51 protein-coding genes (2 of these 51 running past the window's edge) are annotated in these 57671 nt (G+C 62.3%); 27 read left to right on the forward strand and 24 right to left on the reverse strand.

Features of this window, described 5'->3' with window-relative positions; all coding sequences use genetic code 11:
• The 13 genes from ACV1FX_RS26935 to ACV1FX_RS26995 all read left to right on the forward strand — a co-directional run.
• Window positions 1-1267, forward strand: the 3' portion of a protein-coding gene (locus ACV1FX_RS26935; RefSeq protein ID WP_473120593.1) for an ABC transporter substrate-binding protein. 92 nt of this gene lie to the left of the window's left edge; only the last 1267 of its 1359 coding nucleotides appear in the window; its start codon lies beyond the left edge, outside the window; it ends in the stop codon at window positions 1265-1267.
• 72 nt (window positions 1268-1339) lie between these two features.
• On the forward strand, window positions 1340-2314 hold the full coding sequence (locus ACV1FX_RS26940; RefSeq protein WP_473120594.1) for a carbohydrate ABC transporter permease: 975 nt from the start codon (window positions 1340-1342) through the stop codon (window positions 2312-2314).
• Window positions 2311-3273, forward strand: a complete 963-nt coding sequence (locus ACV1FX_RS26945) for a carbohydrate ABC transporter permease (RefSeq protein WP_473120595.1) — start codon at window positions 2311-2313, stop codon at window positions 3271-3273. The genes ACV1FX_RS26940 and ACV1FX_RS26945 overlap by 4 nt, the downstream gene beginning before the upstream one ends.
• On the forward strand, window positions 3270-3470 hold the full coding sequence (locus tag ACV1FX_RS26950; RefSeq protein ID WP_473120596.1) for a hypothetical protein: 201 nt from the start codon (window positions 3270-3272) through the stop codon (window positions 3468-3470). The genes ACV1FX_RS26945 and ACV1FX_RS26950 overlap by 4 nt, the downstream gene beginning before the upstream one ends.
• Window positions 3471-3481: 11 nt before the next feature.
• Window positions 3482-4579, forward strand: coding sequence for an ABC transporter ATP-binding protein (locus ACV1FX_RS26955; RefSeq protein ID WP_473120597.1), 1098 nt, complete (start codon window positions 3482-3484; stop codon window positions 4577-4579).
• The gene (locus ACV1FX_RS26960) at window positions 4572-5597 is read left to right on the forward strand and encodes an ABC transporter ATP-binding protein (protein WP_473120598.1); all 1026 of its coding nucleotides are present in this window, start codon (window positions 4572-4574) and stop codon (window positions 5595-5597) included. The genes ACV1FX_RS26955 and ACV1FX_RS26960 overlap by 8 nt, the downstream gene beginning before the upstream one ends.
• 10 nt (window positions 5598-5607) lie before the next feature.
• Window positions 5608-6231, forward strand: a complete 624-nt coding sequence (gene dhaL, locus ACV1FX_RS26965) for a dihydroxyacetone kinase subunit DhaL (RefSeq protein WP_473120599.1) — start codon at window positions 5608-5610, stop codon at window positions 6229-6231.
• Window positions 6228-6620, forward strand: coding sequence for a dihydroxyacetone kinase phosphoryl donor subunit DhaM (dhaM, locus tag ACV1FX_RS26970; RefSeq protein WP_473120600.1), 393 nt, complete (start codon window positions 6228-6230; stop codon window positions 6618-6620). Before dhaL ends, dhaM begins: the two co-directional genes overlap by 4 nt.
• A gap of 29 nt (window positions 6621-6649) precedes the next feature.
• On the forward strand, window positions 6650-6958 hold the full coding sequence (locus ACV1FX_RS26975) for an HPr family phosphocarrier protein (RefSeq protein ID WP_458147493.1): 309 nt from the start codon (window positions 6650-6652) through the stop codon (window positions 6956-6958).
• A gap of 1 nt (window position 6959) precedes the next feature.
• Window positions 6960-8579 (forward strand): phosphoenolpyruvate--protein phosphotransferase, encoded by a 1620-nt coding sequence (ptsP, locus tag ACV1FX_RS26980; protein WP_473120601.1) that lies wholly within the window; start codon window positions 6960-6962, stop codon window positions 8577-8579.
• Window positions 8572-8997 carry a hypothetical protein gene (locus ACV1FX_RS26985; protein ID WP_254097481.1) on the forward strand — a complete coding sequence of 142 codons (426 nt, stop codon included), beginning with the start codon at window positions 8572-8574 and terminating at the stop codon, window positions 8995-8997. The genes ptsP and ACV1FX_RS26985 overlap by 8 nt, the downstream gene beginning before the upstream one ends.
• A gap of 24 nt (window positions 8998-9021) precedes the next feature.
• Window positions 9022-10005: a dihydroxyacetone kinase subunit DhaK gene (gene dhaK / locus ACV1FX_RS26990; protein WP_473120602.1), complete on the forward strand. Its 984-nt coding sequence runs from the start codon at window positions 9022-9024 to the stop codon at window positions 10003-10005.
• A gap of 363 nt (window positions 10006-10368) precedes the next feature.
• A complete protein-coding gene (locus ACV1FX_RS26995; RefSeq protein WP_473120603.1) occupies window positions 10369-11271 on the forward strand; it encodes an N-acetylmuramic acid 6-phosphate etherase in 903 nt (300 codons plus the stop codon).
• A gap of 50 nt (window positions 11272-11321) precedes the next feature.
• On the opposite strand, the gene ACV1FX_RS27000 is transcribed toward ACV1FX_RS26995, so the two are convergent.
• Window positions 11322-12092, reverse strand: coding sequence for a hypothetical protein (locus tag ACV1FX_RS27000; RefSeq protein WP_473120604.1), 771 nt, complete (start codon window positions 12090-12092; stop codon window positions 11322-11324).
• 452 nt (window positions 12093-12544) lie between these two features.
• Here ACV1FX_RS27000 and ACV1FX_RS27005 point away from each other — a divergent pair, with 452 nt between their 5' ends.
• On the forward strand, window positions 12545-12940 hold the full coding sequence (locus ACV1FX_RS27005) for a response regulator (RefSeq protein ID WP_473120605.1): 396 nt from the start codon (window positions 12545-12547) through the stop codon (window positions 12938-12940).
• A gap of 540 nt (window positions 12941-13480) precedes the next feature.
• Here ACV1FX_RS27005 and ACV1FX_RS27010 read toward each other — a convergent pair.
• From ACV1FX_RS27010 to ACV1FX_RS27020, 3 genes are all read right to left on the reverse strand, one after another.
• On the reverse strand, window positions 13481-13609 hold the full coding sequence (locus ACV1FX_RS27010) for a hypothetical protein (protein ID WP_473120606.1): 129 nt from the start codon (window positions 13607-13609) through the stop codon (window positions 13481-13483).
• A gap of 188 nt (window positions 13610-13797) precedes the next feature.
• On the reverse strand, window positions 13798-14646 hold the full coding sequence (locus tag ACV1FX_RS27015) for an IclR family transcriptional regulator (RefSeq protein ID WP_473120607.1): 849 nt from the start codon (window positions 14644-14646) through the stop codon (window positions 13798-13800).
• Entirely contained in the window at window positions 14643-15041 is a 399-nt protein-coding gene (locus tag ACV1FX_RS27020; RefSeq protein WP_473120608.1) for an acyl-CoA thioesterase, read from the reverse strand. Before ACV1FX_RS27020 ends, ACV1FX_RS27015 begins: the two co-directional genes overlap by 4 nt.
• A 167-nt stretch (window positions 15042-15208) precedes the next feature.
• Between ACV1FX_RS27020 and ACV1FX_RS27025 the strand changes: the two genes are divergently transcribed.
• From ACV1FX_RS27025 to ACV1FX_RS27060, 8 genes are all read left to right on the forward strand, one after another.
• Window positions 15209-16360, forward strand: a complete 1152-nt coding sequence (locus ACV1FX_RS27025; protein WP_473120609.1) for an FAD-dependent monooxygenase — start codon at window positions 15209-15211, stop codon at window positions 16358-16360.
• Window positions 16361-16389: 29 nt separating this feature from the next.
• The gene (locus tag ACV1FX_RS27030) at window positions 16390-18018 is read left to right on the forward strand and encodes a benzoate-CoA ligase family protein (protein WP_473120654.1); all 1629 of its coding nucleotides are present in this window, start codon (window positions 16390-16392) and stop codon (window positions 18016-18018) included.
• A gap of 72 nt (window positions 18019-18090) precedes the next feature.
• The gene (locus ACV1FX_RS27035; RefSeq protein ID WP_473120610.1) at window positions 18091-19446 is read left to right on the forward strand and encodes an MFS transporter; all 1356 of its coding nucleotides are present in this window, start codon (window positions 18091-18093) and stop codon (window positions 19444-19446) included.
• Window positions 19447-19461: 15 nt separating this feature from the next.
• A complete protein-coding gene (gene gtdA, locus ACV1FX_RS27040) occupies window positions 19462-20538 on the forward strand; it encodes a gentisate 1,2-dioxygenase (protein ID WP_473120611.1) in 1077 nt (358 codons plus the stop codon).
• Window positions 20531-21238 (forward strand): fumarylacetoacetate hydrolase family protein, encoded by a 708-nt coding sequence (locus ACV1FX_RS27045; RefSeq protein ID WP_473120612.1) that lies wholly within the window; start codon window positions 20531-20533, stop codon window positions 21236-21238. Before gtdA ends, ACV1FX_RS27045 begins: the two co-directional genes overlap by 8 nt.
• Before the next feature lie 192 nt (window positions 21239-21430).
• Window positions 21431-21670 carry a DUF3551 domain-containing protein gene (locus tag ACV1FX_RS27050; protein WP_473120613.1) on the forward strand — a complete coding sequence of 80 codons (240 nt, stop codon included), beginning with the start codon at window positions 21431-21433 and terminating at the stop codon, window positions 21668-21670.
• Window positions 21671-22106: 436 nt separating this feature from the next.
• Window positions 22107-23708, forward strand: coding sequence for a hypothetical protein (locus ACV1FX_RS27055; protein WP_473120614.1), 1602 nt, complete (start codon window positions 22107-22109; stop codon window positions 23706-23708).
• Window positions 23705-26644 (forward strand): AAA family ATPase, encoded by a 2940-nt coding sequence (locus ACV1FX_RS27060; protein ID WP_473120615.1) that lies wholly within the window; start codon window positions 23705-23707, stop codon window positions 26642-26644. The genes ACV1FX_RS27055 and ACV1FX_RS27060 overlap by 4 nt, the downstream gene beginning before the upstream one ends.
• 43 nt (window positions 26645-26687) lie before the next feature.
• Here the strand turns inward: ACV1FX_RS27060 and ACV1FX_RS27065 are convergent, their stop codons facing one another.
• Both ACV1FX_RS27065 and ACV1FX_RS27070 read right to left on the reverse strand, forming a co-directional pair.
• On the reverse strand, window positions 26688-27722 hold the full coding sequence (locus ACV1FX_RS27065) for an LLM class flavin-dependent oxidoreductase (RefSeq protein WP_473120616.1): 1035 nt from the start codon (window positions 27720-27722) through the stop codon (window positions 26688-26690).
• A 112-nt stretch (window positions 27723-27834) separates the two neighbouring features.
• A complete protein-coding gene (locus ACV1FX_RS27070; RefSeq protein WP_473120617.1) occupies window positions 27835-28788 on the reverse strand; it encodes an alpha/beta hydrolase in 954 nt (317 codons plus the stop codon).
• A 538-nt stretch (window positions 28789-29326) separates the two neighbouring features.
• On the opposite strand from ACV1FX_RS27070, the gene ACV1FX_RS27075 reads away from it, so the two are divergent.
• A complete protein-coding gene (locus ACV1FX_RS27075; RefSeq protein ID WP_473120618.1) occupies window positions 29327-31654 on the forward strand; it encodes a xanthine dehydrogenase family protein molybdopterin-binding subunit in 2328 nt (775 codons plus the stop codon).
• Window positions 31655-31666: 12 nt separating this feature from the next.
• On the opposite strand, the gene ACV1FX_RS27080 is transcribed toward ACV1FX_RS27075, so the two are convergent.
• The gene (locus ACV1FX_RS27080; protein ID WP_473120619.1) at window positions 31667-32665 is read right to left on the reverse strand and encodes a LysR family transcriptional regulator; all 999 of its coding nucleotides are present in this window, start codon (window positions 32663-32665) and stop codon (window positions 31667-31669) included.
• A 188-nt stretch (window positions 32666-32853) separates the two neighbouring features.
• On the opposite strand from ACV1FX_RS27080, the gene ACV1FX_RS27085 reads away from it, so the two are divergent.
• Entirely contained in the window at window positions 32854-33642 is a 789-nt protein-coding gene (locus tag ACV1FX_RS27085) for a cyclase family protein (RefSeq protein ID WP_473120620.1), read from the forward strand.
• 71 nt (window positions 33643-33713) lie between these two features.
• Here ACV1FX_RS27085 and ACV1FX_RS27090 read toward each other — a convergent pair whose 3' ends face one another.
• Window positions 33714-35021, reverse strand: a complete 1308-nt coding sequence (locus ACV1FX_RS27090) for an MFS transporter (protein ID WP_473120621.1) — start codon at window positions 35019-35021, stop codon at window positions 33714-33716.
• Between the two features lie 128 nt (window positions 35022-35149).
• Here ACV1FX_RS27090 and ACV1FX_RS27095 point away from each other — a divergent pair, with 128 nt between their 5' ends.
• Window positions 35150-36148, forward strand: a complete 999-nt coding sequence (locus ACV1FX_RS27095) for a LysR family transcriptional regulator (RefSeq protein WP_473120622.1) — start codon at window positions 35150-35152, stop codon at window positions 36146-36148.
• Here ACV1FX_RS27095 and ACV1FX_RS27100 read toward each other — a convergent pair.
• The 4 genes from ACV1FX_RS27100 to ACV1FX_RS27115 are packed head-to-tail and all read right to left on the reverse strand — an operon-like array spanning window position 36102 to window position 40802.
• On the reverse strand, window positions 36102-37178 hold the full coding sequence (locus ACV1FX_RS27100; protein WP_473120623.1) for an amidohydrolase family protein: 1077 nt from the start codon (window positions 37176-37178) through the stop codon (window positions 36102-36104). The two genes, ACV1FX_RS27095 and ACV1FX_RS27100, sit on opposite strands and share 47 nt — an antisense overlap.
• Window positions 37175-38008: a citryl-CoA lyase gene (locus ACV1FX_RS27105; protein WP_473120624.1), complete on the reverse strand. Its 834-nt coding sequence runs from the start codon at window positions 38006-38008 to the stop codon at window positions 37175-37177. The genes ACV1FX_RS27100 and ACV1FX_RS27105 overlap by 4 nt, the downstream gene beginning before the upstream one ends.
• Window positions 38009-38030: 22 nt before the next feature.
• On the reverse strand, window positions 38031-39308 hold the full coding sequence (locus ACV1FX_RS27110; RefSeq protein WP_473120625.1) for a CaiB/BaiF CoA transferase family protein: 1278 nt from the start codon (window positions 39306-39308) through the stop codon (window positions 38031-38033).
• A gap of 36 nt (window positions 39309-39344) precedes the next feature.
• The gene (locus tag ACV1FX_RS27115; RefSeq protein ID WP_473120626.1) at window positions 39345-40802 is read right to left on the reverse strand and encodes an SLC13 family permease; all 1458 of its coding nucleotides are present in this window, start codon (window positions 40800-40802) and stop codon (window positions 39345-39347) included.
• Between the two features lie 371 nt (window positions 40803-41173).
• Between ACV1FX_RS27115 and ACV1FX_RS27120 the strand changes: the two genes are divergently transcribed.
• The gene (locus ACV1FX_RS27120) at window positions 41174-41968 is read left to right on the forward strand and encodes an adenylate/guanylate cyclase domain-containing protein (protein WP_473120627.1); all 795 of its coding nucleotides are present in this window, start codon (window positions 41174-41176) and stop codon (window positions 41966-41968) included.
• Between the two features lie 93 nt (window positions 41969-42061).
• On the opposite strand, the gene ACV1FX_RS27125 is transcribed toward ACV1FX_RS27120, so the two are convergent.
• From ACV1FX_RS27125 to ACV1FX_RS27165, 9 genes are all read right to left on the reverse strand, one after another.
• A complete protein-coding gene (locus ACV1FX_RS27125) occupies window positions 42062-44020 on the reverse strand; it encodes a D-apionate lactonase family protein (RefSeq protein WP_473120628.1) in 1959 nt (652 codons plus the stop codon).
• Between the two features lie 10 nt (window positions 44021-44030).
• Window positions 44031-45104: an ABC transporter ATP-binding protein gene (locus ACV1FX_RS27130; protein ID WP_473120629.1), complete on the reverse strand. Its 1074-nt coding sequence runs from the start codon at window positions 45102-45104 to the stop codon at window positions 44031-44033.
• A gap of 3 nt (window positions 45105-45107) precedes the next feature.
• Window positions 45108-45902, reverse strand: coding sequence for a carbohydrate ABC transporter permease (locus ACV1FX_RS27135; RefSeq protein ID WP_473120630.1), 795 nt, complete (start codon window positions 45900-45902; stop codon window positions 45108-45110).
• 41 nt (window positions 45903-45943) lie between these two features.
• A complete protein-coding gene (locus tag ACV1FX_RS27140; protein ID WP_473120631.1) occupies window positions 45944-46822 on the reverse strand; it encodes a carbohydrate ABC transporter permease in 879 nt (292 codons plus the stop codon).
• 96 nt (window positions 46823-46918) lie between these two features.
• Window positions 46919-48367 carry an extracellular solute-binding protein gene (locus ACV1FX_RS27145; RefSeq protein WP_473120632.1) on the reverse strand — a complete coding sequence of 483 codons (1449 nt, stop codon included), beginning with the start codon at window positions 48365-48367 and terminating at the stop codon, window positions 46919-46921.
• Between the two features lie 63 nt (window positions 48368-48430).
• Entirely contained in the window at window positions 48431-49561 is a 1131-nt protein-coding gene (locus tag ACV1FX_RS27150) for an NAD(P)-dependent oxidoreductase (RefSeq protein ID WP_473120633.1), read from the reverse strand.
• Window positions 49477-50256: an HpcH/HpaI aldolase family protein gene (locus ACV1FX_RS27155; protein WP_473120634.1), complete on the reverse strand. Its 780-nt coding sequence runs from the start codon at window positions 50254-50256 to the stop codon at window positions 49477-49479. Before ACV1FX_RS27155 ends, ACV1FX_RS27150 begins: the two co-directional genes overlap by 85 nt.
• 142 nt (window positions 50257-50398) lie before the next feature.
• On the reverse strand, window positions 50399-51109 hold the full coding sequence (locus tag ACV1FX_RS27160) for an FCD domain-containing protein (protein WP_473120635.1): 711 nt from the start codon (window positions 51107-51109) through the stop codon (window positions 50399-50401).
• Between the two features lie 210 nt (window positions 51110-51319).
• Complete coding sequence (locus ACV1FX_RS27165) at window positions 51320-52195, reverse strand: hypothetical protein (protein ID WP_473120636.1); 876 nt, start codon at window positions 52193-52195, stop codon at window positions 51320-51322.
• Window positions 52196-52321: 126 nt separating this feature from the next.
• Here ACV1FX_RS27165 and ACV1FX_RS27170 point away from each other — a divergent pair, with 126 nt between their 5' ends.
• Window positions 52322-53017, forward strand: a complete 696-nt coding sequence (locus tag ACV1FX_RS27170) for a hypothetical protein (protein WP_473120637.1) — start codon at window positions 52322-52324, stop codon at window positions 53015-53017.
• 88 nt (window positions 53018-53105) lie between these two features.
• Here ACV1FX_RS27170 and ACV1FX_RS27175 read toward each other — a convergent pair whose 3' ends face one another.
• The 3 genes from ACV1FX_RS27175 to tssG all read right to left on the reverse strand — a co-directional run.
• The gene (locus ACV1FX_RS27175; protein WP_473120638.1) at window positions 53106-54692 is read right to left on the reverse strand and encodes a methyltransferase regulatory domain-containing protein; all 1587 of its coding nucleotides are present in this window, start codon (window positions 54690-54692) and stop codon (window positions 53106-53108) included.
• Between the two features lie 5 nt (window positions 54693-54697).
• Window positions 54698-57337 carry a type VI secretion system ATPase TssH gene (tssH, locus tag ACV1FX_RS27180; protein WP_473120639.1) on the reverse strand — a complete coding sequence of 880 codons (2640 nt, stop codon included), beginning with the start codon at window positions 57335-57337 and terminating at the stop codon, window positions 54698-54700.
• Window positions 57338-57434: 97 nt separating this feature from the next.
• Window positions 57435-57671 carry the final stretch of a type VI secretion system baseplate subunit TssG gene (tssG, locus tag ACV1FX_RS27185; protein ID WP_473120640.1) on the reverse strand. Its footprint extends 816 nt past the window's final position, so only the last 237 of its 1053 coding nucleotides appear in the window; its start codon lies off the right edge, out of view — the gene reads right to left on this strand; it ends in the stop codon at window positions 57435-57437.

The raw sequence follows: 57671 nt of genomic DNA on the forward strand, positions 1-57671 counted from the left end.
AGAGGGCAAGCAGCTTACGCTGTGCTGGGCGGCATGGGATCCCGCCAACGCCCTGGTCGAGCTCGGCAAGGACTTCACCAAGCAATCCGGCATCGAGATGAAATACGAGTTCGTCCCCTGGACGAGCTATGCCGATCGCTTCCTCAACGAGCTCAACTCGCACGGCAAGCTCTGCGACCTGATCATCGGCGACAGCCAGTGGATTGGCGGAGCCGCCGAGAACAAGTGGTACGTCAAGCTCAACGACTTCTTCGCCAAGGAGAAGATCTCGATGGACGATTTCGTCCAGGCGACCGTGGTCGGCTATTCGCAGTGGCCGAAGAACTCGCCGAACTATTGGGCGCTCCCGGCGATGGCCGATGCGGTGGGCTGGACCTATCGCAAGGACTGGTTCTCGCGGCCCGACATTCAGTCGGCGTTCAAGGCCAAGTACGGCCGCGATCTTGCGCCGCCCAAGACCTTTGACGAGCTGAAGGAGATCGCCGCCTTCTTCCAGGGCCGCGAGATCGACGGCAAGAAAGTGTACGGCGCCTACATCTTCACCGAGCGCGGCTCGGAAGGCATCACGATGGGCGTGACCAACGCGCTCTACAATTACGGCTTCAACTACGAGAACCCGAAGAAGCCCTACCAGATGCAGGGCTTCGTCAATTCGGCGGATGCTGCTAAGGGGCTGGAGTTCTACAAGGAGCTCTACAAGTGCTGCACGGCGCCGGGCCTGACTAACGCCTACATGCAGGAAGGTCTCGACGCCTTCAAGTCCGGGCAGGTGGCGATGCAGATGAACTGGTTCGCCTTCTTCCCCGGGCTCTACAAGGACCCGAACGTCGGCGGCGACAAGATCGGCTTCTTCGTCAATCCGGCCGGCCCGAACGGTCACTTCACGCAGCTTGGCGGGCAGGGCATCTCGGTCGTCGCGACGTCTGACCACAAGGACGATGCGCTCGCCTACATCAAGTGGTTCGCGCAGCCGACCGTGCAGCAGAAGTGGTGGCAGCTCGGCGGCTACTCGGCGCTGAAGGCCGTCGTCAACGCGCCGGACTTCCCCGCGAGCGCGCCGTTCGCTCCGCAGTTCCTGGAGTCGATGGCGATCGTGAAGGATTTCTGGGCCGAGCCGTCCTATGCCCAGCTCCTGCTCGACATGCAGAAGCGCGTGCATGACTACGTCGTTGCCGACAAGGGAACGGCGCAGCAGGCGCTCGATCTCCTGGTCAAGGACTGGTCCAAGGTCTTCAAGGAGCAGGGCAAGCAGGTCGCCTCGCAATAAACGAGATCGTTCGCATCGACCCAACTGGTTTCCCCGGGGAAGTGTCCCCGGGGAAGCCGAACCAGCCAGCCGATGGACAAGATGACCACCATTCTCCAACCCGATCATGTTACGATCCCCGGCGTGAGCGAGCCCGCCAAATCTCGTGCCACGCGACGCGTCCGCGGCCTGTCGGACCGGGCCATCGCCTGGCTGTTCGTCGCGCCGACGATCGCGCTTCTGCTCGCGATCAACATCTTTCCGCTGGTCTGGATGATCAGGCTCTCCTTCACGAGCCTCAACCTCAGCATGTCCTATTTGCCGCTGCGGTTCGTCGGGCTGGATAATTTCACCGACATTCTCTCCGACGAGGATGTCTGGATCAGGCTCCAGACCACCGCGCAATTCGTGATCTCGTCGGTAGCGTTGCAGGTGGTGATCGGATTTGGGCTCGCGCTGCTCATCAACCGCCAGTTTCGCGGTCACAGCTTCTGGACCACGATGATTCTGCTGCCTATGATGCTGTCGCCTGCGGTCGTCGGCAACTTCTGGACCCTGCTGTTCCAGCCGCAGATCGGACCGTTCAACTACCTGATCAGCCTGTTCACCGGCGTGCCGCCGAGCTCCTTCAGCATGACCGGCGAAGTGGCACTGGCGCCGTGGACCATCGTCCTCGTCGATACCTGGATGTGGGCGCCCTACGTCATGCTGATCTGCCTCGCCGGGCTGCGCTCCATTCCCGACTACATCTACGAGGCCGCGGAAGTCGATCGCGCCTCGGCCTGGCGTCAGTTCTGGTCGATCACGCTGCCGATGACGGTGCCGTTCCTGATGCTCGCCGTGCTGTTCCGCGCCATCGAGAACTTCAAGATGTTCGACATGGTCAACCTCCTGACCTCGGGGGGACCGGGATCGACCACCGAGCTGGTCTCGATCACGCTGAAGCGGGCGGCGTTCGAGAAATGGCGCACCGGCTATTCCTCCGCACTTGCCATCATTCTGTTCGTGACCGTGTTCGGTGCAGCCAACATCTACGTCAAGGTGCTCAACAAGGTGAAGCAGCGATGACCGCCACTGTTGCCAAATCCACTGCTCACTCCATCGTCGAGTCTACGCCGCGCGCAAAGGCGGTGGCGGGCAGCCTGGTCATCCTCTATGCGGTGATCACGATCCTGCCGCTCGTCTGGATCGTCGCCACCGCGTTCAAGTCGCAGAGCGATGCCATCGCCTATCCGCCCAAGGTGCTGTTCCAGCCGACGCTGGAGGGCTATGTGAACCTGTTCACGGTTCGCACGCGGCAGACGCCGGACTTCATCGCCAAGCTGCCGCCGCCCGAGACCTGGTACGACAAGCTCGTGCGCCAGCACGACATGGTGATCGCCGGTCCCTCGAAGGTCGTGCCGCGTTTCGTCAATTCGCTCATCATCGGCTTCGGCTCGACTTTTCTCGCCGTGTTCCTCGGCACACTCGCGGCCTACGCATTCTCGCGCTTCCGCATTCCACTTGCCGACGACCTCCTGTTCTTCATCCTGTCGACGCGCATGATGCCGCCGGTCGCGGTCGCGATCCCGATCTATCTGATGTACCGCCAGCTCAATCTGACTGACACCCGGCTCGGAATGATCCTGCTCTACACTGCGGTCAATGTCTCGCTCGCGGTCTGGCTGCTCAAGGGGTTCATCGACGAGATTCCGCGCGAATACGAGGAGGCGGCCCTGGTCGACGGCTACACGCGATTGCAGGCGCTGCGCAAGGTGGTGCTGCCGCAGGCGGTGACGGGTATTGCGGCAACGGCGATCTTCTGCCTCATCTTCTCCTGGAACGAATATGCGTTCGCGGTTCTCCTCACCAGCGGCGAAGCCCAGACCATGCCGCCCTTCATCCCCTTCATCATCGGCGAAGGCGGACAGGACTGGCCGGCCGTTGCTGCGGCGACCACGCTGTTCGTCGTCCCGATCGTCCTCTTCACCGTCCTGTTGCGCAAGCATCTGTTGCGCGGCATCACCTTCGGAGCTGTACGCAAATGACCGGTTCTGCGATTGCCAATGGCGGCGCGATGCGCTGGTTCCGGCGCGGGCCCTGGGAGACCGGAGCGACGATCCTGATCGGCGGTGGCATCGTGATGCTGGTGCAGCCCTTCTCGCTCGATCTCTACAGCTATTCATTCGTGACGATCCTGGCCGGCACGCTCGGCTACGTCATCGTGAGCCACTTTCCGGAATAGGGCGGTGAGAGATGGCACAGATCCGCGTTGAAAACCTGCGAAAATCGTTCGATCAGTTCACGGCCGTCGAAGGCTCGAACTTCACCATCGACGACGGCACCTTCTTTGCGATGCTCGGTCCCTCCGGCTGCGGCAAGACGACGACGCTGCGCATGATCGCCGGCCTGGAGCTGCCGACCGAGGGCAAGATCCTGCTCGACGGTGAGGACGTGACCTTCGAGCGGGCATCCGCCCGCGACATCGCCTTCGTGTTCCAGCTCTTCGCGCTCTATCCGCACATGAACGTCGCCGGAAACATCGGCTTTCCCCTGAAGTGCCAAGGCATGGGCCGGCGCGAAATCCGCCAGCGCGTCGAGGAGACCGCGCGGCTGCTGCGAATCGAGCATCTGCTGTCGAGCAAGACATCAAAGCTATCGGGCGGTGATCGGCAGCGCGTGGCGCTCGGCAGGGCGATGGTGCGGCGGCCGAAGGCCTTCCTGATGGACGAGCCGCTCGGGGCGCTCGACGCCGAGTTTCGCCATCTGATGTGCGGCGAGCTGCGTGACCTTCACGACCGCATCGGTGCGACCACGATCTACGTGACCCACGACCAGCTCGAGGCGATGTCGATGGCGGACCAGATCGCGGTCATGAACAAGGGACGTGTCGAGCAGATCAGCTCGCCGCAGGAGATCTATGACCGGCCCGCGAGCATGTTCGTCGCCGATTTCATCGGCTCGCCATCGATGAACTTCCTGCGCTTTGAAGGCGGCCTGCATTGCGGGGATCGTGCGATCAGCTTCCACGACACCGACATCGCCGTGCCCGAGATTCGCGAGGACCGCGCCAGCGCCCCCCTGGTCCTCGGTGTCCGTCCGGAGCATATCCGCTTTACCGACGCGGCGCCGGTTCGCGGCGAGGTGTTCGGCGCGGAATATCTCGGCACCAACCAGATCGTCACCGTCGACACCGCGCATGGGCGCGTTGCGGCGCGGCTGCCGTCCGCCACGCCGGTGCGGATCGGCGAGACGGTCGGTCTCGAATTTCACTCCGAACGGCTGGCGCTGTTCGATGCCGGCAGCGGCCTTGCGATCCGCACCGCGAATGGGGGAGGCGCTCGCCATGGCTGACGTCATTCTGCGCAACATCAACAAGCGTTTCGGCACGATCGAGGCGGTGCGCGAGCTGTCGCTTGCGGTCAACGACGGCGAGTTTCTCGTTCTGCTCGGCCCGAGCGGCGCCGGCAAGACCACGACCTTGCGGCTGATCACCGGGCTCGAGCAACCCGATTCGGGCTCGGTCATGATCAACGGTCGCGACGTCACGCTCGATCCTCCGGGATCGCGCGACATCGCGTTCGTCTTCCAGCAATACTCGCTCTATCCGCACCTTTCGGTCTACGACAATCTGGCGTTTCCGCTGCGCTCGCCGGCGCGCCGCGTTCCGGAGCCCGTCATCCGCAAGCGCGTCGAACAGACCGCCGAGCTCCTGCATATCGCCAGCAAGCTGAACAATCGCGCCACCCGCCTGTCCGGCGGCGAGATGCAGCGAGTCGCCATCGGCCGGGCCCTGGTGCGGGATCCGTCGATCTACCTGATGGACGAGCCGTTGTCGTCGCTGGATGCGAAGCTGCGGGCCGAGCTTCGCCTCGAGCTCAAGCGGATCCAGGTCGAGTTGGGGGCAACCATACTCTATGTGACGCACGATCAGGTGGAGGCCATGACCATGGCCACGCGCATCGGCGTGATCAAGGACGGCCAGCTTCTCCAGCTCGGCACACCGCGGGAGATCTACGAGAGCCCGTCCAGCACGTACGTCGCATCACGGCTCGGCACGCCGCCGATCAACCTTCTTCCGGCGCGCCTTGCTTCGGAGATAGTCCTTCCACCCGGGACCGAGACCATTGGCATCCGCACCGAGCATCTGCAGATCGCTGCGCGCAATGGCGGACGGTTGATCGGCCGCGTGCATCGGGTCGAGCATCTGGGTGAGCAGAATCACGTTCACCTGGACTATAAGGGCCAGACGCTGGTGACGCTTGCGGACCCGCGCCAGCCGCTCCAGGTCGGTCAGGAGGTTGAATTGCACCTGAAGCATCCGCTTTATTTCGACGGCGTGGGGCAACGCATCAACGCCATGGTGCACTGAGGATCATTCAATGTCGCTGCAACCCGAGACATTCAAATCGCTGGTCAAGGTGGCCGCAGAGCAGGTCATCGCCAGCGCGCCGGAGCTGACGAGCCTGGATCAGGCGATCGGCGATGGCGATCACGGCACGAACATGAAGCGCGGCTTCGAGGCCGTGCTCGGCAAGCTCGATGCGATCTCCGCGCAGCCGTTCGACGAGGCGCTGAAGACCATCGGCAAGACGCTGGTGATGACCGTCGGCGGCGCGTCGGGGCCGCTTTACGGCAGCTTCTTCCTTGCCGCCGGAGAAGCGCTCTCGCATGACAAGCACCTGCCGGACGATCTCGCGGAAGTCTTTGCAAGCGGGGTCGATGCAGTAAGCAAGCGGGGGCGCTCGCACGCCGGCGAGAAGACCATGCTCGACGTTCTCGTTCCTGTCTTGGAGACGTTAAAGACCGATGCCGGGCGCCCCGACATCGTCGAGCGCATTCGCGCGACGGCCGCGGAGGCCGCCGCGCGGACTGCGCCGATGCAGGCGACCAAGGGACGCGCCTCGTTCCTCGGACCGCGCAGTGTCGGACATGTCGATCCCGGTGCGCGGTCGAGCTGCGTGCTTCTGCAAGCGGTGTGCGCGAGCCTGGAGGGGCGGCCATGAACGACACCGTGAGCATCGTGATCGTCTCGCACTCGAAGGACATCGCCAAAGGTACCGCCGACATGGTGCGGCAGATGGTCGGCAGCGAGGTCAAGGTCGCCTTCTGCGGCGGCAATCCCGATGGCGGATTGGGAACCAGCGTCGCCGTGATCGTCGATGCCATCAATGACGCCTGGTCGCCGAAGGGCGTTGCGATTCTCGTCGATCTCGGCGGTGCCGAGACCAACAGCGAAATGGCGGTCGAAATGCTGGACCCTGAGCGACGGGATCTCGTTGTCGTGTGCAATGCGCCGATCGTCGAAGGCGCGGTGATGGCGGCGACTGAAGCGGCTGGCGGCAGCTCGCTGGCCGAGGTTCGGGCGGTGGCCGAGGAACTTTCTGCCGACTGACGTCGGCGAAGCGATGATGGAATATGGCTATGCTGGAAACTTCAAATGTGAATGGGCAGATCTTCACGGGCAACGTGCAACTGGTGCACGCGGTCGGCATGCATGCGCGACCCGCGGTCAAGCTGACCAAGCTCGCCAAGAAGTTCGAGGCGCAGATTTCCGTCCGCGTCGCCGGCGCGGCCGAGTGGATCAATGCCAAGAGCGTGGCCAAGATCATGGCCATGCGCGCGGCCCATGGCAGCATGATCGAGATCAAGGCGTTGGGCAGTGATGCGGAAGCGGCCGTCGCTGCACTGATCGATCTGATTGCATCTGATTTCCCAGACGGGATTGCGTAACATGCGAGACAGCGCTTCAGGACCGGCTTACCGCGGCAGAACCGCCTCGATCGGTTTTGCCCAGGGGCCGTTCATCCGGGTCGATGCGGGCGCGAATGGCGAGCGGGTTGCCGGCACCCTGGTCGACGAGGCGCTTGCGCTGCGCAGTGCGATCGACACTGCGAGCCGGCAGATCGCCGAGCTTGCCGCGATCGCCGGCGGTGAAGCGGCGCAAATCCTGGAATTCCAGGTCGCGCTGCTGGAGGACGAAGATCTGATCAGCGCGATCCTGGCGGCGATTGGCGAGGGAGAGCCCGCGGATACCGCTTGGCGCACGGCGCTCGACGAGCAAATCGCGGATTATAATTCGGCGCCGGACGAGTATTTGAAGGCGCGTAGCTCGGATCTCGCGGACCTTCGCGATCGCGTGCTGAACATTCTGCGCGGTGGCGAGGGCCATGCGCTGAGAATTCCGAGCGGTGCGGTCGTCTGCGCCGACGATCTGCCGCCCTCGCGCTTCCTGGAGATCGACTGGTCCGATGGCGGCGGCCTGGCGCTGCTGCGCGGCAGTCCGACGAGCCACGTCGCGATGCTGGCGCGCGCCCGCGGCATCCCGATGGTGGTGCAGCTCGGTGCGGTGCCGGCCGTAGGGAGCTCGGCGCTACTCGATGGCGAGGGCGCAACGCTCGAGCTCGATCCCAGCGCCGAGCAGATCGGCTTGTTCGAGAAGCGGCGGGAGCTTCATCGCAAGAGCAGGGCTTCCGCGCGAGCCATCCTGCGACGGCCGGCGGCGTCCTGGCGCGGCGAACGCATCAAGCTTCTCATCAACATCCAGCGCGTCGAGGATCTCGACTATCCGGATGCGCAATATGCCGACGGCGTGGGCCTGATGCGCACCGAGTTTTTGCTCTCGGAGCGCGGACTGCCTGACGAGGAGACGCAGTTTCAGGTCTACGACCAGGTCTTGCGTTGGGCCGAGCGGCGACCGGTGACGATCCGCACCTTTGACGCGGGTGGCGACAAGCCGGTGCCGGGCTTCACGCCGGACGGCGAGGCAAACCCCTTCCTCGGTGTTCGCGGCCTTCGTCTCTGTCTGGCCCGACCCGAGATCTTTGCGGTTCAGCTCCGCGCGCTGGCGCGCGCGGCGGTACGCGGAAATCTCAAGGTCATGTTCCCAATGGTCACCTCGGCCGACGAGGTCGAGGCGGCACGAAAGCTGTTTGCCGATATCGTCCAGGACTTGCAGGCAAAGGGTACGGCCGCAATGCTTCCCGAGCTCGGAATCATGGTCGAAGTGCCCGCGGCGGCGCTTTCGATCGCCAGCTTCAGAAGCGCGTTCTTCTCGATCGGCTCGAACGACCTCGCGCAATATGTCCTAGCCTGCGACCGTTCGAATGGAGCTCTCGCGTCCCTGATGGATCCCTTGCATCCCGCCGTTCTCGAGTTAATCACGCGGACCGCGGAGCATGGCAGGCGCGCCGGAATCCCGGTGAGCCTGTGCGGCGACATGGCGAGCGATCCGCGCTGCATTCCCGCGCTGCTCGATTGCGGGCTTCGGGAGCTGTCCGTGAACGTCTCCGCGCTTGCGCAGATCAAGCAAACGATCGATCGTCTGGGCAGCGGAGGTGGAAAACTTGACTGATGCCGTTGCCGATGAACCGGCGGAGGCGGGCGCCGTTGCCGTCTACAAGCGCATTTTCAAGGAGGTCCTGGACAAGCGCCCCTCGGGAATGCGGCTGCGGCTTGCCCATGCCATGGGAAAGAACCGGAGCTTCGTCAGCCAGATCTCCAATCCGGCCTATCCGGTACCGATCCCGGTGCAGCATCTCAACACGATCTTCGACGTCTGCCACTTCCCTCCGCAGGCGAAGGCAGCCTTTCTGCGCGCCTATGCACGCGCACACCCGCGCAGGATCAGTCGGCTGACCGAGGGACCGCACGAGCGGACCTTGACGCTGCATTTGCCAGATCTCGGCAGCGGCAAGCGGAATGCTCAACTCGACGCGCTGCTCCAGGAGTTTGCGCGCCGGCTGATTGCCATCATGCAGGAAAAAGAATGAGGCATAAGTGATGGGGAGGGTCGCATGAAGAAGTTCATCAATTCGGTCGACGACGTGCTGGCCGAGAGCCTGGACGGGTTTGCCGCCGCACATGCCGATCTCGTCACGCTGGGATCGGACCGCAAGTTCGTGCGCCGCCGTGAGCTCAACCGGAAAAAGGTGGCGCTGGTCTCGGGCGGCGGCAGCGGACACGAGCCGCTGCATGCCGGCTTCGTCGGCTACGGCATGCTCGACGCCGCCTGTCCGGGGCAGGTGTTCACGTCGCCGACGCCGGACCAGATCGTCGAGGCCGCCCAAGCCGTCGCCGGTGAGGCCGGCGTGCTGTTCATCGTGAAGAACTATGCGGGCGACCGCATGAATTTCGAGATGGCGGCCGAGATCGCCGAAGGCCGCATTGCGACCATCGTGACGGATGACGATGTCGCCGTGGAAAACTCCACCCACAGCATCGGTCGCCGCGGCGTCGCCGGGACGCTGATCGTCGAGAAGATCGTCGGCGCGGCCGCCGAGAAGGGCCTTGATCTCGCCGGCTGCGTTACGCTCGGCGAGCGTGTCAATGCGCAGACGCGCTCGATGGGGGTGGCGCTGACGAGCTGCACTGTTCCGGCCGCGGGCGGGCCGACCTTCGCGCTCGCTGAGGACGAGATGGAGATGGGCGTCGGCATTCACGGCGAGCCCGGACGCCGCCGCGTCAAGCTGGAGCGGGCCGACGCCATCGCCTTCGAGATGACGACGGCGGTCGTGGAGGATCTCGATGCGCGCGCGGGCACAGAAGCGCTCCTGCTGGTCAACGGCTTCGGCGGCACGCCCACGATCGAGCTCTACCTGATGTACCACGCCGCGCGAAAGCTGCTCGAGAAGCGCGGCCTGCGCATCGCCCGCTCGCTCGTCGGCAGCTACGTCACCTCGCTCGACATGGCCGGCTGCTCGCTCACGTTGAGCCTGCTCGATGCCGAGACGACGGCGCTTTGGGACCATCCGGTGCGCACCGCGGCTCTCAAATGGTGAGCCTCGCCTGAGATCGGCCTCTGAACGGTCCTGAACTCCGCTGCGATGGAATGCCGGCCCCCCAGCGGGCCATCCACGCGCCGGTTTGCTCCCTGAAACTGGCCGTGCCGTCAGGCACGGCATTTTTTTGGAAGCGTTCGCGGCTCAATTTTTCCGCGGTTTTGAGATTATTTTGGCGGCGGGGCCCAGACGTCTCCGTGGCCAGCGGCTCCCCGCTGGCTGGGAACCGATGTGCAGGGATCCAAGTTGACTCACCGGTCGCGCTGCCATTCCCAAGGATGTGATGAACGGCGACATGCCTTTGACTCGTGCCAGGTCGGCAGCTGGCAGCTCAGAGGCGTCGCGCTACGGTGGTATAAGCCCATGAAACGAATGGATCGCGCCAACGCAACTGAAGCCGTCGATCCGCGCTTCACGGATTTGGACGCCTGGTCGGGAATCGCGGCATTGGAGGCGATGTGGGAAGGTCAGCTCGCAGCCGCCGCAGTCGTTGGCCAATGTCTTCCCGCGCTCGCGGCGGCGACGGATGCTGCCGCAGACGCGCTCGGAGATGAGGGGCGTCTGGTCTATGTCGGCGCGGGAACGTCGGGCAGGGTGGCCATCCAGGACGGTGCCGAGCTGACGCCGACCTTCGCATGGCCTCAACAGCGGGTCCACTTCATCATTGCCGGCGGAGAGAGCGCGTTTGTCACCAGCGTCGAAGGTGCGGAAGACGACGTCGATGACGCGATCGCCCAGATCGATGCCGCACGGCTGTCATCGCACGACGTCGTCATCGCGGTTGCCGCAAGCGGCACGACACCGTTCACCGTGGCTGCATTGCGCCAGGCCGGCCGGTACCAGGCCGTGACTGTCGGCATTGCCAATAACCGCCAGGCCCCGCTGCTTGCAGCAGCGAAATATCCGGTCCTGGTCGAGACCGGGCCGGAGCTCATCGCCGGCTCAACGCGCATGAAGGCCGGCACGGCCCAGAAGATCGTCCTCAACCTGATGTCGACCGGCATCATGCTGCGCCTTGGGCGCGTCTACCGCGGCATGATGGTCAACATGCTGCCCACGAACGCGAAGCTGAAGCGTCGCGCCGAGGCAATGGTTGCCCGCATTGCCGGCTGCAGCGAAGCGCAAGCCGCATCCGCCTTGGAAGCGACCGGCGGCGATATCAAGCTGGCCGCGCTCGTCGTGCTCGGATACGACGAGATGGAGGCTGCAAACCTTCTCGCCAGCCACAAGGGTAATCTGCGTCGCGTGTTTGATGATCTCGGGTGAGGACGCAGCGGGCGGCGTACGCGCGCAGCAGCCCCAACGTCTGCCTCTCGTCAATTGGGCCCGATCACGGCGTCAACCTGACGGCTACCGTTCCGGGTAATGACGATGAAGCCATTGCGAATGGTAAATCTCGCGCCAAGCAGTTTCCGCACCTTATCCGTGATCGGAGAAGGGAAGGGGATGGCTTCTGCCGCGACGGGATCGCCGACCTTGATCGGCTCGGTTGCGGCCCCCGCAATCGGAGCAGGCTTGATGAAATCTCTGATGAGCTGAATCTCCTCGCGCGACAAGGTGAGCAAGCCCTGGTCAGGACGAGTCTCCGCCGGCGGCTTGGGTGTTTCGCTGCTCGGCCTGTCACGTGCCTCGTTGGCGCTTGCGATCTGATCGAGCCTGGCTACGTGCAGCTTGAGCGCGATGATCTCGTGCTGCAGGGTTGCGATCTCCGTTTTGAGCGACTTCACCTGCATGAACACAATGGTCGCGCAAACGCCGCTCACGATGACGACGACGCTCAGCAAAGCGAGCACCCAGCGCTCGAGGTTTCCTCTCAACGGCCCGGTCGTCTCGGGAACGTCATCGCGCTGGAGATGCCTGCGCCAGATGCTGCGCCCTCGCTCCACCCATTTGGCAAATACGGTCGTGTCTCCCGATTCATCTCCCCCGGATCCGAAGTGCGCGGACGACACGGCCGAAAGCTCGTGCGCCGGGTGAATGGTGGGTGTCCTGTTGCTTTGCCCGATGCCTGTCTCCAGCTCTCGGCTCTCCGGAGCGTAATCCTCGGCCGGCGGATGAGCGGCGGCGTGCAACGAATCCCGCTCCATCCGCAGATCAAGCCGGCCGATATCCGTTCGCGATGGAGCCATCTGTCAACTCAGCAGCTGGGCCGATGCGGCTCGAGTGCCCCGAGGGTTGTCTTGCGACGTTGCGGTTTGCGGGTCGACGCAGCCGAATCGGCAAATCGATCCCCCATGTCCGCAGACATGAACCGTGCCGATAAGCGAGGCACCTGTCAATTGGAGACGATGGCGGCAGCGTGGAGGCCGACCTTGGCTCCATCATCCGGTCGGTGGAATGCATGCCGCGATATGAAGCGGTACCTTCGCTTCAAAAAGCGCGCATCGCGTGTTCAGTGGCAAGCGAGGCTCGTGACACCTTTTACTGGTGGTCCGGTGTTTAATGCGGGCCACAACCGGCGGGCGCTGCGAGGCGGGGGAACCAAAGGCCACTTCCGGTCATTGTATGTTTTGGCATCCCAATGTGAGCGGGGCCTGCCATGAGCAGCGGCAATAGCAAGCTTCACGGCTGCCGCGTCCTGGTTATCGAGGACGAGTATTTCCTGGCGAACGACCTCGAAGAAGCGCTCAGGTCTCACGGCGCAAGCATCATCGGGCCTTATGCGGACCTGGACGCCGCCTACCGTCGAGCGAAGCGCGATCATTTTGACGTCGCAATCCTGGATATCAATCTTCATGACAAGGCGGCTTACCCGATCGCGGATGAACTGGTCCGGCAGGGCGTACCATTCGTGTTCTATACCGGTTACGAATCTACCGTTATTCCGCAGCGCTTCGCCGCCGTGACGGTCTGGCAAAAGCCGTTCGACCCGCATGCACTCCTGGAGGATATCGGTCGAATGTGCAGCAAGCGGCAATCTCATGGACAACCATGATGAAGGCGGCCCGAGACAGCTCAATTGAAGCGACGACGCAGCTTCCTGGCCATTTCGCGAAGCTCCTGCACATATTCCTCAACGATCCGCCGTGCCTCCTCCAAACGGGATAGCTCGGATGAATCGGTGTTGTCAGAAGGCGGTTCCTTGGGAGGTTTCATCGGAGGTAGCTCAGTATCGGACTAAGGGGGAACGCTGGGAATCAATCAGCCGTTCTCGAGTGGTCTTTGCGGCCGGGTAATGAGCGGGTATGAGCAGCGTTCCAACCAAAACCTAATTTTGATCCGATCGTCCATCCTGACGATCCAGTTGATCGGCCCGTTTCATGTATTCCGCTGCCATTTGCTCCAATTCGCGGCGGGTTCGATCGTTAGAGGCGAGGGCGGCCTGTATCTGGCACAGCCGGGCGAGAGAGCGGAACGAGAAATTGTGATGCATGGCCAAGCCGGAAGGGGTGTGAAACCGCCTTTTTTGATAGCGCACCGGAGCCTTGATTGTCGTTAACCTGGGACATGATTTGACCGGTCTCTGCACCGGTAATCAGCGCTGCGGGAAGTAGCCGACCGCGACAACATCGGCCCTGGCTAACAAGACGTCCTGGCGGATGCCTGCCCGCACCAGCCAGTCGGCTGCCACGGACAGCACGATCAGGGATGTAACGATCAACACGACACAGACGTTTCCTTGCATGAGGAGTGAACGCCTTGGCTCGAAACTGGTTCGATGCCCCCGAAGACATTCCGGCGCTCTATTTCAACTTTAGAAAGGCGCGGCGTGGTTGACGTTACATACGTTCGGAATCTCGAGACCGCGTTTCCCCGATCGGAGCTGGATGGGTGGTCATTGAAAGCTCGCAGCTAACGCGCGCGCACACCACGTGAATTGTCGAGTTGGGCCGAGCGCGCGATCGAATGACGGGAGGCAAACTCGATCAAGGCGGTCCGCGCCGGACTGTCGGGCTGCAGCAGGTCCCTGTGCGTGCCGAACAAGGTCACGGCGACTTCAATCTCGCCTTGCCAGTTCGTGATCGCGGACGAAATCGCGATCAGGCCCGGAATGTAACGTCCGTCGACATAGGCGATGCGCTCGCGGCGGATTTTCGTCGTCAGCGCCTCGACGCTTTCGGGGTTGGGATTGAGATCCGGCCAGCTCACACCGGCAGAAGCGGCGCGATCGAGTTCGTTTTGCAGGCGCGCGGCCAATTGCGGAGACGGCAGATAGGACAGGAAGACGCGTCCGGTCGCGGAGTCCAGCAGGGGAAATGTGCTGCCAAGACCGATCGACGTGGTCGTCAGATGGGGACCTCTCTCCATTCGAACAACGGTCGGGCCATTGTGGCTCCAGACGGCGAGCAGCGCGGCTTGTCCGGTTACTGCGGCCAATTCCTCGAGCTCGTCGGAAGCGCGGACGACGAAGTTGTTCCGGCTGATGGCCGCAACCCCCAGCTCCGCGGCTTCGCGGCCGAGATCGTACCGGCCGGATCGCTCCTTCTGCACGGCAAGTCCTGCATGAATGAAGCTTGCCAGGTAGCGATGCACCTTGCTCGGTGGCATGCCGGCTTCGCGCGCGATATCCGACAACGTCGCCGGCCCGTCAAAGGATCGCAGGACTCGCAGGACCGAAAGCGCGGCATCGAGAGCCTGGATGCCGCCGGGAGCTGTCCCGCCGCTCTCTTCATCGCTATCTTTCGGGCGCGTCCGTTTCATTTCAACATGTCCTTGAACTCTGGCGGCACGCTCGCGCCGCGGAGTTCGCCGGTCTCCGTGACGGAAGCCCAGGCGCGCTGCTCAAAGCCGCTCGCAATCTGCACGTTTCCCACCGACAGCTTGTAGTCGATTCGAAACTTCCGCTCTCGCCACTCGGCGACTTCTGCGCGGATCACCAGTTCATCATCGTAGCGGGCTGGCCCCACGAACTGGGCACCGACATTGACGAGCGGAGTGACGCTGCAAAAGCGGCGCTTGAGCTCGCGCTGGCTCAGCCCGTGCTTCCGCAGCCAGCGCTGATAGGTGCAGTCGAACCAATAGAAGTAGTTGGGATAAAAGACGATTCCGGCTTCGTCGCAATCGCCCCACTCGATCGTGAAAGCTGTTTCAAACATCCGAAAATCTCCTGCCGCAGCACGCCGGGCCGAAGCTTAGCCTCGCCCGTCGTATTTCCTATAAGAAAAATGTTTCCTCAGTGCGCAAAAATATATTGCATATCAGGAAATCTATTGCATAATACGAAATAAGAAGCGGTAAGCAACGAACAGGGAAGGATAAGGTCATGCGGCTCGGTCGCATTGCTGTGTTGGGGGGCGGTCCTGCGGGGCTGTACTTCGCGTATCTGTGGAAGCGTCGGCATCCCGAGCACCACGTCGACGTCTTCGAGCAGAATCCGGAAGGTGCGACCTGGGGATTTGGCGTCGTCTTCTCCGACAAGGCGCTCGACTTCCTGCGCGTCGATGATCCGGAAACGGCAGAAGCCGTCTCGGCGCGCATGGAGACATGGCGCGACATCACGCTCGTTCATCGCGGCGAGCACGTCGCGCTCGACGGCGTCGGCTTCTCCGCGGTCGGTCGGCTCGACTTCATCACGCAATTGACCGAGCGTGCGCGATCCGCTGGCGCGAAACTGAACTTCGGCAGGGTCGTGCGCTCCGTCGACGAACTTGCGGGATACGATCTGATCGTCGCTGCCGACGGCGTGAACTCGCTGGTCCGAAGGACCTACGAAGGCGACTTCAAGACGTCTCTCTCTTATGACGACAACAAGTTCGCCTGGTACGGCACCACCAAGCGCTTCGAAACGCTGACCCAGACTTTCGTCGAAACCGAGTACGGCAGCTTCAATGCCCATCACTACCGCTACTCGCCGACGATGAGCACGTTCATCGTCGAGTGCGATCGCGCCACGTGGCTGCGCGCCGGCTTTGCGGAGAAGACCGAGGAAGAGAGCAGGGCGATCTGCGAAAAAGTGTTCGCCGACACCCTCGAAGGGCACAAGCTCGTCAACAACAAGTCGATCTGGCGGAATTTTCCGTGGCTGTGGAATGATCGCTGGTCGCACCGCAACATGGTGCTCGTCGGCGACGCGCTCCACACCGCGCACTTCTCGATCGGATCGGGCACGCGACTCGCGCTCGAGGACGTCATCTTCCTCGTCAATGCACTGGACGGCGAGCCGCACAGCCTCCGCCGTGCGCTGGAAGACTACGAGGCCGCGCGCCGCCCGGTGGTGGAGAAATTGGTCAAGGCCGCAAGGACCAGCGCTGCCTGGTACGAACGCTTTGCCGAGCACATGAAGCTTAATCCGCTGGACTTCGGCTACAGCTACATCACCCGCTCCGGTCGCATCGACGACAATCAGCTCCGCGCGATGTCGCCGCGCTTCATGGCGCGTTACGACGCCAGCTCATTGATCTCCAACGCATCGTGATGATGAGGAGCTCTCCCATGACGGACGGAATCAGCCACGCGATAGTGGACCATGTCCCCGACGATGCGCCCTGCGCGCAGGAGATCGGCTTCGAAGTCGCCGAGCGCTACAACGCCAGCGAGATCCTGTTCTCCAATCTCAGTGCGGGTCGTGCCGACAAGGTTGCGATCTTTGCTGCGACCGGCAACACCAGCTATGGCGAGCTGTGTTCCAGGGCCGCCCAGTGTGGAAACGCGCTCGGCTCGCTCGGACTTGGCGCTGGCGACCGCGTGCTCCTTCTGCTGAACGATACGGCGGCCTATCCGGCAGTGCTCTTTGGCGCGATCCGTGCGGGTTTCGTGCCGATGCTGATCAACACGCTGTCGCCGAAGGACCTCATTGCCTTCTACCTTCAGGACTCGTCCGCGCCGGTCGCAGTCGTCGATGCCGAATATGCGGCCTTGTTCGACCCTGAGACTATCGCGGGAACGTCGCTTCGCGCGCTGGTCGTCGTGAACGGCGATGCCGCATGCGAACCGTCCTCGATCAAGGTGCTGAATGGCGACCAATGGTTCGCCCAGTTTCCTGCGGAGCTGGAGGCTGCACCCACGCGCCGCGACGATATGGCGTTCTGGATGTATAGCTCGGGCAGCACCGGCCGGCCGAAGGGCATCGTGCATCTCCAGCACGACATGGCCTACACGGCGGATAGTTTCGGCCGTCACATCCTGGGGATCGAGGAGAACGACATCTGTTTCTCCGTGCCGAAGATCTTCTTCGCCTACGGCTTCGGCAATTCGATCACGTTCCCGTTCTCGGTCGGCGCCAGTACGGTCCTGCTCGCCGGGCGCCCCGAGCCAGGTGCGGTTCTGGACATGATCGAGCGGTTCAAGCCCACCCTCTTCTTCGGCCTGCCGACGCTCTACAACGCGCTGTTGCATCATCCTCGCATCGACGCCGCCGACCTGTCGAGCGTGCGCCTCTGCCTGTCGGCCGCCGAAGTGCTGTCGCAGGACATCTTCAACGACTGGCGACGGCGCTTCGGTCTCGAGATCGTCGAAGGGCTCGGATCGACCGAGGTGCTGCACATCTATCTCTCGAACACGCGCGAACAGGGAAAGACCGGGACCGCCGGCAAGCGCGTTCCGGGGTACGAGATCCGGCTGACCACGCCCGAAGGGCAGCCCGTCGCGCAAGGCGAAGAGGGCGTGATGTGGGTGCGCGGTCACTCCAACGCGCCGTGCTACTGGAACAGGCCCGACAAGACCGAGCAGACCATGCGCGAGGAGGGGTGGATCTGGACCGGCGACAGGCTCGTCGAGGATGCCGACGGCTTCTTCACCTTCGTCGGTCGCGTCGACGATCTCATCAAGGTCAGCGGCCAGTGGATCTACCCGGTCGAGATCGAGCTCTGCCTGTCGGACCATCCCGCCGTCCGCGAATGCGCGGTCCTTGGCCTGGAGCTTCCCGATCGCCGCATGACCACGAAAGCATTCGTGATCCTTCGTGACGGTCACGCGGCGAGCGATACGTTGACGCGTGAGCTGCAGGATCACGTCAAGTCAAAGCTGCTTCCCTACAAATATCCGCGCCTGATCGAATACTGGTCCGATTTGCCGAAGACGGGAACGGGCAAGATCGATCGGCAGAAGCTGCGCAGCGCCCCGTTGGTGGCGTGAACGAGCAGCCAGCTCCGCCTTCTCTTACTCAACTGTCACCGGCCTGGAAACCCAAGCTTACTGGAGTTCGTGATGTCCGCTGCGAATATTGTAGACGTTACCGAGGTCATCGAAGAGGCGCGGTTCGGACGCCTCCAGCTTCTGATCCTCATTCTCTGCGCGTGGATCGCCCTGCTCGACGGATTCGACACGCAGGCGATCGCCTATGTCGCGCCGGTAATTGCCGCGCAATGGGGGATCGCCATGGCCGGCTTCGGTCCGATCTTCGGTGCGGGCCTGGCCGGCCTTGCGGTCGGCGCTTTCGTCCTGAGCCCGGCGGCGGATCGCTTCGGCCGAAAAGGCGTGATCCTGTTCTCGGTGCTGCTGTTCGGCATCTTCGCGCTCGTCACGGCGCGTGCGGCCACGCTGAACGAGCTCTTGGTCTATCGCTTCCTGACAGGTCTTGGACTCGGCGGTGCGATGCCCAACATCATCGCGTTGACGAGCGAATACGCACCGAAGCGGATGCGCGCGCTGCTCATCGCCATCATGTTCTGTGGCTTTCCGATGGGGTCGACGATCGGCGGCGTCATCAGCGCGCCTCTGATCGGTGCGCTCGGCTGGCAAGCGGTCTTCGTCGTCGGCGGCGTGCTTCCTCTCGTCACCCTGGTCGTGCTGACCGTCTGGCTGCCCGAGTCGATCCGCTATCTGATGACACGCGACGTTGCAGACGAGCGGATCGCAAGATTGCTCGTCAGGCTCGATCCGACCGTTCCGGCTTCGACCGGCAGCCGGTATGTCATGCATGGATCGAAAGCCTCCGGCTTTCCGGTGACGAAGCTTCTCGTGGAAGGTCGCGCATCCATGACGCTGCTGCTCTGGGTCGCGTTCTTCATGAACCTGCTCGTGATGTACTTCCTCGTGAACTGGATGCCCTCGCTGCTCAAGGCGAGCGGCCTGCCGCTCAATATCGCGATCCTCTCGACAGCGGTGCTGAACGCCGGGGGCGTCGTCGGCGCAATCGTTCTCGGCCGCTTCGTCGACCGGCTCGATCCGTATCTGGTGCTCGGCGGCGCCTATTCCGCTTCGGCGCTCTTCATCGCCGGCATCGCATTTGGAGCGGCCAACGTCTGGACGCTGATGATCTCGACATTCCTCGCCGGGTTCGGCGTGGTGGGCGCGCAGATCGGCATGAACGCTCTCGCCGCCGGCCTCTATCCGACCGAGATCCGATCCACCGGCGTCGGCTGGGCACTCGGCGTCGGCCGCATCGGCTCGATCATTGGTCCGGTCGCAGGAGGCGTTCTGCTCGGCTTCGGCTGGGATGCGCAGTCCGTCGTTCTGGTGGCGGCAGTACCGGCCCTGCTGGCGGGCCTTGCCGTGATCGCGCTTCGCCGACGTGAGCCGGCGCTCAAGCTCACGCCGTCGGCCGCGACGCTTCATCACTAACAGCGAGACAGACGGATGTCGCAACAAGCCATCATGGCGCCAACGGCCGACACGGCAGAGCGGCGCGCCTTCTATGACAAGATCGACAAGCGGAACCTGACGGCGCTGTGGCTGTCACTGGCCGACCTTGTGACGCCCGAACCGCGGAGCGCGTGTCGCCCCGCATCCTGGCGCTTTGACGAGATCCGCGCATACATGCTTGAGGCCGGAAGTCTCATCACCGCCAAGGAGGCGGAGCGCAGGGTTTTGGTCCTCGAAAATCCCGGTCTTCGCGGTCAGTCGAAAATCACGACGGATCTTTACGCCGGCGTGCAACTCGTGATGCCGGGCGAGGTCGCGCCGGCCCATCGTCATACGCAGTCCGCGCTGCGGTTCATCCTCGAGGGCGAGGGTGCCTACACGGCGGTGAACGGCGAACGTACCATCATGCACGAGGGTGATTTCATCATCACGCCACCCTGGGCCTGGCACGATCACGGCAACCCCAGCCCCAATCCGGTATTCTGGCTGGATGGTCTCGATATTCCTGTCATTCAGATGCTGGATGCATCCTTCGCCGAGCATCTCGACGTCGACGAGCAGCCGATCACCCGTCCCATCGGCGACAGCGATGCCCGTTACGGCCACAATCTGCTTCCCGTCGATCATCGCGGAGGCGGCGGCACCTCGCCGGTGTTCAACTATCCCTATGCGCGAACACGCGAGGCGCTCGAGCGGTTGCGACGCGCTGCCGCCTGGGACGCATGTCACGGTCTCAAGATGCGCTACACCAACCCGATCACCGGCAATCACGCCATGGCCACCATGGCGACCTTCATCCAGCTCTTGCCAAAGGGGTTTGCAACGGCGGCTTACCGCTCGACAGATGCAACCGTGTTCGTGCCGATCGAGGGGAGGGGGCGCAGCATCATCTCGTCGCGATCCGGCGAAGACACCGTGGTCGACTGGGGCAAGCGCGACATCTTCGTCGTTCCCTCCTGGCATCGCGTGCGTCACGAGTCGATCGACGGCGACGCCGTGATCTTCTCCTATTCCGATCGTCCCATTCAGGAAGCCCTGCATCTTTACCGAGAGGACCGCGGCAATGCTTAACACCAACACTCACTCCGATTTCGTTCTGCCGCCGCCGTTGCACGCCTCGGTCGCGGTCCACGATTCCGCGGCGCGCTTTCCGGTGCGCCGGATCATCTGCGTCGGCCGCAACTACGCGGCGCACGCCCGCGAGATGGGCCGTGATCCCGACCGCGAGCCGCCGTTCTTCTTCCTGAAGCCCGCAGATGCGGTGGTGGATGACGGCGCGACCGTTCCCTATCCGCCGCTCACCAACAACTTCCACTACGAGATCGAGCTGATCGTCGCGATCGGGCAGGGCGGGACGGACATCCCGCTCGACCGCGCGCTCGATCATGTCTGGGGCTACGGCGTCGGCATTGATCTGACGCGCAGGGATCTGCAGCTTCAGGCCCGCGAGCAGGGCCGGCCCTGGGACTGGGGCAAGGGTTTCGATCTGTCGGCGCCGATCGCCCCGCTGCGACCGGTCTCGGACGTCGGTCATCCAGGTGCCGGCCGCATTTGGCTTGCCGTCGACGGCGCGATCAAGCAGGATTCCGACATCTCAAAGCTGATCTGGCCCGTGCCGGACATCATCTCGATCTGCTCGCGGTCGATGGCGCTCAAGCCCGGCGACATCATCATGACGGGCACGCCGGAAGGCGTCGGCCCGGTGCAGCGCGGCCAAGTGATGACGGGAGGAATCGAGGGGCTGGGCGAAATCAGGATACCTGTAAAATAGGTATGTTGACGGCGGCAGAGCGGGCATTTCGGAAACGAGGGCGTCCGTTGCTGCTTGGGAGACGAAGCTACAGACGGTGCGCCACGGGAACGGCTACGAGCCCGGAAACGTTTGATCTAGCTCAACAGTCGCTTTGTCGTTTCGGTACCCGCTCTCTGCCGTCATATTCGCCTGTTTTCCATTGGAGCAACGATGCGCACGATCCTGGTCGTACTGACGCTATTGACCGCCGTCACCTCTGCTCATGCAGCACATGACTATCCCTGGTGTGTCTATGGTGGAGGGCTTGGCGCCTCTGGTGACTGTTCTTACCAGACAAGGGAGCAGTGCTTGGCTTCAGCATCCGGCCGGTGGAACACGTACTGCGATATGAACCGGCACCATCTCTTCAAGCAGCGCGCATCACATCCCAGGAAAGTTCACCACAATTGAAAAGGCCACCGGAATAGGTTCGGTCGCCGGTTCAATGGCGCTAGCGAGGCCCGTGGAGAACGAAAGGGTTGACGGCGGCGTCGGCGGTCCGGCCGAGCATGGCACCGCGCCGGAGGTCGATGCCGCGCGTCGTCGACGTCAGCCGCCAGCCCGTACCGAATTGTGAACAATGTCACATGTCTTCCGGTGATCCCATGCTACGCCTCATGCGCCGGGGGAGGCGCTGTGTTTGTTTCTGAATGTGTCAGCCGCCCCGGCAGGGTCGTTTCGGCAAGATCTCAAAATTTCTGCAAATTCCATAGTTCTGCAAATTCAATAGGGGCGTCCGCCGGCGCGCTTGCGCAAACGGCATCTCGGGATCAGACTGATCGCCGTAGTCCGTGCCCTGCAGGCATGCGCGCTTGAGCAGTAGTCCCTGGGGCACGAGGGGGTGCACATGCCGCGATCTCGATCCCGGTCGAACTGGGCGGTCGTCGCTACGGTCGCAACGACGCTCGAATTTGTACTGATATCTGCGCTCATGCCGGCGACGGCAGTCGCGGCCGACGCGCCCGATCCGTTCGCCTCCAATTTCGGCGCCTACCCGCCAGCGAACTCCAACCCGCCGCCGTTCGAGGGCCCGTACAAGTTCCGCAAGCTGAGCCACGATTATCCGGCGCAGCCGCCGGAGCGCTCGTGGCGCGATGTCAAGCCGAAGGGCCCGATCACCGTTGCCAACGCCGCTGACTACATGGCGCGGCTGAAGGAGTATGTCGCGCCGTCGCTGCGCAAGATGATCGAGGCGCCCGCGCAATGGGATCCGGCCTCGAGCGGCTGGTACGACATGCCCTGGATGGGGCCGGCGGATGCGCCCGGCGACTATGACAGCGGACGCGATCCGATCCTTGGGGCCTTCACCGGGCAGATCATCCTCGGATCGAGCGAGACCAACAGCGGGCTCAAGGGCGACACCGAAAACCACACCATCGTCTATTACGACCGCATGGCGGCGACGATGCTGGCTAAGATCTGGAAGGACATCGGCAACCCCGATTTCGATGCCGCGAGCTTTCCCGAAGGAGCACTCGTGGTGAAGGCCGGAGGCGTGGCGGCGACGCCGGCCGACTGGCCGGTGGTCGATGGCGCCGCGATCTGGCGCGTGTACCGGCCGCCGCTCAAGGAGATCATCGACCATCGCCTGCATGGCTCGAAGGCGCCCTACACGCTGCAAGTGACGGATTTGCGCGTGATGCAGTTCGACATCATCGTCAAGGACACCGACGCGGCGCCGGAAACGGGCTGGGTGTTCACCACCTTCGTCTATGACAAGGATGCACCCAAGGGTACGGGCGCCTGGGACCAGCTGGTGCCGCTCGGCGCCACCTGGGGCAACGATCCGCAATTCGATCTCTATCCGGAAGGTCATCCGCCCGGCACGGCGCTTACGCAGTTCTGGCACAATCCGAAGGCGTCCGCGTACACCGAGGCGACCCTCGGATGGGGCGGACGCATGTCGGGACCGATCGACATCGCCCAGCGCCACGGCGTGATCCTGGTCGAGGGTGTGCAGCGCGGCCAGCTCAAGACCGACGCCGATTGCGACTCGCCGGACGTCAAGCATACCAACGTGTCCGGCGGCTTCCATGCGTCCGCCTGCCTGAGCTGTCATGGCACCGCCCAAAGCGGGGTCTCAGCACGGATGTATCCTTCACCGATTATCGCGTCGCTGCCGCCGGATGGATCGCCGTTCTGCCTCTACACGCCGGGCGGCGCGCAATGGGCCCAGTGGTATCAGAACCGCCCGGGCGACCAGCCGCAGCTTCTGTTGCCGGCGCTGCTGCTGCCCGCGGCCGTCTCGACCGCGAGCATGACGGCGCTGCCGTTCGTGCGCTTCGCGCCCAATCCTGCGACGCCGGTCGATCCGCAGGCGGTCCACCGCGCTCTGACGCAGGCGCCACGGGGGCTCGACTATGACATGCTCCTGATGTTCGCCATGGGCAACGCGCAGACGAGCAGCAAGGGTTTTACCCTGCTGCCGAAGCGGACACCGGTCCATTGACCGCCTTCTGCACCCAGTGCGGCACGCCGCTCGGCGAGGGCGTCAAGTTCTGCGGCGCCTGCGGCGCGCGGGTTGCAGAGGCGAAGCCGGTTACGGTCCGGCTTGCGCTCGGCGAGCGGCGCAGCATGACCGTGCTGTTCGCCGATCTCGTCGGCTCGACCCAGATGATCGACGGACGCGATCCCGAAGAGCTGCTCGACGGCCTCGCCGCCTATCGCATGGCCATCCGCGAGACCGTCGACGGCTTCGGCGGTTTCATCCTGCATCATCTCGGCGACGGCGTGGTGGTCTGCTTCGGCTACCCGATCGCCAACGAGGATGCCGCCGAGCGCGCCGTCCGCGCCGGTCTTGCCATCGTCGACAAGGTCGCGCGGCTTGCGCCCGCGGTCGCCGGCACGCCGCTTCAGGTCCGTGTCGGCATCGCCACCGGTGTGATCGTCGGGCAGGGCAATGCGGCGACCGCCCGCATCGAGGACAATTTCACCGGCGCGGCGCTCAACATTGCCGCGCGGCTGCAGTCGCTGGCTGCGCCGGGCGAGGTCATCATGGCGCAATCGACCGCGCGCCTGGTCGAGGGCGTGTTCGAGGCGCGCGCGCTCGGGCCGCAGACGCTGAAGGGTTTCGCCGAGCCGATCGCCGCGTTCGTGGCCACCGGGATCCGCGCCGGCCGCAGCCGCTTCGAGCGCCGGCTCGATATCGCCCGCGCTCCGCTCATCAATCGCCATGTCGAGCGCGATGCGCTCAGGCGCCTGTTCGACGTGGCGTGCGGGGGATCGGCGCAGTTCATCAATCTCGTCGGCGAAGCCGGCATCGGCAAGTCGCGCCTTGCGCATGTGCTCGACGAGACCGCGCCGGACGCCGCGTTCCAGACCGTCAATTTGCAATGCAACGCGGCGCTCGCCAACACCGTGCTGCATCCCCATATCGATCTTCTGCAGCGCCAATGCGGCATCGTGGCCCATGACGAAGACCGTGCGCGGCTCCAGAAGCTGCGCAAGTTTCTCGACGGCCGCCCGGCGGCCGATCCCGATGCGCCGGCGCTGCTCGCGAGCCTGCTCGGCATCGCCGGTGAGGATGTGCCGCCGGTCCGCATGAGCCCGCCCGAGCAGCGTGCGCGCACGCTCGCAATCCTGCAGGAGCTCATGGTTGCGCAAGCGCGGGAGAAGCCGCTGGTCGTCGTCTATGAGGATCTGCACTGGGCCGATCCCACCTCGCTCGATTTCCTCTCCGGCTTCGTCGAGGCAAGCCCCGCCGCGCCCTTGATGATGATTGCGACCACGCGGCCCGGATCGCGGTTCGAATGGGCCGACCGAGAGAGCGTGACCACGCTCGCGGTCGACCGGTTGACGGCGGACGATTCCTCCCGCTTTGCCGAGGCGATCGGGCGCGACATCGGGCTGTCGCCCACTGATGTGTCGCGCATCGTCGCGAAGACCGACGGCGTGCCGCTGTTCGTCGAAGAGATGACGCGCATGATGCTGGAGTCGCCGGATCGCATCCGCCGCGGCGATCTGCCCGAAACCCTCTCCGACCTCTTGACCGAACGGCTCGACCGGCTAGGGCCGGCCCGGCGGGTGATCCAGGTCTGCGCCGTGATCGGGCGCGAGTTCGCGCCCGCGCTGCTCGCCGCGGTGATGGAGCAGTCCCTTGAGGAACTCGACGGTCCCCTGCAGGCGATCCTCGCCTCCGGCCTGGTCGGCCAGGGGCCGGGCGAGAACCTCAGCTTCAAGCACGCGCTGATCCAGGATGCCGCCTACGCCTCGCTGCTGGCGCGGCCGCGGCGCGAGCTGCACGAGCGTGTCGCGCAGCGGCTGATCGCGGACTTCACTGAGATCGCCGAGCGCGAGCCGGAGATCGTCGCCCGCCATCTCACCCTCGGCGGCAAGCCGCATGCGGCAGCGGGATGGTGGCTGCGCGCGGGCGGCGCCGCGATCGGGCGCGGCAGCGCGCAGGAAGCGGCAGCGTTGTTGCAGGCGGGTCTCGATGCGCTCGCCGACCAGCCTGACGACGAGGCGCGCCGGCGCGAGGAGCTCGGCCTGCTCGCCGTGCTCGGCCCGGCTCAGATGGTGATGAAGGGCCCGGGCAGTCCCGACTTCGGCGCCGTGCAGCGGCGCGCCTACGACACTTGCCGCGCGCTGCCCGACACGCCGTCATTGTTCCGCATCACTTATGGCCTTGCCCTGTATCACTGGGGCAAGGCGGAATTTGCAACCGCGCTGCCGCTCGCCGAAGCGCTCGATGCGATGAAGGCCGACGACCCCGGCGAAGAGCACACGCTCGCGGCCGGCAACATGAACGGCATGATCCGCCTGCATCTCGGCGACGCAATGGAAGCGCGTAAACGCCTGAGCGAGACGGTCGGGCTTTACCGGCCGGAGCGCCATGCGCCGCTCTATCCGCACTACATGATGGATTTCGGCGTGTTCGGCCGCTTCTATCTCGGCATTGCCTGCGCGATGACTGGCGCGGGCGATGTCGGCGCGGCCCATGCGCGGGACGCGGTGCCGCTTGCCGAGGCGCTCGGCCAGCCGCATTCACGCGGCTTTTCCATGCTCGCCAATTTCATTGTCGCGATGCTGCGCGGTGACGTCGCGACCGCGCGCGACTGGGCGACGCGCTGCCGCCCGTTCTGCGTCGAGATGGGCTTCCCGGAATTCGTCGCCTTCGCCGACGTCGCGCTCGGCTGGGCCGACATCCAGGACAGCGCGGTGGAGAGCGGCCTTGCGCGCCTCGACGAAGGCATCGCTGCCTGGAAGGCGACGGGCTTCGAGACCTGGCAGACCTGGTTCGGCGCGCTCCGCGCGCAGACGCTGGTCAAGCTTGGCCGCCACGACGAGGCACGCACTGAGGTCGCCGAACAGGAGCGCCGCGCGGCACAGAACGGCGAGCGCCTGTTTGCGCAGTATTTGGCAGACGCCGTGCCGTCGCCGCCGTGAACGGCGGCGGGCGCATCACCACCGTCTGCGTCGGCGGCAGCAATTAGATTGCGGCCTTCTTGAGGACAGGAATCACCTTCCGGCCGAACAGCTCATGGGCAGACCTGACCTCATCGAGTGCCGCTCCCCAGTGCAGAACGGCCAGGAAATGCTGGGCGCCCGTTGCCCGGCACTGCGCGACAATCCGATCAGTAACCTGGCTAGGAGTGCCCGAGATGAATTCGTCGTCGCTCACCGTAAATCCACCACCCTGTCGCGGCGCATCCGGAACATGCGAGAATTTCAACCGTGAATCGTTGGCCGTGAAGCTCTTGTAGCGTTCAAGAGCGGAATGCATCAGCTCACTGGCTTCCGACTCCGACTCGGCAACGATCACGCGCCGCCGAAGCCCGAGGTGCCCGCCATCGGCGGCCAATCCCAGGCCTTGCGCCTCGGAAAGATAGGCCTCGAAGACCTGTTTGACCTGTTCCGTCGACATGAACCCGGTACAGATCTTGCTGCGGCGATGCGCTGCCCGTCGCGCTGAATCCACGCTGACGACCGTCGACCATTTCGGCGGACACGGCTTTTGAGCCGGCCGCGGCAGAAGGCGCAGGTTTTCGTACTTGAAATGCTTTCCGTCGTAGTCGGCAACGCCGGTCTCCAGCGCGGCATCCACGATATCAAGGCACTCGTTGTAGAGCGCGCGCGCCTGATCCATGGTCAGCCCGACTTTCGCAAGTTCTTGTGGAACGCCCACGGCGGTTCCGATTTCCAGGCGGCCTCCCGACAGCTGATCGAGAAGTCCGATTTCTTCGACGATGCGAGCCGGCGTGTAGTAGGGGGCCACGACACCCATGACGCCGAGGCGCAGCGTTTTCGTTCGCGCCGCCGTGGCTGCGATCAACAGGTTCGGCGACGAACTGAAGGAGCTGCCGAAGTGATGCTCGCTGAAGAAGATGCCTTCGAAACCGAGCCTTTCCGCCCGCTCCCACAATGAAAGATATCCCTCGAAATATTTCGGAACAGCTCGATCGGATTCGGTTGCGGCCTGATCCGTCAACTCCGGAAAGAATTCGAAGACCCAAGGGCGTATCATGCTTTGTCGCTCTCCTGATTGAGATTGGTCGGCTTCGGAGCAGGCCGTTCGCGGCCTTCGAACTTTGGCAGTCCGTGCGACATTCGCACCCGCGCCATGGAATGCCGCAGCTTCATCCGCTTGCTGCGGCAAACGCCTCCCGAAGCGCTCCATGGGTCTGACGGGCTGCCGCTCGCGCCGCCGGCGTATCCTTCAACGGATTGAGCGAGGTGAAGGCATGGATAGTACCGAGATAGCGGGTTGCCGTAACGGTAACCCCAGCATCCATGAGCTTGCGCGCGTAGGCCTCACCTTCGTCACGTACGGGATCGTACTCGGCAGTCACGATCAGCGTGAGCGGTGCGCCGCGAAGTTGCTCGAGCGAAGTCAGCAGGGGTGACGCAAGCGGTTCCGCTGTGCTCGGCCGATAGTGATCGCGACTCCAGCGCATCGACTGCTCGGTAATGAAATAGCCCTGCGCGAATTCGCGCATCGAGGCCGACTGCTTGCTGACGTCCGTGACCGGACAGTGGAGGACCTGCACCAGAATGCGAGGCCCACCCCTGTCTCTCGCCAAGTTGACAACGGCCGCCGCGATTGCGCCGCCCGCGCTTTCACCGACGATCGCGAGTCTGCCCGGATCGATGTCGATATCGCGGGCGTGGTCGAACAGCCATCGGGCCGCTGCGTAGCATTCCTCGATAGCGACCGGATACCTGGCCTCCGGCGCCAGTGAGTAGTTGACGAAGGCGACGGCCGCATCGGTCCCATGCGCAAGCTCGACGACGCATCGGCGAAAGACGTCGTAATCGCCCATCACCCAGCCTCCTCCGTGAATGTAGATGGCACAAGGCAGTGGTCCATTTCGACCCGCTGGACGGACGAGTGTAACCGCGACATGTCCGCCAGATTCGAGGGGAACGGTGATCTCACCCAATTCGACCGGCGGCAATTCGAAATGCCCGGCCGATGCCGCCCGCAGCGCGGCACGGGCCTCGACCGGAGACAGATCGTGAAGCCGTGGTCCTGGCTGAGCCGCAAGCGCGTCCAGAAATCGTCGCGTCGTCGGGTCCATCGCTGTGCTCATGCGCTCGCCCATTCTTTCGTCCCGGCGATCACCGAGCATTGCCGGTTGCATCGGAGTACTCTTGTGTTCATCGCCGAATCCCACTCTCGAGCGGGCACTCCGGGCTTAGCCATGGCGCCAGGTCGTTCACCGCGCACTCGATCCCGCGAATGATCGGGTCCGACGTCAAAACCTCGTCGGTGAAATCTTGCGATGAGGCGTAGATTGCTGTCGCCGCGCATTGACTTGTGAAGAACGCAAAGAAGGTGACGACACCTCGGTCGCGGATGCGCTTTGATTCCGGCAATGCATGGGGGTGCGCGATCACGGTGTCAGCGAGGCCTCGATTGGATTGGATACGGACAAATCACGTCCGCAACGCCAATGGGTTGAAATCATAGGAGGGCTGTCGCGAGCATCGATACCCCCATTTTCGATGAACGTTTGATCGCTGGGCGATGAGGACTGGCAGGGTCGCCGCTCCGTATGATCACGAGCATCCGCACCACGAACGAGACGGATTTAGAGGCTGGAACGCAGTCCGATACAGCGGGGAGCAATGGTAAACGCGTTTGGGATTGGTCAGCCGGTTCGTCGTGTCGAAGACATGCGCTTTCTCACCGGGCGCGGCCGCTATGTGGATGATTTCCGGCTGCCTGGCGAATGCCGCGCCCATATCCTGCTGTCGCCGCACGCCAACGCCCGCATCCTGCGCATTGACACGGATGCCGCGCGCAGCATGCCCGGCGTCATTGAGATCCTGACCGGATACGACGTCCGAAACGAAGGACTTCCGGGCATGCCGCCTCTCTTCATGCCTGAAGACATGGGCGGCCCAAAGGGATTTCGGACACAACGTCCCATTCTGGCGTTCGACCGCGTCCGGTGCATTGGTGATCGCGTGGCCATCGTGGTCGCCGAGACGACGGCGCAAGCGCGCGATGCCGCCGAAGCCATCGTCGTCGACTACGAGCCGTTGCCCGCTGTGGTGCGGATTGAGGATGCCGCGAAAACGGGGGCGCCGAACGTCTGGGATGAATGCCCGGGGAACGTGTCATTTACCCTGGCCATCGGAGATGAACGGAAAACCGCCGCGGCATTCGAGCAAGCCGCGCACCGGGTCACGCTTCGAATGGAGAACAATCGCATCGCCGCTAACCCGATGGAGACGCGATCGGCTATCGGCGACTACGACACCGCCGAAGATAGCTACACCCTATACACCAGTTCGCAGGCCCCCCACGCGGTGCGCCAGCAGGTTTCCAATGTTCTCGGCGTTTCCGAATCGAGAGTAAGGGTCGTCTCTCCCGACGTGGGCGGCGGGTTTGGTTTGAAATCTGACGCTTTTCCCGAGGACATTCTGGTTCTCTGGGCATCGGCCAAATGCGGCCGCCCGGTCAGATGGACTCCCAGCCGATCGGATTCGCTGCTCAGCGATCATCATGCACGCGATCAGGTCGTTACCGCCGAGTTGGCGCTTGATGCGCAAGGAAAGATTCTGGCAATCAGGGCACATGCACTGCATGGCGTAGGCGCCTACATTGTCGCGGCAGGCGTTGCGCCGCTCGTGTTCTCATTGCGGTACACGCCCGGAGCCTATGATGTCCAAACCGTTCATCTGACGACGAAGGCGGTCTTCACGAACACCTCATCGGTCAACGTGTATCGCGGCGCTGGCCGCCCTGAAGGGAACTATGTCATCGAGCGACTGCTCGATCAGGCAGCTCACGAGATGGGGCTGTCGCCTTTCGAAATACGGCGCCGCAACCTCATCCCCGCCCGTGCGCTCCCTTACGCAACCGCTACCGGCTCCGTCTACGATTCCGGCGACTTTGCGCACCTGCTGGACAGATGTGCCGAACTCTCCGACTGGCAGGGCTTCGATCAGCGGCTGGCGGAATCGAAGAGCCGCGGCAAGCTTCGTGGACGTTCGATTGCCTACTACATAGAGCACTCGGGCATTTTCAACGAGCGCATGGATTTGCGCTTCGATCCAAGCGGCGGCGTCACCATCCTCGCGGGCACGCACTCGCATGGTCAGGGGCATGCGACCGTATTTGCCCAACTGGTCAGTGAATGGCTGGGCATTCCGTTTGAATCGATCCGCTTCTTGCAGGGAGATACCGACAAGGTACCGTTCGGACGAGGCACTTATGCCGCTCGCTCCTCCTTGCTGGGCGGTGTCGCGCTGCGTCGCGCGGCGGACCAGGTCGTCGAGAAAGCGGGGCGCATGGCCGCGCGACTGCTCGACGCGCCGGATCAGGACATTGAATTCAGGAACGGTCATTTCCTCGCCCGCGGTACGAACAGAACCGTATCCTTGATTGACACCGCGAAAGCCCTCTTCGGCAAGGTGGCGCTCCCGCAGGAGTTCGGCCTCGGCCTCGACGGCAGTGGGACTGCTTCCGGAGACATCCCGAACTATCCCAACGGATGCCACGCCTGCGAAGTCGAGATCGATCCGTCCACGGGCGCAACGAAGATCGATCGCTACTTTGTCGTCGACGATGTCGGAAACCCGCTCAATCCGATGATCTGCGAAGGCCAGATACATGGCGGCATAGCTCAAGGCGTCGGTCAGGCGCTGCTCGAGCACATCGTCTACGATCAAGACGATGGCCAGCTCCTGTCCGGCAGCTTCATGGACTATTCCATGCCTCGGGCCGACCATTTCTGCGATATCAAGAACGAGTTTTGCAACATTCCCAGTGCCACAAACCCCCTCGGGGTCAAAGGCGTTGGAGAATCAGGGACGATCGGTTCGCCGTCTGCGGTGATGAATGCTATCCAGGACGCCTTGCGCCCTCTTGGCGTTGAACATCTGGACATGCCGGCAACGCCGAATCGGATTTGGACCGCGATTCAGCAGACAATGCGCAACGGATGATCCGGACGGGAGCTATCGGACCACGGATGCTCCCAACCATCTGCCGCTGTTTGCGGCATCCGTCAGCGTCTTGCCAATGATCGTCGCAAGGCGGCGGATCGGGGTGATGTGTTCACGCTGCCGGTGCAACACCACTGCCCAGTGTACGTCCCAATCCAGCACCTCCGCGACCTGCAGGCCGCTCAGGTCTCTCTCGGTGAGGGCGGATCTGAGCGTCACGGTCTGGCCGACGAAGCCGCGTCGCACGAACTCAAGGCAGAGTTCCAGATTTTCCGGCTCAAGCAGGATCTTGGCGGTCAGGTTTCGCGATCGAACCTCACCATCCACCTTCTTGCGCACTGCGTTAGGGCGGCCCGGAAGCGCCAGCGGAAACGCCACAACGTCCTCGATCCGGACCGGCTCGTGAGGAGGGGGCAGCTTGCTGCCCCTCACCAGCACCAGCGGTTCACGGACGCGCGCCTCAGGCACGAATTCCGCTTCCGGAACCTGCTCCACCGCAATCACTGCGACGTCCAGCAAGCCTTGCTTCATCATGTCCCGAAGGAAGGCATTGAATCCTTCATGCACTCTCAGAGCGGTCCCGGGCGATTTGCTGCGCATCGTCTGCAGCGCCGGCAATGTCACGAGGTGACGCAACGCCGACGGCATGCCGACAACGACACGGCCAGCGGAATCATTTGTCAGTTCTTCGCGGATGGCCCATGCCTCGCGCAAGAGCGCTTCGGCACGCGAAGCCAGGATCGATCCTGCCTCGGTGATCGTGATGCCGGTCCGGCTTCGCACCACCAGCGGTCGTCCAATGTCGTGCTCGAGCTGGGACAACGACCGGCTGAGAGCAGGCTGGGACATGCCGAGCTCCTTTGCCGCGCCGTTAATACTCCCCACCTCTGCGACCCTCAGAAATTGCTGGAGCAATCGCAAATCCATGCGTGACCCGTTCAACGGTTTTCGTTCAAGACCATTACGGCCTTTGCCGCAGCGAGGCCAGCGTCTTGGGGCCGCAGCGCGCAAACTTTTGTATTTTCCCGGACCATTGCCCCGACATGCGATCGGCCCGCGAACAGCATTGAACGGCTTCCGGATAACGCTGCCACGCCTTCGTCGCTATGAGGAAAGATGTCCCACAGCTACCGTTCGGCCTCTGCAGCATCTCCAGCCTCCGCGTTGTAAGCGGTCAGGCCGCAATCTGGATTTAGAGGATGAGCAACGTGAAGTCCCGCCGCATCGTCGATCTATCGGTACCGATCATGAACGATATTCCGGCCGATCCTCCGAACATGCGGCCGCACATCCAATATTCAGACCATGCGGCCGGCGCGGCCGAATTCACGGAGCTTTTCCCGGGATTGAAAGCAGCCGACTTGCCGGATGGGCAGGGCGCAGCGATCGAACGGATCACTCTGACCACGCACAATGGAACGCATCTGGACGCACCCTGGCATTTTCATTCCACGATGAACGGTGGCGAACGCGCAATCACCATTGATGAAGTCCCGCTCGAATGGTGCATCCAACCCGGAGTCAAGCTCGACCTCAGGCATTTGCCCGACGGGCATGTGTGCTCGGCCCGCGACATCGAGCTTGCGCTTGACCGGATCAAACACAAGCTCAAGCCACTCGAAATCGTGTTGATCAATACCGGCGCTGGAGCGGCATTTGGCCAGCCGGACTTTCTCGATCGCGGATGCGGAATGGGACGGGAGGCGACGCTGTATCTGCTTGAGCAAGGCGTGCGCGTTGCCGGTACCGACGGATGGAGCTGGGATGCCCCGTTCTCGGCGACACGAAAGCGCTTTGTCGAGACCCAGGATCCGTCGATCATCTGGGAGGGCCACAAGGCCAGCCGCGACGTCGGCTATTGTCACCTCGAAAAGCTGGCAAACCTGGACCAATTGCCGCCCACGGGTTTCACCGTCATCTGCCTTCCGGTGAAAATCGCGGAGGCGTCCGCCGGCTGGACGCGTGCAGTGGCCCTGATCGATGCCTAGCGTCCCCTGAATGAGCGCATCTTGACGGGTTCATTCGCCAATCCGTTCGCCGTCGATGAGATTCGTTCGCGTCAGATCTTTTGCGTCACGCGTTTGAGGGCGCCGGCGATGACGGTGGCGACGATCAGGATCACGGCCATTCCGATCATGCCGGCATTGAACGATCCCGTCGCGTCCTTGAGAAAGCCGACCATGTACGGGCCGACGAATCCGCCGAATGCACCGACCGAGTTGATGAACGCGATTCCACCGGCGGCTGCGGCTCCGGTCAAGAAGCCCTGCGGGATCGTGTAGAAGACCGTCCGCGCGGAGATGGTACCGACCAGAGCCACAGTGAGGCAGGCGAGCGCCGGAACGAGCGAGGTAGAGACGACCGAAAGAGCCAGTCCGACAGCGCCAAGGATCAAGGCCGCCATGAGGTTGTAGATCTTTTGGCCCCTGCGATCGACGAGCCGCGCCCAGAACAGCATGCCGATCGTCGCGAAAAGGTAGGGGACCGCCGTAAGCCAGCCGACTTCCATGTTGCTCAGGCCGTGGTTCTTCAAGATCAGGGGCAACCAGATCCCGATGCCATAGGAGCCGATGGTGAAGGCGAACGTGATCGCGGTGAGCATCAACACCCGCGTGTCTTTCATTGCCGCCCACAGATCCTTCTTGGGCTTGTCGTGCTTGTCGCCGGCGAGCGCGAGAACGAGAGCCTGACGTTCCGCGGGCGTGAGCCATCGAGCCTGCTCCGGCGTGTCGGCGAGCAGAACGAGACACAGGACGCCGAGCACGCAGGCCGGAAGCCCTTCGATCAGAAACATCCATTGCCAGCCCGCGAGTCTCCAAAATCCATCCATGCCGAGGAGAGCTGCGGAGATCGGACTGCCGAGCAGCGAGGAGAGGGGGGTAGCAGCCATGAACAAGGCGAGCACGCTGGTTCGGTACTTCTCCGGAAACCAGATCGAGATGTACCAGATCACGCCCGGGAAGAACCCGGCCTCGAAAACACCGAGGAGGAAGCGGATGACGTAGAAACTATATGGTCCCACCGCAAGCGCCGTGGCCGCAGCGGCGAGGCCCCAGGTGATCATGATACGGGCGAGCCAGCGACGGGCACCGAAGCGGTACATCATCATGTTGCTGGGGACTTCCAGCAGGCAATAGCTGAAAAACAGGATCCCGGCGCCCCAACCGAACTGCGTCGCGCTCAAGCCGAGGGCCTTGTTCATTTGCAGTGCAGCAAAGCCGACGCTGGTACGATCGAGATAGTTGAACAGATAGGCGAGACCCAGGATCGGCACCAAGCGCCAGGTGTTCTTGGAAACGGCCCTCGCGAGCAGGCCTGCATCGGCGCTGCCTTGGGTAAACGATGCATTGGCCACAACATCGATCATCTGCCGCTCCTCCCTTGATCCGGGCCGGTTGCCCGAGAGGGGACCAGCTGTGTTAGGCTCAAAATGCCAGACCGTGCGGACAAGGGTCCAATCGCTAATTTTCAAGGACCGATAACCGGGAGGAAGAAATGGACCTTCGCGACCTCGCATACTTTGAGGTGATTGCGGATCTGGGTCATATGGGGCGGGCCGCTGACAAGCTTGGGCGTACGCAACCGGCTTTGACGAAATGCATCCAGCGTCTCGAAGAGGCCGTGGGGGCTGATCTGTTCGAGCGGACGGGGCGCGGAATCGCGCTCACGCGAGTCGGCGAAGTCCTTCTCGCACGTGCCCGACGTATGCGCGAGGCGATGGAGGAATCGTTGCGGGAGGTCACCGATTTCGCGGCCGGTGCTGCCGGACACGTCAGCATCGGCTGCGGCGCGACGATGGGTGAATATCTGCTTCCACAGATATGCCGCGCCATCATCGCCGATGCACCTGGGTTGGCGATCGAGATCCAGATCGGCATGAGCGGCGTGGTCAGGACGGCTCTTCGCGAGCGGACCCTGGATCTGGCGATCGGACCGATACTTCCGTCAGACGAGCAAGAGTTCAGGCACGAGGCGTTCGGTATCGACGAAGTGGTTGTCGTTGCGGCCAAAAATCATCCGTTATGCGGCAAGCCGCTCACCATCCAGAATCTCGTCGCGTCGAAATGGGTTTTGCCGGCTCGAACCGTCGCAATGCGTCAGTGGATCGACAACATATTCGAGGCTCATGGCCTGCCATCTCCGGTCGTCCAGATCGAGACCAACTCGATTACGACTCTGCCCAAGCTGATCGCAGATACGGCCCTGCTCAGTTTTACGTCGACGCGAAACCTTCATCCGCTGCGACTGGGTAGCCAGCTTGATCGATTGATGATCGACACGACCACCATGAGAAGGCCGCTCGGCTTCGTGACCCGCCGTGACGGCTATCTTTCCCCTGCCGCCCAACGGGTCATCACGCTGCTCAAATCCAAAGGACGCGACTTCCTTGAACAGGCGTCGCTGCCGGCTGTGGCGGATGCTCCGGCCGCCGTGTCAGGAATCATCGTCAGTCAGGTAGAGCCAATCCATAAACGCGCGCGGCAGTCCCGCTGAACAGATTGGTCCGATCGCCACTGCTCGCCTGGCGTGTGAGACGCTTGAACGCGTTCCACACCGATCCGTAGCCGGAGGAGCCCTTGTCGACCGGGAAATTACTCTCGAACATGCATCGCTCCGGCCCGAATGCTTCGATGCAGGTTTCGATGTACGGCCGCCATGCCGAGCAGAGGATCTCCGAAGTGGGCGGTGTTTCTCTCGTCTCGAAGTCGAAGCCGTTGATCCGCATGCCCAAGCCACCAAGCTTCACGCAAACATTCTCGCATCTTGCGAGATCGCGGATCGAGCGTGACCATTCCGTGAAAATCTCGTCGCGATGGTCTTTGTAGGCCCCGATTCCGACGATGCCGCCGAGATGATCGAGGACGATCGTCGTTTGCGGGAAGGCTCGCGCGAGTTCCGTGAGTTCGGGGATTTGGGGATGGAACAGCCATGCGTCGAAGACGAGCCCCAGCGGCGCGAGCCGCGCAAACCCCGCCCGGAAGGAATCATCGCGCAAGAGTCCAGGGGGGCCCGCACTGAGCGGGTTCATCAGGCTTCGGTCCGCGTCCCAGACTGTAATATGACGAATACCGCGAAATCGGCGTGGTGAGGCGGTGATGTGCGCTTCCAGCACCGGCGTCACCCGGTCTCCCAGACGCAGATCGGCATGACTGACAATGCCGGCACAAAGGCGCCGCGGGCCATAGTTGCCGCTGGCGCTCATGGCCGCGACGCCGTTGACGAATTCAGTTTCGCCGACGACCCGCATGGAGGTCGGTCCGTCGGCTCGGTACATGGCCTGGCACTGCATGAAGACGCTTGCAGTGACGTTGTGACCGCTAGCGGCAATGTCGGCGACATATTCGTCGAACAAATATCGCCAGCTCTGCCTGTCCCAGAGATGATGATGGGCATCGATGATCGGCAGTTCGGGTTCGAGTGCTTCCTCCGAGCCGCGCGCAAGCCAATCGGGCCGCACGGCGAGATAGTTTCCACCTCCCGACTGACCTGCGAAGCCACTGCCTTCGTTCTTCGACTGGGTCACTTGACGAAGTCCCGAGGAGCGGGCCCCGTGTAGCGATACGGGATTCCGGGCGGCATTGGTCCCTTGATCCGACCACCTTGCTGCGATTGCTCCCATGCATGTGCGAGAATGCCGACCGAACGGGACAGGATGAACAGGCCGCGCCCCAATGCGGGCGAAAAGCCGAGCTCCGAATAGATCACGGCGGTCGCACCGTCGATGTTCATGGGAATTTTTCGACCCTTGCGCCGTTGCATCAGGCCTTCGACCCCGCGGCCGATCGCGGCGAAGCGTCCAGAAACGACATTGTTGGTTCGTGCGGCGTCGACGAGTTCGAGAAGTCGAGGGGACCGAGGATCGACCGGATGAAAACGATGTCCAAACCCGGGCACGATCTTACCGTTCGCGGCGACAAATGCATCAAGACCCGCTTCGATGGCGGCTTCCGCTTCCACGCCCGCGTCTTGGCGACGCGCGATGTCGGCATAAAGCTCCATGCATTGCTCGCCGGCGCCACCGTGCACGTCGTCCAGCACGTTGATCGCAGACGCCATCGCACCATTCAGAGGCAGGCCACAGGTCACTGCCATCCGTCCGATCGCAATCGACGGCGCTTGAGGACCGTGGTCCACGGCGGCAACAAGAGCTGCTTCCAGAAGAGCTCCCTGCTCCGGAGACGGCAAATCACCCTTCAGCATCAGCCATATCATCTGTGGAAACGACACGCGGCCGATCAGTTGCTCGATCGGAAATCCGCGAAACCGGATGACACCGGGCTTCATGTCGATAATTTCTGTTGACCACCATTGGGTCGCCTTTTGCAGAAGGTCCGCGGATGCTGGTTCGGTCATGACGTCTCTCCTCGATTGCGCTTCAAGTGCTCGATGTCTCGGCGCGCGCCTTCAGATCGGGCATCTTGCTGGTTTCCGCGACGCTCGGTTGGTTGTTGAAGGCGACTACGCCGCGCTGGCCGAACGCCTGGATCTCGTCGTCCTTGAAGCCGAGCTGCTTGAGCCATTGCTCGGTGTTTTGTCCAAGGCTCGGCGGCGGCGTCGGCTCGGGATAGTCCGTCTCGAGCCGGAAGCCCGGGCGGGTGACGCGCATCGTCTGGCCACCTGACACCTTGGCCTTCAGGCTTTCCACGAACTTCCGGCCGACCACTTGCTCCTCCCTCAGCACCTGCGGCACGCTCAAAACGCAGCCTGCCGGAACGCCTTTCGCATTGAAGAGCGTCTCCCATTCGGCTGCAGATTTGGCGGCGAGGGCGACTTCGAGCTCCAGTTTCAGAGCTGCGCGATGATCTTTCCTTGACTGACGCTCGCGGAAACGCGGGTCGGACTTCAACTCGGGCCTGCCGACGATGTCGCAAAGCGCCTCATATTGCTTCTGCTCGTTTGCCGCGATGTTCAGCGGTCCGGAACCCGTAGCGAACGTTCCGGACGGTGCGGCGGTGAAATTCTCGTTGCCGATCGGCTGAGGATCGACGTTGGCGTTCAGGTGGTTGGAGACCACCCATCCCATCGCAGCAAGGGTTGCCTCGAGCAGCGAGACGTCGATGCGCCGGCCCCGACCCGTCTGTCGCTGTTCCACGAGTGCGGCGGCAATCGCGAAGGAGGCCGTGAGACCCGCGATCGTATCGGCGATTGGAAATCCGGTGCGCAACGGCGCGGTTTGGGCATCCCCAGTCACGCTCATGACGCCCGACAGTCCCTGAACGATTTGATCGTAGGCCGGCCGTCCCGCCCAGGGGCCGTCCTGTCCGAAGCCGGATATCGCGCAGTAGATGATCCGCGGATTGCGCTTTGCGAGCACCTCATAGCCGAGTCCCAACCTTTCCATGACCTTCGGGCGGAAGTTCTCGAGCACGACGTCCGCCTTCTCGACGAGACGGAGGAATATCTCCTTGCCTTCGTCGGCCTTGAAATCGACGGCGACCGATTGCTTGTCGGCGTTCACCGCGACGAACGACAAGCCCATGAGGTCCTTCGCCATCGCGGGATCGGCGCCGAGGCGGCGTGCAAGGTCGCCGCCCTTGGGATTCTCGACCTTGATCACCTCGGCGCCGAGACGCGCCAGGTGATAGCCGCAGAACGGACCGGCGAGCACGTTGGAAAGGTCGAGAATGCGAATGCCGGCGAGTGGCAATGTCATATGTTTTCTCCGGAGAAAGGGTGGGAGCCTGACAGATCAGACGAGTCCGAGCCAGTGCCACCACGTCGCGGCGCACAGGGAGTAAAGGAGGCAGGCGACGGTGCAGACGACGATGCCGACTTTCGGGAAATCCTCGACCCGCAGTCGCCCCGTTCCATAGACGAGAATGCTTGGCAGCGTGTTGTAAAACATGAGCAGCGGGTAGCCGCCGATGATCATGCCGGCTGGCAGCGCAAGCGCGACGGGATTGACGCCCGCGGTTCCCGCCATGGCCAGAATGATCGGCAACAATGCCGTCGCCATGGCCGTGGTCCCGACGAACATGACATGCATGAATTGCACGATGAACATGACGACCACGATGACGACCAGCGCCGATGCGCCGGCCAAACCGAGCGCGTGGAAGATCGAATTGGCGAGCCAGTTGGCGGCGCCCGTCTTCAACAGAATGTCTCCGAGCGATACGCCACCGCCCGCAATAAGCAGCACCTGCCAGGAAACGCCGCGGTTGGCATCGCTCCAATCCATCACGCCGAAGCGCGGCAGAAACAGAAGACAGGCGCCCAGAAGACAGACGACCGTCGTGTCGAGTCCGGTCAGCCCTTGTGTCGCCCACAACACCGTAACAAAAATGAAAACCGCCAGCGCGCGCCATTCGGCAGCAGACGTTTTGCCCATCGCGGCGAGATTCTGCGAAATCCTTGCGTCGGCCTGCTCATGGCCAACCTTGAACTCCGGCGGAAACACACGTTGAATGAACCACCAGGTGAACATTGTCATGACCAGCGCGGGCGGAAAACCATAAAGGAGCCATTCGGCATAGGTGATGGTGTGGCCGCTTGCTTTCGCGACGAACTCGACCGTCACGGGGTTCGGCACGGTCGCCGTCAAGACTCCGGCGCCGATCGTCGCATTCGTCATCGTCAGGGTCAGAAGCAGATTGATGGCGAACGGCGAGCGCACTCCAGATCCGAAGATGGTGAGGATGCTGAGGCACTCCGGCAGCAGGATTGCGGTACGCGCCGTCGAGGATGGAACGAGAAACGCGAGGGCGATATTGACGAGTGTGACGCCGAGAGTGATCCGGGTCGGTGCACTGCCGAAGCGCGCGAGAATGATATAGGTGATGCGTTCCGCCAGCCGGGTCTTGACCATGGCGGTCGCGAGGATGAAGGCACCGACGATGAGATACACGGGGGACGCCGAAAATCCGTCGAGCGCCGTCCGAAGGTTGGCCGTTCCCGTCAGGACAGCCAAAGGCACGACCATCAGGCTGGCGATCGCCAGCGGTATGGCCTCGGTCAAATAGAGAACGAAAATACACCCGAAGAGCGCGAGAGCCTTGTGTCCCTGGAGCGACAGCGATTCGGGCGTCGGGGCGAACCAAATGGCGGCGGCGACGGCGACGGCGAGCGGAACGCCGATCGCCTTCAGCATCGCCTCCAGCGAACGAGGCGCGCGTTCGCTGCCCTCCGCGTGAGCGTGAGATGACACGTGTTTCCTCCCCTTGGAAGCGTTTGGCGATGGATCGACGCCATCACGGATTGCAAGTCGCGCTTCGCAGGGAGGGATATCTCGTGCGCCGAGCTCGCGTCCAATCGCAAGTTTTCAGGAGATCATAACTTGCGGGAATGTGCCGGAAGCTGGCCGTCGCCACAGTAGCCGGGCTGCCTTGAAGCAAAGTATCAACTATGCCATTGATTTGCTGATCGGCCCGGCAAAGGCCACGCTGCCGAAGCTGAGATCGGATTGACGTAAGAGCCATTGGCTAATCTTCGATCGGCAGTCCAGTTGCAAACGCAGGATTGTACGACTACGCTTTACCGCTAGCTCGTCCAAACGCTCCTGCGATTGGCCTCACGTTCATGCCGAAATTCCTTCGCATCGGTGTCCATCAGTCGAACGTGTCCGGATACACGTCAAAGGCGTGGTGTGTTCGGCGCGTTGGCTCGACGATTTTCCTGAAGTGGGGCGCCGTGGAGGTCCATGGCGCTGGAGATGGGCGGAAGGTTTACTGGACGCTTGCGCCGCGGGAGAAAACAGTTCGCTGCGGTACTGCGCAGCGTGCCCAGGTCTATGCAAAAGCCGCGATCGCGCGTCGCCGCAGTCATCGCTACGAACCGCTGGCCGGACCCATTGCGCTCCCGCGCAGATCCGCCGAGCGCGGCACCGAGCTCAAACAGGCGCTCGCCACGATCCTAATCGTCGATATCGTCCGCTCCACGGAAAAAGCCGCGAAGCTCGGCGATGCGCGTTGGACAAAGGTGATGGGTCTCTATTATGCGGCCGTGCGCAAAGAGCTGAAGACTTCGCGCGGAAAGGAAGTCGTGACGACAGGGGACGGAGTGCTGGCGACGTTCAAGGCGCCGGCTGCCGGGGTCAATTGCGCGACCGCGATCCAAAAGGCCATGCGCACGCTCGGGCTCGAGATCAGGGTAGGGTTGCATGTGGGCGAGTACACGGTGAGTGGGGGCGAAATGGTCGGTCTCGCCTTTCACATCGGCACGCGCGTCGCCGCGAAGGCGCGCGCCGGCGAGGTCCTGGTCTCGAGCGCGGTCAAGAACCTGATGTCGCAGTCTGGAATCCGCTTCAAGGATCACGGCGTTCACCAGCTCAAAGGCGTGCCGGAGCGATGGCGCCTGTACCGTGTCGAACATTAAGGTGTCCAAGTGCAGGCGCCGGTTTCGCTTGGCCGGTGCGATAGCTCAGTGGAATAGCCGAGCTTTCGAATTCAAATCGATGCGCATCGGAGATCAGCCGCTTTTGACTCGGGCAATCCCATATGATGGCAGCTCAAAGCGGCCCACCTTGCGGATGAAAGTGCCGGCCCTGTCGAGCCAAGCGGGATCTCGCACGGCAGCTTCAAAACTTCCTTCGTCGAGAATATTGACGCTGGCTGGGCCTTCGAAGCCCTTGATTTTGACGCGCTGAGGCTCGCCCGCCAGGTTGGCAAGCCAAAGCACATCGCCGGCCTTGTTGCGATAGGCAACAGTGGCAAGCTTTGCAGACGAGTCCGTATCGATCCGTCTTGCGCCGCTCGCAGCGGCAAGTCCTGCAATCACATGGTAGGTGGGGAAGACTCTGGCGTTGCTGCCGTCGAACCACGGCTGGGCGTGGGGCATTCTGCGATAGATCATCCCTTGCGCGCCGGTGACAGAGCCGAGAGCTACGGCGTTGACGCCGGCTTTTGCCGCCGCTGACAGATAGCCAAGGTTCCACGCGGCGGCGAAAAGTCCGCGCTGGCGGGGATCGACATCTGAGAGACAGACCCGCCTGTTGTCGGGGTTTGGCGCAACTGCTGCGCCATAGGGGTTGTCACGACATGGAATACTGGTCGGCCCGATATGATACGGCGCCTTGCCGATCATGGCCCGTGCTGACGTGAAAATCCACGGAAGCGCTTCAAGCGTCTCCATGACCGAGATGTCGTCCGGCGCATGGACAATGGGACAGCCGGTGTGTGTGATGAAATCGAACGTGCCCTTGGGAGCGGGCTTGCGGTTCAATTCGGTGAAATAGGAGAGCATGCCACCGCCAATCATTGCGTCCGGGAAGGAGGCGCGTGCCGCCATCGCCATTTCCTCGTAGGTGGGTCCCCAGGGCCTGGGTGTGTTGGGCTGAAACGATTTGAGATCATGCATCTGAGTGACGACCACGGATGCTGGCGTGAGTCCGGCCGCATTCACTGCGCTCGCAATCGCAGCCACTTCCTTGTCGGCCGACTCCCTGGCCGGCAAAATGATTTCAAGTGTGACCGGGGCGCCCGTTTGCCTTGACAGGTCGCGATAACCGGCAGCGGCCTCTTCCTGTCCCTGCTGGCGTCCGTCGATCTGACAAACGAGCGTCTGAGGCTTCGCGGCAGCGATGAGGTCCACGGCCTCGAGCGCCGCTGCGGCTTCCGTCATCGGCACGCCGACGCCGATTTGCGGAATGCGACCTTTCGTGCCCGCTAGGGTTATGGTCGTGCCGGCGGCCGAGGTCCTTGTTCTCGATTTCGGTGGTTTGCCTGAGACCGTGAGGGTGATCGACTGGCTGAAGCTTTCACCCTTCTCCAGCGTGTACGGCCAGGGATCGAGCAGGGAGCACACATAGGTCTTGTAGGAGGCATCCATCCAGTTTCGATGATCCTCCATCTCGAACTTGTTTCCCTCCATGAGAACGGTCACGGCAACGCCCGGTAACGGCTCGTGCTTGAGTGAGCGGATTTCGAAGATGGGCTGACCCGGGCTGATAAGTTTCGGGAATTTACGCCTGGCTCTCTTCCCATCCGTGTGCACGACTTCAACCGGCCGGCCCACGGTTCCCGCGAGCGGATGCAGCACCACAAACCCTGTGCGATTGGTGAGGAAATCAGAAAGGGGCGTTCCTTCGGCCGAGAACTTCAGTGTCCCATTGCTGCTTGCGTCGATCTTGGCGGAATACCGGATCGACTGATCTTGGTCCTTGCAAATGGCTTGATAGGTGATCCCAAATCCATCCCTGGTTTGGCGGACTTTCAGGTCTTCGATTGCCGGAGCATAGGTGCCCCAGTCCTTATCGCGCGCGATATAGGAGATTCCTCGCAGGATCTCTTCACCGTAGTAGCGGATGTAGCGTAGGGCGCCGCTGTCGAAGACAGCCGAGATGGGACCTGCGGTCAATTCGCGACGCTTGCCTTCCGGAGCTTCGGTTCCGAAGAACTTGATTGCGCGGGCCGGCTTCTTCTGGGCCATGGGAGCTTCCTCAAATGACCTTGTCGGTTTGTGGATCGATCAGAACGGCGCGGGTCATGTCGATGTCGATGCGAATCTGTTCGCCGGGAGCGGTGACCTCGTGAGCCCCGAATTCCGCGGTTATGCTCATTCCGCCGAGTGGCATGTTGACCTGCACCCGCGAGCCAGTCGGTTGGACGAGCTCTATGGTGGAGAGCAATTGCACGTGCCCCGGCGCCGCGTTCGGACCCGCCTTGGCAATGTGCTGGGGCCTGAGTCCCAAGATGACGGCTTGGCCATCAGTCGCGTTGCGCCCGGCGGGCAGGGGGAGCTGCGTTCCGTCGCGAAGGATCACCTCACCGGCTTCGACGGTGGCGGGAAGGAAGTTCATCTTCGGACTTCCGAGGAAGCCGGCCACGAAGCGCGTCGCGGGCCGATCGAACAAATCGAGCGGCGTGCCGAGTTGTTCAACTGTGCCGTCTCTCAGCAGCGCGATACGGTCAGCAAGCGTCATCGCCTCGATCTGGTCGTGAGTGACGTAGATGATGGTGCGGCCGAGCTCCTGATGAAGCCGCTTGATTTCAACCCGCATGTCGTCGCGAAGCTGCGCATCGAGATTGCTCAGCGGTTCATCGAATAAAAACAGCAGCGCGTCGCGCACGATCGCGCGGCCGATCGCGACGCGTTGGCGCTGACCGCCGGAAAGCTCCCGTGGAAATCGGTCGAGAAGTTGCGCGATGCCGAGCATATCGGCGGCGCGTTTTACGCGTTTGTCTATTTGGGTGGACGCAACCTTCCGTGCTCGCAAGCCAAATGCAATATTTTCGTAGACGTTGAGATAGGGATAGAGCGCGTAATTCTGGAACACCATCGCGATGTCGCGATCGCGCGGGCGGGCCCATGTGACGTTCTTTCCGCCGATTTCGATCGTTCCGGCGCTCGCTTCCTCGAGTCCTGCGATAGTGCGGAGCAGGGTTGATTTGCCGCAACCCGACGGGCCAACAAGTACCGTGAATTCGCCCGATGGCACCTCAAGATCGATTCCCTTGACGGCGTGATAGGTTCCGTAGTGCTTGTGGAGTCCGGTAATCTTCAGGTCCGACACGAGCTAGCCCTTGACTGCGCCCATGGATATGCCGCGGACGAGATAGCGCTGCAGCGTTGCCACGGTGATGAAGACGGGAATGGTCCCGAGCACCGACATCGCGGCGATCTTGGACCAGAAGTTCGACTGGCCGCCAAAGTAGTGCGTGACCTGGACCGTGTAGGTCGTGACCTCGGTGCGGGTGAGGACCAGCGCAAACAGAAAGTCGTTCCAGGAAAAGACGAAAGTGAAAACGGCGGTGGCGAACAATCCGGAGCGCGCCATCGGAAATACCACCTTCCACAGGACCTCCCAGCGGCTGCAGCCGTCGATGAGGGCGCTCTCTTCAAGCTCTGGCGGAATTTCCTCGATATAGCCGCGCATCATCCAGATCACATAAGGCAGGCTGAACGCCGTATAGAGGATGATGAGTCCGATGTAGGTATCGACCCAGCCGAGCCAGACATAGAAGAGGAAGATCGGGAATGCGATGGCCACGGGAGGCATCATGCGCTGCGATACGATCCATACGCTGAGGTTTTCGCCGCCTGTCTTGAAGCGCGCCAGTGAGTAGGCCGCTATGGTGCCGAAGATCATGGCGAAGAAGGTCGACACTGAAGACAGTACCAGGCTGTTGCCGACTGTTTTGGCGTCGCCATCCTTGAACAGGACCGCATAATTGTTGAACTGGATGCTCTTCGGATACCATACCGGCGGAAAAGCGAAGATCTCGCCGGGCGTCTTGAACGAAATGGCAAACAGCCAGTAGATCGGAAAGACGAATATGACGACGAGGAGCGTCGCGATGAGATAGCGCAAGACGAGCTTCGTTTCCTTTCGGCGATGAAACGGTACGCCTTTCATTTTGCCAGCCCCATGCGCCGAATGGCCCAGGTCACGATAACGGTGAGAAGCGCGATGACAAGGAACGCGATCGCCGCCGTATAGCTCGTCTCGAACTGCTTGAAGCCCTGGATATAGGTATAGACGGAAATGGTCTCGGTCATGGTGCCGGGGCCGCCCGTCGTGAGCGCCCAGATGATGTCGAAGATGCGGAAGAGATCGAGGCCACGGATCAGAATGGCGACCGACATGACCGGAAAGATTGCGGGGAGGACAACATAGCGGAAGCTGCGCCAGAACCGCGCTCCATCGATCTCCGCGGCCTCGGTCAATGAGCGATCGACATTGGAAAGGGCGGCGAGCAAGATCAGGAACATGAATGGTGTCCACTGCCAGATCTCGCAGAAGATGATGGCGGGATAGACGAGACCGGGATTGACAGTCCACAGGGCCGGCACAGGGTGGCCGGCGAACCAGCCAATGATCTGGTTGATCGGTCCATAGCGGTTATCGAACAGGAGCCGCCATGTGGCGCCGGCGACGATCGGTGAGATGATTGTTGGCAGCACCAGCAGCGAAACCAGGAACTGGCGACCGGGTAAGCGGTCGAGGAACAGGTAGGCCATGGCGAGGCCGAGCAGCAGCTCGATGGGCAGGGCTATGACCATGATGAGCACTGTGTGGAGGAGCGACTGCCATAGTCTCGCATCATGAAAGAGCTGGACGTAATTCACCAACCCGGCAAAGGATGTGTCGGTCTCCAGCATGGTGACGCGCATGAAGCTCACCACCAACGAGAAGATCAGTGGGAACAGGCCGACCAGCAAAAGCAGGAAGATGGCCGGCGAGATCAGCCAGTACTTGAAGTTGCGGTCGGGATGAGCGATGGCGGCCATGGCTGAGGTCGGGATCCCTTCCGCTTTATCTCGTGCTGTGGTCGACAGCGGGCGAAGGCCTCTCCCGCCGGAAGGCGGGAGAGGAAGCGGCGTACTTTAGGTTTTCGGATAGGCGCCGGACTCAGCGGCCCAGGCCGCATAGACTGCCTTCTGCTTGTCGGTGCCGATCTTCTGCGTAATGTCGTTCCACTGGGTTGCTGCTGCATCGAGGATCGTCTTCGGATCGTCGCCCGCCCACAGCTTCGAAATCGCCTGGCGCAAGACTTCCTCATATTTGTCGGTTTGCAGAAGCGACAGATCGAGAAGGCCCGTCTGCGAGGCCTGTTTCAAGGCCGCCAGATAGTCCTTGGCGTTTGGCCACAGTGCGAGATAGCCAGGATCCGCATAGTGCGAGTCGCGGAACGGATCGCGTAGCGTATAGGGAAGCTGAACCCGCTGACGGCTCACATCTTCGCTGTTGAGCCACTGGATGAACAGATAGGCGGCATCCTTGTTCTTCGAGGTGGACGATATCGACAACGCGAAGCCTGCAGCGAGCTCGGGATGTCCTCCCGGCGGTAGGGCGTACCCCACCTTGCCTGCGATGGCTGTTTTGGGGACCCAGTTCAGTGCCTCCTGATCCGTACCATAGCCCTCGGCCCAGCGCCCATAGGGTGGCCAGGAGATGGTCATGGCCGACTGGCCTTGCAGGAAAGTCGCGAGATTTTCCACGAAGCCGAACTGCTCCACGCCTGGCGGCATGAACTTGTTCTCGTTGCGCATGTCCGTGAAGACCTTGACGCCGACATCGGAGTTGATCGTGGCCTTCATGGTGTCAGCGTCGAAGAACTTGCCGCCCTCATTGCGGAAGCGTTCCTCGAACATGTACATCGCGTAAGGAGGCTGCCGAAAGAAGGAGGCGCCGTAGATGCCCTTGTCCTTCAGGACATCCGTAAGACCAGCTCCAACGACATCGAATTCCGCCCAGGTCTTCGGTACCGCGAGATCCTTGCCCGTCTTCTCCTTGAAGGCCTTCTGCACGGCCGGATCCTCGAAGAGGTCGCGCCGGTAGTACATCAGGAAGACGTCACCATCGTCGGGGAAGCCATAAATCTTGCCGCCAACTTTCATCTGGTTGTCGCGGTAGGTCGGCGCAATCGTCTGCAGCTCAGAGGCGTAACCGTATTTCTCGACATAGGGGTCAAGCACCTCGAGCGCGCCGGCCTGGGCAAGGTCGGGCATCCAGGCGGGAATCACGTTGAGAGCGTCATAGGCGCCGGCTCCCGATTTGTAGTCCTGCATGATCTTGGTGAACATCTCGGCAGTTGCGACCTCGACCACCTTCACGTCCATCCCGGTCAACTCTTTCCACTTCGGACCGGAGAAGTGAGTGGGATCGAGCGATTGAAGCCCTGCCTCCCAGACAATCGTGATCGTGCGTCCCTTGTATTGCTGCGCTGCCTTGACGGCGGTGTCGGCAGCCGACGCGGCCCATGCCGGCCTTTCCATGGTCGCAACGAGGCCGGCACCGAGACTGATCTTTCCGAAATCACGTCTATTGATCATCGTGTCCTCCCGTTCCTTGATTGATATTTCAAATGTCCCTCGCTCGTTTGCGGCGAGGAATTTTCAATTTCCAAATTGGCGGTTGTACTCCTGCAGTTTGCGCTGGAAATTCGGTTTCTCGAGGACCGCGCGATTGACGATACCGCGCGGGATTCGTCCGTGCTGAATGTCGAGTACAGCCCTGATATCGGCTGCACCATTTCCGGCGAAGCACTGATCGGTCCAGCACAGTGCGTGAGGCGTTGCGATGACGTTATCGAGCGCGAAAAGAGGATCGGACGGATCGGTCGGTTCCTGCTCGAACACATCGAGGGCCGCGCCAGCGATCCGGCCTTTCGCCAGAGCATCCGTGAGTGCCCTCTGATCGACGATCGATCCGCGCGCGGTATTGATGAAGAAGGCGGTATTCTTCATCAGGGCGAGACGGCCGGCGTTCACGAGATGGCGCGTCTCGGCCGTCAGCGGACAGTTCATCGTAACGATGTCGGCGCGGGCGAACACGTCGTCGAGAGCGACGAGTTCGACGCCCAGCGTGGCCGCCAGCTTGGTGTCCCCAAGTGGATCATGAGCGATGAATTTCATGTCGAACGGCTTGGCGAGCCGAAACAACTCGGCCCCGATATTGCCGATCCCGATCGAGCCGAGCACCTTGCCGACCAGGCCAAAACCCATATGCTCGCCGCGGGCCGCAAAGCCTTCTGGACCCTGCCGGGTGAGCTTGTCCTTGACCATCAGCTTTCCCGCGAGTGCGAGGATGAAGGTCATGATCGACACAGCGACGGGCCGGCGGACGCCGTCCGGCGTGATCGCCAACGCGATATCGCCGGCGGTGCAGGTCGGAACGTCCACCGTGTCATAACCAACGCCAAAGCGGGCGATGATGCTGAGCCTGCCGCTTTTCGGTGCGCTTTCGGGCGCAAAGCGGTGAGCCAGCAGGATAAGCGCGTCGAAGTCTTCAAGGTCGCTGCTGCGCAGAGGGTTGGCATTATCCAAATAGGCCATTTCCACGCCGGGGGCCTCCAGCAGAGGCTTCAGATCGAAATCGGGGTAGACGGCCGAGCCGTCGGCCTTCTTGAAATCGCCCGAAAGGGCAACACGGAACGATGCGTTCATGTCATGCATCCTTTCCGCAGGGTGGTGATTGCGGCGGCCAGAGCATCCCGAAGCACCCACACATCGCCCGAATAGCAGCAAAAATCGAAGCCCTGCTTGTAGAGCGCTATGCCGACCTCGGTGGTCGGCACAAGGCGGCCCAGCGCTTTCTTGTGCTTCTTGGCAGCCGCAATCGTCTGCTCGACCGCCTTCAGAAATTTCGGATGGTCGAACTGGCCGGGGATGCCAAGTGATACTGACAAGTCGAAATGACCGACCCACAGGCAGTCGACGCCGCCGAGGGCGGCAATCGCGTCGGCATTTTTGGCGCCTTCAGCAGTCTCGATCTGGCAGAACAGCGTTGTCCGCTCGTTGGCCGCCGCAAGCTTCTCGGGCACCGGACCCTGCCCATAGGCATCATGGGCAATACTCAAGGCAACGCCACGTCGCCCGTCCGGATAATATTTCATGCAGTTGACGACAGCTTCTGCTTCTGCGGCGGTGCTGACCATCGGGATCATGATCCCTTCCGCACCCGCGTCGCAGGCGCGCGCGATGTGGTGATATTCCTTTGAAGGCACACGGACGATGGCCGGCAATCCTGCGGCTTCAAAATAGCGTAGAGCACTTTTGACGGTTTCGAAGCCGAAGCCCGAATGCTCCAGGTCGAAAAGCGCGAAATCGCAGCCGGCTTGTTTGAGGATATGGCCAATTCCCGGAGTGGCAAACTCGACGATGAAATGACCAAGCTTGGCCTCGGCCGCGCGGGTCATTTGCTTGAGGTCGGCACGAACCATTGTTCATCCTCCCGTCTGGCAACTGTTGATCGATCCCTCGAAGTTGGATCAACCCCAGTCAACGTTCTTGTTCAGGTCGGCGCGATGAGCTTGCACCATCGCGGCTGGCATTGGCTTGAGCTTGACGATGACCACGAACCGTTCATTTGCCCGCCCTCCGGACCTTCCAGTAGAGCTTGCCAACCTGATCGAGGTGCGAGCGCATGCGGGCATCGGCAAGCTCGGGATCGTGTGCCTTGATCGCTTCGAAGATCGCGACGTGCGCGTCGAAGGCGACCCGGTTCTGTCCGGGATAGCTGAGCGTCACGCGTCTTTGGTCGACGAGCCAATCGATGATGGCTCGGTGCATGACCACATAGATGGGATTCTTGGGGATCGTGGCTATCGCGTAGTGAAACGTTATATCCGAGTCCTCAAAGCGTTGGACGTCGCCAATCGACTTGTAGTTCGTATCAAGCGCATCGCTCAGGTAGCGGATGTCCTTTGCGGTGGCGTTGCGTGCTGCATCACGTGCGAGGCCGGTCTCAAAGAGAGCGCGAGCATCCTGGAAATGACGAATGCCGTCGTCATCGGAGAGCAGATATTTGGCGCTGCTCGACAGTGACGTCATGACGGCTTCAGCATTGGGGGCTGTGACCCGTGCCCGCGAACCCGCCCGGAGATCAACAAGTCCTGCGCGCTGCAGGTGAAACAGTGCCTCGCGGATCGCTGTTCGGCCGACGCCAAACTCCGCCATGAGCTGACGTTCTGATGGCAGCTCGACACCGGCCACCAATTCCCGATCGCGTATCCTCTGCTCGAGGATACCGACAACCTGCTCAAAGAGACGCGATCGTTTGAGCTGAGGGGACATTGGTATACCTAGTATACCAGGGTACGCTAGGTCGTACGGTTGGCGCTGTCAATAAGCCGCGGGGGCCAGTTCGGCCCGCAAGCATCGGGCGCATACGTCGGGGCCCGCGGAAAATCTCATCAGGTAGTGTGAGCAACTCCTCCGGGACAGCCACGGCTCAGGCGCATGTGCACGTGCACGACAGGATGTCCGAGTGAAATTCGATCCGCGTCAGCGCGTGCCCTTCTTCGAACCGAACAGGTCGTGCGTTCCACTGATGCTGACCGTTCCCGAGCACTCGAACCCGCCGAAGATTCCGCAGGAGCCGGTCACCGTGACGCGCAAGTCCTTGCGCCGATACATGTCGACCGATATGCCCAGGCGCGAAAAGTCGTTCGCGCTGTTCGGAAGGATCAGGTCGATGTGTTCGGCCGCCCAACGCGGCAGTGGCAGGATGGTTTTCAAGAACAGTTCATTTCCGGCGTGGTGCGCGAAGTTCGGCCCGACCGTGAGTGCACCGTCCGCGCCCTCGAACACGAAGCCCGTTTCATCGATGTGAACGTTCACCCGATCGGGAGCTACCGCGAAATGCAGCGAGGTGATGTCTTGCGGCTGCGGGTCCTTGCCGAATTGCGAACTGTAGGCGTCGCTCCACTGCCCGCGGTCGCGTCCAAGCCCGAAGCCGTGCCGGCCCGGCAGGTCCCGCGTTGAAAGTGGCCTGTCGGACAGCGTTGGGCGCCAGATCTCTCGAAACCCCTTGCCGATCGTCGCGCCCATCGACAGATCGAGGGCCCAATGCGACGGTTTCTCCGGGCTTTGACCTTCGGCGAAGGCGTCGAAGCCGTCCGGCGTCTTGGCAATGCGCAGCTTCTTGATCAGGTCTTCCCAATTCTTCGGCAGGAATGTGACGCCATCGAGCGTGTTCGTCGCTGCAGCGACGCCGTACTTCTCGAGTTGGTTTCGGATGTAGGGCTTTTCGTCGTAGAGGCGCACATCGGGATTGGGCCCCGCGAAGTAGTTCGCCAAGTCGATCTGCGGCCGAAACATGGTTAGTCGCGCCGCGATTTTCCGGTAGGTGTCGGTCGTCGTCGGGTTGGTGGTCGTCACGGGGCCGCCCTCCGAGTCAAGACTAATCTCTGGTTGGTCTGACCCGGGCTGGTCCGGGTTCACTGCCGGATCGCCGAATGATGCTGTCGACCGGTCGAGTTCCCGTCATATCGACGTGGAGCTCACTTGAACCTCCTGACTGGACGCGTCGACAACCATTCGCGGGGTGGTGTCAACAGCGAGTGCGAACCGATGTCGCTGCGGAGTAGAGTACTAGACGTCCTCAACGGCCCGGCGGTCGCGCGTATCCGCTTTCGGTTTCCGATCCGTGGCAGCCACGTGACGATTGCACCGCAAACATTCCATCACGTCGCGCGCGCGATCCGATTGGGGCAGGTCACCGTCAGGGTTCCGACCGATCTCGCGGCAGGCGTCGCCGCGCAATATAATGATGTCGCGCGAACGCGAGCGGACGGCACAGCGGTTGCAGCGAACACGCTCGAGGTCGTGTCGGCGACGGGGCGGATGGACGAGGCCTATATCGTCCACGAGGCCCTGCATGCGGCCTACGATCTGTTGCGCACCGGCCTCGACGGCAATGCGGAAGAGGCGTCCGCCTACGTCTGTACTGCGCTCTATTGCCGCATGACAGGCCTGCCGCGACCTCGTTGGGCCAACGGTCCGATCTACGCCAATGCCGCGGAGGTTGCCCGAACGCTGCTATCGCAATATCAGAAGGGCGATCCTGGAATTCCCTGGGTCGGCGAGCATGAATGGCGGATGCTGCGCGCCGGTGTCGGCTTTGATCCAGTCTATGCCAGCGGTCCGGGCGGCATTCTCACCGGTTGGCTCCTGGGCCAGCAATACACCCACGATGGCTGAGTAACGGGGCCGCATCCGTCCTAACAAGCGGCAAGAGTTTCCTGCTGCTTGCACCCCTTTCTTCCAGAGATCGACGCCGCGTGGCGCGTCAGGCGACCAACAGGCCCAGCTTGCCAACCATGCCAAGCGAACGTTGAACGCTTTCGCGAGTCGACAGCAGCAGCGCCTCGGTGGCGTGTCCGGCACTACCTGTCTGGTCGATCCGGGTAGTTGGGCCGAATCTTTCGGTCATCTCTGCGATGATCTGGTCGATGGTCCGGGCACCGTCGAGCAACTGCAGAAAATCCCGGGTGCGATCGTCCTCCAACTGCACCGTTTGATGGAGGAGGTTGGTGACCAGCCGACCTGTTTGCGCCTGCTTCCGTGCGAGCAGGCTTGCCTGCGGGCGGTCGGAAACCTCCTTCAAGAGAAAGGGTGGTGATAACAGGAAAGCAACCTCGCCGCTGCAAGCCAGGATGAACATCGCTTCCGTTAGCACCCGCTGGTCATCATCCGCCTGCCGGCCGCCAAGCAGCGCGCGGGCGTCATCAAGCAGTTCGCCGAATGACAATGCGCGCGGCCAGGCCCGGCCGAGACACAGATGCGCAGCCTTCAGAAGCGGATTGGTCACCGTGACCCTGCTGCCGTCCTGGTTCTCGAATTCCATCGCGGACTCGTCGGTCAGGCAGGCGTCTGGATCGACCGGACTGGTTGTGCTCAGCAAATGGAACCTGGTGACGAAATCGACGTCGATCTGGCGGGAGAGCGAAACGCTGTCGTGGCAGAGCAAAGTACGCCGAAAGCCGTTGCCGTCGATAAAGTCCTGATACTGATCGCGCGCCATGAACTCACTCTCCGGGAAGCGCTGCAGCGTCGCGCGAACATCCTCGGAGTAGCCGGCAAGATAGCGTCGTGAAAAATCAGCGTCGCTCAGATATTGCAGGCCGTGGCGGCCTGCGTCCTCGACGACCTCGTGCAACAGGAAGGCGGTCGCGCCCTCGTCGAGATCATCGTGAAACAACAACTCGTCGGGGGCCTTGAGAACGCGATTGCACTGGTCGCGCATGATCGCTCCGTGAACCGAGTTGGCCTTCGAGCCGTCGCTCAGGAACTTCAGGATCGCGCGGGCCTGTCCTACCTTCTCCTTCATGCCGGTGAGATGGCGGGTGTGATACCGCATCATGTCACGGACCATGTCGCGAAGATGCGAGAACGGGTGCGCATTGTAGCTGACATAACAGATTCCGCGCGGGGCCAGGTTCTGCTTGAAGATCATCATCATCTTCTCGCGCACCGCCGGCGGCACCCATGAATACACGCCGTGTGCGATGACGTAGTCGAACTTCCCGAAATTGGCGTCGACATTCATGATGTCGCAATGCAGCAGCTTGATGTTGCTCAAGCCCAATGTAGCGATATTCCGCTGGCCGCGCTCGATCGTCACGCCGCTCAGGTCGACACCGATGAATTCGCTGTTCGGATATTGAAAGGCCATCGGCAACAGATTGCCGCCAACTCCGCAGCCGAGCTCCAGCACCCGGCAGCGCTCGACCGGAGCCGGCTGCATGCCGTAGACGGCAGCAATGGTTGCGAGATGGTTCGGATGAGTGAGCCCATAGACGTGGCCGGGGTAGTAGACCTCGTCGTACGGTGTGGGGCCGGTGGTCGGGTGGCGATGCTCGGTTTGAATGTTCATCGTCATCAATTCCACGAATATGCAAATTTGTCGTTCTCGATCGAGACCCGCGCCTGCTTAACTTCCTCCTTGGCGAGCGATTTCCTGAGGAATTCGCGCGACAGCTCCGGCAGCAGCGTGTTGGTGATGATGTTGTCGATCATTCGTCCGCCGGAATCCGGATCGTTGCAACGTGACACGATGTGCTCGACGACCGCATCGTCGTAGCCGAGGGCCGCATTGTGGTTGTCGCGAAGGCGCCGCGCGATCCGGTCGAGTTGCAGCCGGACGATTCCGGCGAGCATCTCGTCCGACAGGGGGAAGTAGGGGATCGAGACGATGCGTCCGAGGAGCGCGGCCGGAAATACCTTCAGCAATTCCGGCCTCAGCATCTTTGCAAGCTCTTCCGGCTCGTTGCGATATTTTGGATCGCGCGACAGGCCCATGATCAGATCGGTGCCGACGTTGGTGGTCAGAATGATCAAGGTGTTCTTGAAGTCGATCCGTCGCCCGTTGCCGTCCTCCATGATTCCCTTGTCGAACACCTGGAAGAAGATCTCATGGACGTCAGGATGGGCCTTCTCCACCTCGTCGAGCAGGATAACGCTATAAGGCTTGCGACGGACGGCCTCGGTGAGGCGACCGCCCTCGCCATAGCCGACATAGCCGGGCGGTGCGCCTTTCAAGGTCGAAACGGTATGGGCCTCCTGGAACTCCGACATATTGATCGTGATCATGTTCTGCTCGCCGCCGTAGAGGGTCTCGGCAAGCGCAAGGGCAGTTTCGGTTTTGCCCACTCCGGAAGGTCCGGCCAGCATGAAGACGCCGATCGGCTTTGAAGGGTTATCCAGTTTGGCGCGGCTGGTCTCAATTCGCTTGGCGATCATCGTCAGCCCATGGGACTGGCCGACGACGCGGCGGTTGAGAATCTCCGGCAGCTTCAGCACGGTTTCGATCTCGTCCCGCATCATCCGGCCGACCGGGATGCCGGTCCAGTCGGACACGACGGACGCCACCGACTGCTGGTCCACATGGGCATAGACCATCCGCTTTTCCGGATTGATCCCCTCCAGAGTCTCGAACTTGCCGCGCAGTTCTGCGCGCCTGGCAGCCGGATCATCGCCTTCCTTGGGCTCGGACAGGATGTCGCGAATGCTGCGGATGTCCTTGACGAGCTCCTGCTCCGAAGCCCAGTCGGCTTCGAGGCCGGCCAGCTTTGTCTTCAGTGCCGCGATGTCGCTGTCGATCGCGACAATGCGCTCGTTGTCCTCGATCCCGAGATCGCCGTCGCTGACGAGCGCGGATCTCTCGGCCTCCCGAGCGGTGATCGCAACGCGGGCATCCTCGATCAGGGCCGGCGTCGCGCTCTGGCTGATGGCGACTCGCGCCGATGCGGTGTCGAGCAGGCTGACCGCCTTGTCCGGCAATTGTCGGGAAGGAATGTAACGGTGCGACAGGTTGACTGCTGCAACGATCGCAGCATCCGAGATGCGAACACCGTGGTGCTTTTCCATCGGGCCGAGAAGTCCGCGCAGCATGATACAGCAGGTCTCGACATCAGGTTCATCGATCTGGATCGGCTGGAAGCGCCGGGTGAGCGCGGGGTCCTTCTCGATGTACTGGCGATATTCGGCCCATGTGGTGGCGGCGATCGTACGCAGCGTGCCGCGAGCGAGGGGAGGTTTCAGGAGATTGGCCGCATCGCCGGTGCCGGCCGCGCCGCCGGCGCCGATCAGCGTATGGGCTTCATCGATGAACAGGATGATGGGGGTAGGTGAGCTCTGAACCTCGTCGATGACCGAACGCAAGCGCTGCTCGAACTCGCCCTTCATGGAGGCGCCGGCCTGCATCAGGCCGATGTCGAGCGCACAGAGCCTCACATTGCGCAGCGGTGGCGGCACGTCGCCCGCGGCGATGCGCTGGGCGAAGCCCTCGACCACCGCTGTCTTGCCGACGCCGGCTTCGCCGGTGAGAATTGGGTTGTTCTGCCGCCGGCGCATCAGCACGTCGATCAGCTGGCGGATTTCTTCGTCCCGGCCGAGGATCGGATCCATCTGACCCGACTTGGCCTTGGCGGTGAGATCCTGGGAGAACCGGTCGAGCGGTGTCGTCCCCTTGGGACCGGCCTGGTCCGCGCCCTCCGTGCCAGCGCCGACCAAACCCGAGCCGTCCATCGGACGCATGGTCTCCTCGTCGGATCCGGCCCAGACGGCGCGGCGCTCGGCGGCGAGTGCGTCGACGTTGATCTTGGCGAATTCCTGCGAGAGGTTGTTCAGCGTCCGACGGATGTCGTTCGATTTCAGTCCTGCCACCAGCAGATGGCCGGTGCGGATCTGGGTCTCGCCGAAGAAGAGTGTGGCATAGTGCCAGCCCCGATCGAGGAGATCGATGACCGCATTGGCGACGCCCGGCATGTCGGTCTCGTTCTTGCGAAATCCATTGATGACGCCGGCGAGGTCCGACAACAACCGCGACCGGTCCAGCTTGTAATGATCCACCGTGAGGCTGAGGTCGTTGCGTTCCTGCTGCAGGATATGAAACAGCCAGTGCGCGAGTTCGACGTTTCGGTTGCCGGCGCTCTTGGCGTGGCGCAGTGCCTGGATGAAGGCGTCGTAGCCGGCCCGGTTCAGTTTGCCCGTTACGGCTTCAATGCTGATGTCGGTCACTGCGGCACCTCCTGCTCAATTCCGCCGCGGAAGCCCGGGACCTGGCGGAAATTGCCTCGAATCCCATGGAGTTAGGCGATCCGCGCGGTGGATAGGTTCAAATCGCTTCGGCGTTCCGACGGGCCCTCAAGCGTTCGCCGAGCTGAAAGCGCGCATCGCGGCGATATTCTTCAGTGGAGGTCCAGTTCGGCGACATCCAGGTGGTCCACCCAAGGCGTCCGCTCTGTCCGAGCCTGACCGGGACGACCTCGCCCGCAGGAATGGCGAGCTCCACCTCCCATTCGAGTTCGTCGCCGATATAGAAGAAGACGGCGTCCGCCAGCGGCTCCGACAA

Source organism: Bradyrhizobium ingae (genome assembly GCF_055791185.1).

Excerpts from the sequence above, each read along its gene's own strand:
- ACV1FX_RS26955 (WP_473120597.1), top strand. The coding sequence starts at position 3,482 with ATGGCACAGATCCGCGTTGAAAACCTGCGAAAATCGTTCGATCAGTTC.
- ACV1FX_RS27145 (WP_473120632.1), bottom strand. The coding sequence starts at position 48,367 with ATGATCAATAGACGTGATTTCGGAAAGATCAGTCTCGGTGCCGGCCTC.
- ACV1FX_RS27035 (WP_473120610.1), top strand. The coding sequence starts at position 18,091 with ATGTCCGCTGCGAATATTGTAGACGTTACCGAGGTCATCGAAGAGGCG.
- ACV1FX_RS27020 (WP_473120608.1), bottom strand. The coding sequence starts at position 15,041 with ATGTTTGAAACAGCTTTCACGATCGAGTGGGGCGATTGCGACGAAGCC.
- ACV1FX_RS27105 (WP_473120624.1), bottom strand. The coding sequence starts at position 38,008 with ATGACCGAACCAGCATCCGCGGACCTTCTGCAAAAGGCGACCCAATGG.
- ACV1FX_RS26940 (WP_473120594.1), top strand. The coding sequence starts at position 1,340 with ATGGACAAGATGACCACCATTCTCCAACCCGATCATGTTACGATCCCC.
- ACV1FX_RS27055 (WP_473120614.1), top strand. The coding sequence starts at position 22,107 with ATGCCGCGATCTCGATCCCGGTCGAACTGGGCGGTCGTCGCTACGGTC.
- ACV1FX_RS26995 (WP_473120603.1), top strand. The coding sequence starts at position 10,369 with ATGAAACGAATGGATCGCGCCAACGCAACTGAAGCCGTCGATCCGCGC.
- ACV1FX_RS26960 (WP_473120598.1), top strand. The coding sequence starts at position 4,572 with ATGGCTGACGTCATTCTGCGCAACATCAACAAGCGTTTCGGCACGATC.
- ACV1FX_RS27000 (WP_473120604.1), bottom strand. The coding sequence starts at position 12,092 with ATGGAGCGGGATTCGTTGCACGCCGCCGCTCATCCGCCGGCCGAGGAT.
- ACV1FX_RS27175 (WP_473120638.1), bottom strand. The coding sequence starts at position 54,692 with ATGAACATTCAAACCGAGCATCGCCACCCGACCACCGGCCCCACACCG.
- dhaM (WP_473120600.1), top strand. The coding sequence starts at position 6,228 with ATGAACGACACCGTGAGCATCGTGATCGTCTCGCACTCGAAGGACATC.
- ACV1FX_RS27090 (WP_473120621.1), bottom strand. The coding sequence starts at position 35,021 with ATGATCGATGTTGTGGCCAATGCATCGTTTACCCAAGGCAGCGCCGAT.
- gtdA (WP_473120611.1), top strand. The coding sequence starts at position 19,462 with ATGTCGCAACAAGCCATCATGGCGCCAACGGCCGACACGGCAGAGCGG.
- ACV1FX_RS27065 (WP_473120616.1), bottom strand. The coding sequence starts at position 27,722 with ATGATACGCCCTTGGGTCTTCGAATTCTTTCCGGAGTTGACGGATCAG.
- ACV1FX_RS27075 (WP_473120618.1), top strand. The coding sequence starts at position 29,327 with ATGGTAAACGCGTTTGGGATTGGTCAGCCGGTTCGTCGTGTCGAAGAC.
- ACV1FX_RS27155 (WP_473120634.1), bottom strand. The coding sequence starts at position 50,256 with ATGGTTCGTGCCGACCTCAAGCAAATGACCCGCGCGGCCGAGGCCAAG.
- ACV1FX_RS26945 (WP_473120595.1), top strand. The coding sequence starts at position 2,311 with ATGACCGCCACTGTTGCCAAATCCACTGCTCACTCCATCGTCGAGTCT.
- ACV1FX_RS27050 (WP_473120613.1), top strand. The coding sequence starts at position 21,431 with ATGCGCACGATCCTGGTCGTACTGACGCTATTGACCGCCGTCACCTCT.
- ACV1FX_RS26950 (WP_473120596.1), top strand. The coding sequence starts at position 3,270 with ATGACCGGTTCTGCGATTGCCAATGGCGGCGCGATGCGCTGGTTCCGG.
- ACV1FX_RS27085 (WP_473120620.1), top strand. The coding sequence starts at position 32,854 with ATGAGCAACGTGAAGTCCCGCCGCATCGTCGATCTATCGGTACCGATC.
- ACV1FX_RS26975 (WP_458147493.1), top strand. The coding sequence starts at position 6,650 with ATGCTGGAAACTTCAAATGTGAATGGGCAGATCTTCACGGGCAACGTG.
- ACV1FX_RS27070 (WP_473120617.1), bottom strand. The coding sequence starts at position 28,788 with ATGAGCACAGCGATGGACCCGACGACGCGACGATTTCTGGACGCGCTT.
- ACV1FX_RS27125 (WP_473120628.1), bottom strand. The coding sequence starts at position 44,020 with ATGGCCCAGAAGAAGCCGGCCCGCGCAATCAAGTTCTTCGGAACCGAA.
- ACV1FX_RS27110 (WP_473120625.1), bottom strand. The coding sequence starts at position 39,308 with ATGACATTGCCACTCGCCGGCATTCGCATTCTCGACCTTTCCAACGTG.
- ACV1FX_RS27045 (WP_473120612.1), top strand. The coding sequence starts at position 20,531 with ATGCTTAACACCAACACTCACTCCGATTTCGTTCTGCCGCCGCCGTTG.
- ACV1FX_RS27015 (WP_473120607.1), bottom strand. The coding sequence starts at position 14,646 with ATGAAACGGACGCGCCCGAAAGATAGCGATGAAGAGAGCGGCGGGACA.
- ptsP (WP_473120601.1), top strand. The coding sequence starts at position 6,960 with ATGCGAGACAGCGCTTCAGGACCGGCTTACCGCGGCAGAACCGCCTCG.
- dhaL (WP_473120599.1), top strand. The coding sequence starts at position 5,608 with ATGTCGCTGCAACCCGAGACATTCAAATCGCTGGTCAAGGTGGCCGCA.
- ACV1FX_RS27160 (WP_473120635.1), bottom strand. The coding sequence starts at position 51,109 with ATGTCCCCTCAGCTCAAACGATCGCGTCTCTTTGAGCAGGTTGTCGGT.
- ACV1FX_RS27005 (WP_473120605.1), top strand. The coding sequence starts at position 12,545 with ATGAGCAGCGGCAATAGCAAGCTTCACGGCTGCCGCGTCCTGGTTATC.
- ACV1FX_RS27095 (WP_473120622.1), top strand. The coding sequence starts at position 35,150 with ATGGACCTTCGCGACCTCGCATACTTTGAGGTGATTGCGGATCTGGGT.
- ACV1FX_RS27025 (WP_473120609.1), top strand. The coding sequence starts at position 15,209 with ATGCGGCTCGGTCGCATTGCTGTGTTGGGGGGCGGTCCTGCGGGGCTG.
- dhaK (WP_473120602.1), top strand. The coding sequence starts at position 9,022 with ATGAAGAAGTTCATCAATTCGGTCGACGACGTGCTGGCCGAGAGCCTG.
- ACV1FX_RS27140 (WP_473120631.1), bottom strand. The coding sequence starts at position 46,822 with ATGGCCGCCATCGCTCATCCCGACCGCAACTTCAAGTACTGGCTGATC.
- ACV1FX_RS27120 (WP_473120627.1), top strand. The coding sequence starts at position 41,174 with ATGCCGAAATTCCTTCGCATCGGTGTCCATCAGTCGAACGTGTCCGGA.